Genomic DNA, 49,841 nt, shown 5'->3' on the forward strand with positions numbered 1-49,841 from the left:
CGAGGGCCGGGGCCCGGCACGCCGAGAGCACGCACCTGACGCCGCGCGGCCCGCCCTCCGGGCGGACGACGGGAGTTTGACGACAGGACCTAGCCGCCGGGGTCGGGCCGGCCGGCGTCAGCTGCGGCGCCGGCGCCGCCGTACCCACCGCACCCGGCGGACGAGCACGATCACCCCGGCGGCGAGCGTCCCCGCGTACAGCCAGCCCGCCTGGGTGGCGAGCCCGGTGACCAGCCCCATCAGGCGGCCGAGCAGCCCCCCGCCGCCCTCGGTGACCGGCACCAGCCCGACGGCGAACGCGATCGGTACGACGACGGGCGCGGTCAGCACGTCCCCGCCGCGCACCCACAGCGCGGTCAGCACGCACACCGGCAGGAACAGCACGCCGTAAACCGTCGGGGAGGCGCCGAACAGCAGCTGGACCAGCCAGCCGAGCAGGAACATCGCCGCGAGGCAGAACAGCCCGCTGCCGAGCCCCGTCAGCCGCGGGTTCGGCAGCCGCCCGCCCGCCGCCCCGCGCCCCGCGGCCCGCCCGTCACCCGGCGCGGGCCGGCGCCCACCACCGGGCCCGCGCTCGCCGCCCACCCGGCGTCGTCCCTGCGCCGGCAGCGGGGCCGACGGGGGTGTGCCGCGTCGCGGTCCGTCGTTCGGGGGTCGCGATCCGTGTTGCTCCACAGGGACCAACCTAGGTCTGTTTATGTGTCGAATCGCCCGTGAGACACGCCGATGGCCAGAGCTTGGCCGGACGATCACCGCTCTCGTGAGGCGGGCGCGCGGGACGCCGTAAACTGGTGGATCGGCCAGTGTCGGTCTCTGGCCCCTGGCAGCCCCTGGCCCACTCAACTACGGGAAGTCGCAACGTGTCGCTCACGATCGGAATCGTCGGCCTGCCCAATGTCGGCAAGTCGACCCTGTTCAACGCCCTGACCAAGAACGACGTGCTGGCGGCCAACTACCCGTTCGCCACGATCGAGCCGAACGTCGGCGTCGTCGGCGTGCCCGACGCCCGCCTCGCCCAGCTCGCCTCGATCTTCAAGTCGGAGCGCATCCTTCCGGCCACGGTCGACTTCGTCGACATCGCCGGCATCGTGCGCGGTGCCTCCGAGGGCGAGGGCCTGGGCAACAAGTTCCTCGCGAACATCCGTGAGTCCGACGCGATCTGCCAGGTCATCCGCGCCTTCAAGGACGAGAACGTCGTCCACGTCGACGGCAAGGTCTCGCCGAAGGACGACATCGAGACCATCAACACCGAGCTGATCCTCGCCGACCTCCAGACCATCGAGAAGGTCCTGCCCCGCCTCCAGAAGGAGTCGCGGATCAAGAAGGACATCGCGCCCAAGGTCAAGGCCGTCGAGGAGGCCAAGGAGATCCTGGAGAAGGGCGACACGCTCTTCGCGCACGGCATCGTCCAGGGCAGCGAGCGCGCCGAGCTCCTGCACGACCTGCACCTGCTCACCACCAAGCCCTTCCTCTACGTCTTCAACGTCGACGAGGACGAGCTGGTGGACGAGGACTTCAAGAACGAGCAGCGCGCCCTGGTCGCCCCCGCCGAGGCGATCTTCCTCAACGCCAAGCTGGAGGCCGACCTCGCCGAGCTGGACGAGGAGGAGGCCCTGGAGCTCCTCCAGTCCGTCGGCCAGGACGAGCCCGGCCTCGCCACCCTCGCCCGCGTCGGCTTCGACACCCTCGGCCTGCAGACCTACCTGACCGCCGGCCCCAAGGAGTCCCGCGCCTGGACCATCAAGAAGGGCGCGACGGCCCCCGAGGCGGCCGGTGTCATCCACACCGACTTCCAGAAGGGCTTCATCAAGGCCGAGGTCATCTCCTTCCACGACCTGGTCGAGGCCGGCTCGGTCGCCGAGGCCCGCGCCAAGGGCAAGGCCCGCATGGAGGGCAAGGACTATGTGATGCAGGACGGGGACGTGGTGGAGTTCCGCTTCAACGTGTGATCAGACCGTTACCGCACGTCACAAGATCCGTCCCGGTCGCAGGTGGCAAGGGGTCGAGCTGAAGAGCCCGGCCCCTTCCGTCTTTCCGCGCGGGAGGTGCCGGTCAGCCGGGGAAGACGTGGTCGTGGCTGACGTGGCGGGACCGCAGGAGCAGCTCGCCGTCCTCACCCCGGACCAGGACGTCGTGGACGACGCAACTGGGTCCGAACTCGGGACCTTTGACGTCGGCGTGGACGGTGAGCACCAGGCAGTAGCTCGTCGCCGTGATCGAGCCGTCGGGCGCCTCGCTCAGCGCCACGTGGTTGAACCAGTGCCGGCGCTGGATCCTGCGGGCGTCGAACTTGCGGTGGAAGTCCTCCAGGACGGCGATGATCCCGGCACGGGTGTGGGCGGCGGGCAGCGTGGGGGAGTGCTTGAACTCGCCGTCCTCGGTGAAGGTCGCGGCGTAGCCGGCGAAGTCGCGGCCGTCCAGCTTCTGCATCTGATGGCCGTAGAACGACAGGACCTCGGCATACAGGCCGGTGGGAAGCGCAGTCATGGTCATACGGCCACGGTCGCCCCGTGGCCTCGAAGCCCGCTCGAGCCGGGTTCGAGCGGGCCCTGCCAGCCTCGTCGCCATGAGCACCGTGACAGTGATCGGGGCGGGCACGATCGGCCTGGGATGGATCAATCTGTTCAGTGCCTGCGGGCTGACGGTACGGGTCAACAGCCGCAGGCCTGACGCCCGGCGCGTCGTGCGCGAGGGGCTCGAACTGTTCTCCCCGGGCCGGGCGGACGAGCTGGCGGCGCGGATCGAGTACGAGCCGGACGTCGGCCGGGCGGTGACCGGAGCGGACCTCGTCTCCGAGAACGCCCCCGACGACCTGCCTCTCAAGCAGCGCCTGTTCGCCGAGATCGGCGAGGCCGCCGCGGACCACGCCCTCGTACTGTCCTCGACGTCGAAACTGCTCCCCGACGATCTGAGCCGGGACATGCCCGGACCGGGCCGGCTGGTCGTCGCCCATCCGTTCAACCCACCGCACATCGTTCCGCTGGTCGAGGTGATCGGCGGGGAACGCACCGACCCGCAGGCCGTCGCGAGGACGGTGGCCTTCCTGGAGTCGGTCGGACGGACCCCGGTCGTGCTGCGCCGGGCGCTGCCCGGCTTCGCCGCCAACCGGCTGCAGTCCGCGCTGCTGCGCGAGAGCATCCACCTCGTCCTCGAAGGCGTGGTGACCGTCGAGGAGCTCGACCGGATCGTCACCGACTCGATCGGGCTGCGCTGGTCCACCATCGGACCGTTCCACGCGTTCCACCTGGGCGGCGGTCCGGGCGGCCTGCGCAAGTGGCTCGAGCATCTCGGCAGTGGCCTCGAACAGGGCTGGCGGGGGCTCGGACAGCCCGCCCTCACCTCACAGGCCGTCGAGGCCCTGGTCGCACAGACCGAAGCCGCCTACGGACACCGCGGCTACGCCGAGCTGGTCCGGGACCGTGACGACCGGCACCACGCCGTACTGGCCGCCCTGGGGCGGACCGGGCAGCCCCAGGAGGAGGAGAAGTGATGCGTGCCGTGCAGTTCGACCGGTACGGGGATCCCGACGTGCTGTACGTCGCCGAGCGCCCGGTCCCCGAGCCCTGCCCCGGCCAGGTCAGAATCGCCGTCGAGGCCGTCAGCGTCGGCCACGCGCAGACCCAGATGCGGCGGGACGTCTTCCCCGCGCCGATGTGGCGGCCCGTCTTTCCCGTCGTCCTCGGCGGCGACGTGGTCGGCAGGATCACCGCCGTGGGGCCCGGTGTGGCGGCCCTGCGCGCGGGGGACCGGGTCGGCGCCTTCACCCTCTACGGCGCCTACGCCGAGCAGGTCGTCGTCGACGCCGTCACCGTCGTACCCGTACCCGAGGAGCTGGACGCCGCCGAGGCCGCGGTCCTCCCGGGCACCGGACTGATCGCCCTCGGCATTCTGCGGACCGGGCAACTGGCCAAGGGCGAGACGGTGCTGGTGCACGCCGCGGCCGGCGGCGTGGGCCACATCGCGGTCCAGCTCGCCCGGGCAGCCGGGGCCGGCCAGGTCATCGGCACCGCGGGCGAGGCCGGCAAACGCGAGTTCGCCCGCACCACGGGCGCCGACGCCGTCGTCGACCACCGCTCCCCGCACTGGGCCGAGGAGGTCAGGGAACTCACCGGGGGACGCGGTCCCGACCTGGTCCTGGACGGTGTCGGCGCCGAGGTCCTCCAGCAGGGCATCGGCCTGCTCGCCCCGGGCGGCCGGCTGGTGTTCTACGGCTCGTCCGGCGGCGAGCTGGAGATCCCGCGGGTGTCGGTGATGGACCTCATCGGCATCAAGTACGTCACCGGCTTCGCGCTGTCGGCCTGGCGGCTCGGCCGCCCGCACGAGTACGAGGCGGGCGTCGCCGAACTCACCCGGCTGCTGCTCGACGGACAGGTCAGGTCCGCCGTGCACGCCCGGCTGCCCCTGGAGCGGGCCGCCGAGGCGCACACCATCCTCGAGGCCAGGGCCCAGCTGGGCCGGGTCGTGCTCATTCCCTGACCCGTTCCCGGCCTCCGCTGCGAGCCGCGTTCGTTCGCTTTCGTGCGCGTTCGTTCGCGTCCCAGGAGTCCGTGTTTCAAGAGTCCGTATTCCAAGAGTCTGTGTTCCAAGAGTCCGAAGGAGACCTCGCATGAGCTCGTCGCGTCACCACGTGATACGTCTGACCACCGCGTCCGCCATCGCCCTCGGGGGCGTCATGAGCCTGGGCACCAGCGCGCATGCCGCGAACGTGGACGTGCCGTACGAGTGCCGGACCTATGTGCAGGGCAACACGCACCCGGTCTACGACTACAAGCGCGGGTTCGACGTCACCGTGCCCGCCTCGGTCCACGCGGGCAAGAAGTTCCAGGCCACGTACGACCCGGCCCCGATCACCGCCTTCGCCCAGTACAACAAGACCGTCACGGACGTGCGGGTCGCCTACCGGATCCCGGAGGGCGCGAAGGTCAAGAAGCTGCGGCTCACCGGAGGCAGCGGCCTCGGCGACTCCGTTCTCGACGTCAAGGTCGAGGGCCAGGACATCGTCGTCAGCGCGTCCGGCCCGTTCGAGGGCGGTGTCGAGTTCGACCTGCCGACGCTGAAGGTCTCCTACAAGGCACCGAAGGACGCCGGTACGCTCAACTTCGGCCCAGGCGGCTCCAGTTACGAGAAGCCCGGCTTCTACTGGTACCGCTACCAGCCGATCCTGGACGAGTGGGGCCCGTTCGAGTGCTTCCCGGACCCGGCGAAGCCCCAGACCGTCCTGGCCAGCACGCAGGTCGAGAAGTAACAGCACCGTCACAACGAATGTGGAGAACGCATGCCTAAGGCCGTAGCCATCCACCAGTTCGGCGGGCCGGACGTACTGGGCCTCATCGAGGTCCCCGAGCCGGAGCCAGGACCGGGCCAGGTGACGGTCCGGGTGCGGGCCGCCGGGGTCAACGGGTTCGACTGCCGGGTGCGCTCCGGTGGCATGCGGGGTCGTTATCCGGTCGAGTTCCCGCAGATCCTCGGCAACGAGTTCGCCGGGGTCGTCGAGCGGATCGGGCCGGAGGTGACCGGGTTCGCGCCCGGCGACGAGGTCCTGGGGTTCGCCGTGCTGCAGTCCGGCGCCGAGGTGCTCGCCGTCGGCGCGGACCAGATCACCGCCAAGCCGCCGGAGCTGTCGTGGGAGGTCGCGGGGTCCCTCTCGGCCGTCGGGCAGACCGCTGACATCGCGGTGGCGGAACTGCGGGTCGGCCCGGGGGACACCGTGCTCGTACACGCCGCGGCCGGCGGGGTCGGCAGCCTCGCCGTCCAGCTCGTCCGGGAGCGGGGCGGCACGGCGATCGGCAGCGCCGGCGCGCACAACCACGACTATCTGCGGTCGCTGGGCGCACTGCCCGTCGCTTACGGCCCGGGCTTCGCCGACCGGGTGCGTTCCCTGGCCCCGGAGGGCGTCGACGCGGCCCTCGACTGCCACGGGGGACCCGAGGCACTCGCCGTGTCGCTCGAACTCGTCGCGGACCGGACCAGGATCGCCACCATCGCCAACTTCCGCGCCGCGGCCCAGGAGGGCATCCTCATGCCGCAGGTGGTGCGGTCCGCCGAGCGGCTCGCCGCCTTGGCCGCGCTCTGCGCGGAGGGCCGGCTCCGGCCGCACGTCGAGGCCGTCTTCCCCTTCGCCAAGGCGGCCGAGGCCCACCACCGGCTGGAGCAGGGCCATGTGCGCGGCAAGCTCGTCCTGGTGCCGGACCTGTGACACCGGGCCCCGGTCGACCGGGCGGCCCGGCGGACGCGGGGCATCCGCGGCGCTGGGCCGTCCTCGGAGTGCTGGTCCTCAGCCTGGTGAGCATCATCCTGGACAACACCGTCCTCAACGTGACGCTGCGCACCCTCACCGACCCGGAGCAGGGCCTCGGGGCCTCGCACAGCCAGGTCGAATGGGTGCTCAGCGCCTACACGCTGGCCTTCGCGGCGACGCTGTTCACCTGGGGTGTGCTCGGTGACCGGCTGGGCCGCAGGCGCGTGCTGCTGCTGGGCCTCGGTCTGTTCGGGCTCTCGTCCCTGGCCGGAGCCTACGCCGGGACACCGGAGCAGCTCATCGCGGCCCGCGCCTGCATGGGGGTGAGCGGCGCGGCGGTCCTGCCGAGCACCCTCGCCACCATCGCCGCCGTCTTCCCGATGCGGGAGCGCCCCAAGGCCCTCGGGATCTGGGCGGCTTCGGTCGGCTTCGCGCTCGGGATCGGGCCCGTCACCGGCGGGCTGCTGCTCGCGCACTTCTGGTGGGGCTCGGTCTTCCTGGTCAACGTGCCGATCGTGGCGGTCTGCCTGGTGGCGGTGGTGCTGTTGGTGCCCGAGACCCGGGGCGCCGCGGGCAAGCGGGTCGACGCGGCCGGGCTGCTGCTCTCGATCGCCGGTCTGGTGCTGCTCGTCCACGGAATCATCGAGGCCGGCCGGACCGGCGGGGTCACCCAGCCCACGGTCTGGGGAACCGGCCTGGCGGGCCTCGGCCTGCTCGGCGTCTTCCTGTGGCACGAGCGCCGTACCGCGGAGCCCTCGCTGGACCTCGGCTTCTTCCGGTTGAAGGCCTTCTCCACCGCCGTCGCGGCCGTCGGCTTCGTCAGCTTCGCGATGATGGGCTTCCTCTTCTTCAGCGCCTTCTACCTGCAGAGCGTGCGTGGCTACACCCCGCTGCAGGCCGGGAGCTGTACCGTGGCGCTGGCCGTCGCGAACGTGGTCTGCGGTCCCCTCAGCACTGTCCTGGTGCGATCGATCGGCCCTCGGAACGTGTGCGCGGCCGGCATGCTGGCGGTGACCGCCTCACTCTCCGGAGTCGTCCTCGTGACCCAGCACGCTCCGCTCTGGCTGATCCTCGTCTTGTTCGCCGCCCTGGGAGCAGGCGTAGCGTGCGTCATGCCGACCGCAGCCGTGTCCATCATGAACGCGATCCCACGCGAGAAAGCGGGCGTGGCCTCCGCGATGAACAACACCGTGCGCCAGCTGGGCGGCGCCCTGGGCGTCGCGGTGCTCGGCTCCGTCATGGGCGCCGCCTACCGCGGCGGCATCCAGGACCAGCTCGCCGTACTGCCGCCTTCCGCGCGGCACGAGGCCGGCGAGTCCTTGGATGCCACGCTGCTGGCTGCGACTCGGCTGGGGGAACCCGGACTTGCCGGTCCCGCACGGCAGGCGTTCGTGGACGCCATGCATCTGGCCGCCGGGGCAGCCGCCGCGGTGGCCCTCGCGGGCGCCCTCGCCGTGCTCCGCTGGCTGCCCTCCACCGTCACGACTCCGCCGCCCGCGGCGGGCCCCGTGCCCGGCCGGGAGCATTCCGAACACACCAAGACCCAAGGGAACTGACATGCCTTTCACTCCTGACGAGCTCGAGTACTACGCCTCCCAGAACCTCGGCCGGCTGGCCACCGTGGCGCCCGACGGCCAGCCCCAGGTCAATCCCGTCTCTTTCCGGATCAACACCGAGACCGGAACGATCGACATCGGCGGGCACAACCTGACGGCCAGCAAGAAGTTCCGCAACGTCACCAAGCACGACCAGGTCGCCTTCGTCGTCGACGACCTGCTCTCCACGCAGCCGTGGAACGTGCGCGGTATCGAAGTGCGCGGCCGGGCCGAGGCACTGACCGACGCCCAGCCGCCGCACCCCTACTTCGGCACCGCGATGATCCGTATCCACCCCCGGCGCATCATCACCTGGGGCATCGGCGAGGACCCCGCACAGCGCGGCCGCGACGTCTGACCGAGGCGCCTTCGACTCTGTTTCGAGTGGCCCTCGATGCCCTCTTGCCAGGGTGGAGCCCGTAGGACGGGCACACCACGGGGAGGGCCGGATGAGCACAGAAATCTTCCGTGAGGATTTCACCGGGGGACTGGTGACCGAGGGACCGGGCGCGCCGTGGCGGCTGCGTCCGGTCGACGGTCTCCCCGGAGGAGACGGGGTGGTTCGCGGCGGGCCGGACGGCCTGGTGGTCGTGCCGAGCGCCGTCCAGCAGCGGACCAGGCGGCCGGCGTTCACCGAGCCCAAGCCAGGGCCGGACGGTGCACCCCCGCTCCATCTGCGGTGGGGTGCCTTCACCACCGGCGGCACCGCCTCGCCGCGCGGCGGGTACACCGCGGCGCCGGGCGAGGTGCTCGCGGTCAGGGCCGAGGTGGGACTGCGCGGCTTCGGCCTGCGCTCGCATCCGTACGACGACGTGACGGAGCCGACCGCGGACCCCCGGCTCGGCGCGGGCGGTCTGATCTCGGTCGATCTCGAGACCGGCGTCATCTTCGACTTCTTCCTCACGCACAGCCGCCTCTACGCGGTCTACGAGCGGCTCGCGCTGCAGCCGGACGCCGAGTTCGCGTCCTTCACCTACTGCGTCCCGGTGGCGGACCGCACCCCTGGCACGCTGCACCGGCTCGAGGTCGGTTACGACGCCGCGGCCGGCACCGTCCACTGGAAGGCCGACGGGCGCGAGGTGCTGTCCGTGGACCGGATCGGCTTCCGCGCGCTGGACGCGCGCTGGCTCCGGCGGGACAACGGCGGCCGGGAGGAGGCCGTACGGCCGCGGGGACTCAGCTTCGGCCTCGGGCTCTTCCTGGAGCGCTACTTCGGCCAGGGGGCGCGGCTGTCGGTCCGCCGGCTCTCGGTGTCCACCTCGCCCGCCGGTTCCCGCGACTCGTGACGACGACCAACGAAAGGCACAGCCATGCCCGATGAGAACAAGCCCGTACTGGTCCTCGGCGCCACCGGCAAACAAGGCGGCTCCACGGCCCGGTACCTGCTGGAACGCGGCTGGACCGTCCGGGCCTTCGTCCGCGACCCGGACGCGCCCAAGGCCAAGGAGCTGCGGGAGCTGGGCGCGAGCCTGCACACCGGCGACCTCGAGGACGCCGAGTCGGTGCGCGCGGCGATGAAGGGCGCGTACGGGGTGTTCAGCATCCAGACGCCGATGACACCGGCGGGCGTGGAGGGCGAGGAGCGACAGGGCAAGATCTGCGCCGATGCCGCTCGCGACCTCGGCATCCAGCACTACGTACACAGCTCGGTCGGCGGGGCGGAGCGGCCGGAGGGCGTGAACTGGCGGCTGTCCAAGCTCGCGATCGAGCAGCGGATCCAGGAGAACGAGCTGAACTTCACGTTCCTGCGGCCGTCGTACTTCATGGAGAACCTGAACCACGACATGTCGCCCCTCGTCATGGAGGACGGCGTGCTGACCTTCCGGCGGGGGCTCGGGCCGACCAACACCCTGCAGATGATCAGCGGCCCCGACATCGGCTACTTCGCGGCCGACGCCTTCGACGAGCCCGAGACCTTCAGCGGCGCCAAGATCGAGCTGGCCGGGGACGAGCTGACCGGCGAACAGATCGCGGACGCGTTCGGCCGGCACACCGGACTGCCCGCCCGCTTCGTCTCGGTGCCGATACCGGAGCTGCGGCGCACGGGCTTCGAGTGGCAGGCCATCTCGTACACCTGGCTCAACGGGATCGGTTACCACGCCGACATCCCGGCGCTGCGCGCTCGTTTCCCGCAGATGCTCACCCTCGACCAGTGGCTGGCCAAGACCGGCTGGGCCCCGAGGGATCCGGCATGAGCGAGGACACGATGACCCGGGAGCGGTCACCCCTGGAGGCCGGGGCCCGCCGGATCGCCGAGCTCGCCGGGAAGCGGGCAGCCGACGCCGAGCGGCAGCGCCGGCTGAGTCCCGATGTCGTCCGCGCGGTCCTGCAAGCCGGTTTCGCCGCCCACTTCGTTCCGGTGGCCCACGGAGGCAGGGCCGCGACTTTCACCGAGCTCGTGGAGCCGGTCGCGGTGCTGGGCGAGGCCTGCGCCTCGACCGCCTGGTACGCGTCGCTCACGGCGAGCCTCGGGCGGATGGCCGCCTATCTGCCGGACGAGGGCCAGGCCGAGCTGTGGTCCGCCGGCCCCGACGCCCTGATCGTCGGTGCCCTGATGCCGCTCGGCCACGCGGAGAAGACGGCGGGCGGCTGGCGCGTCTCGGGCACCTGGCCGTTCGTCAGCGCCGTCGACCACTCCGACTGGGCGCTGGTGTGCGCCAAGGCGGGGGAGGAGCCGTGGTTCTTCGCGGTGCCGCGACAGTCGTACGGGATCCTCGACAGCTGGTACCCGATGGGCATGCGTGGAACCGGCAGCAACACCCTGGTGCTGGACGGGGTGTTCGTGCCGGACTCGCGGGCCTGCACCCGTGCGGCCATCGCGGCCGGCCTCGGTCCGGGTGCCGAGGCGATCTGCCACACGGTGCCCATGCGGGCGGTCAACGGGCTGGCCTTCGCGTTGCCGATGCTCGGCGCGGCCCGCGGCGCCGCGGCCGTGTGGACCTCGTGGATCGCCGCGAAGCTGGCCGGGCCGACCGGGCAGAACGCCGTCTCCTCCCAGGACCGCGTGCTGTACGAGCACACCCTGGCCCGGGCCACCGGTGAGATCGACGCGGCCCGGCTGCTGCTGGAGCGGGTCGCGGCGGTCGCCGACGCCGGCGGGGTGACCGGCGAACTCGTCGGCCGGGGGGCGCGGGACTGCGCCCTGGCGGCCGAGCTGCTGACCGCCGCGACCGACCGGCTGTTCGCCTGTGCGGGTACCAGGGCGCAGGCGGAGGACAGTCCGATGCAGCGCTTCTGGCGCGATGTGCACGCGGCTGCGAGCCATATCGGGCTGCAGTTCGGGCCGGGAGCGACGTTGTACGCCGGAGAGCTGCTGAGGAGGAGCAACGATGGCTGAAGTGAACGATCCCCGGGTGGGTTTTGTCGCCGTCGTCACCTTCCCCGTGGACGGCCCCGCCACCCAGCACAAGCTGGTGGAGTTGGCCACGGGCGGGGTGCAGGAGTGGATCCGCGAGGTGCCCGGCTTTCTGTCGGCCACGTACCACGCGAGCACGGACGGCACCGCGGTCGTCAACTACGCCCAGTGGGAGAGCGAACAGGCCTACCGGGAGAACTTCAGCGCCGACCCGCGCTCGGCGGAGCTGCGGGAGGCGCTGAGTTCGCTGCCCGGGCTCATGGGACCGCCGAAGGCCGTCTTCATGACCCCGGAAGGGACGATTCTGGCGTCCTGACGTCGTCGTCCGCCTCGTCGCCGGCTCCGGCCACCAGGCCGGCGATGATGATCTCCAGTCCGAGCTCGAACCGACGGTCGGAGTCGAGCGAGGTGATCGGGCCGGCCAGGTGGACCAGGTTCGGGAACTGGGCGGCCGGCAGCGACTTCAGATAGCCGTGGAGCTGGTCGGCGAACATGCCGGCCTGCTCCTGGCTCTCCTCCGCCCCGCTGTGCCGGGACGACTGCTCCAGGGCCTCCGCCGTGACGAAGGTCGACAAGAGGTCGCCCCCGTAGGCGGCGAGTTCGTCCCGCAGGCCCCCCGCGCGCAGCAGGTTCAGGGTGCGCTCCATCCCCAGGATCCCGTTGGGGCCGAGCGGGACCCGGTCGATCGCGATGCGCGCCAGGTCCCGGTGGGCCAGGAACATCCGCCGCAGTGACCGGCACATCTCCTTGACCTGCTCCGCCCAGCGGCCCGGCTCCGGTTCCGGGATCTCCACCTCGGTCAGCACCAGGTCGAAGACGAGGTCGAGCAGTTCGTCCCGGTTTCCCACGTGCGCGTACAGCGAAGCGTGGCCGGTCTTCAGCTCCTGCGCGAGCCGCCGCATGCTCAGGGCGTCGAGCCCCTCGGCGTCGAGGATGCCGAGCGCCGTCTCGACGATCCGGTCCTGCGTCAGGGGCATGCGCGGCGGCGCCTTCTTCGGCCGGCGCCACGGAGGTACCGGGATCTCCTCGGGCATGGGCCTCCTTCCTTCGCTTCGCACGTCGTCCTCATCGTAGGGCATCGTCGGCCACCGTTTCTTGACACGACCACCGTTCCACTATAGAACGGTGGTCGTTCATGGATCTATAGTCGAGGACCCCGGGGGACGCCATGAGTTCCGTTGAACCAGACGAACCGGACAGCATCGCGGCGCCACCGACGGCGCTGGTGCCGGAGCAGGACCCCGGGCCGGACGACACCGCGGCCGAGCCCCCGCCCTACGCGCGCCGCTGGGCCGCGCTGGCCGTCATCCTCGGCGCCGAGATCATGGACCTGCTCGACGGCACGGTCATGAACGTGGCGGCGCCCGCGGTCCGCGCCGATCTGGGCGGCAGCCTCAGCGTCATCCAGTGGATCACCGTCGGGTACACGCTTTCCTTCGCCGTCCTGCTCGTGGTCGGCGGCCGGCTGGGCGACATCCACGGCCGCAAGCGCATGTTCGTCGTCGGCGCCGTCGGATTCACCCTGGCCTCCGTGCTGTGCGCGGTGGCGGGCAGTTCCGAGATGCTCATCGCCGCGCGCTTCCTGCAGGGCGGGCTGGGTGCGCTGATGATTCCGCAGGGGCTCGGCCTCATCAAGCAGATGTTCCCGCCCAAGGAGACCGCGGCGGCGTTCGGCGCGTTCGGTCCCGCCATCGGACTGGGCGCCGTGCTCGGTCCGATCATCGCGGGATTCCTGGTCGACGCCGATCTGTTCGGTTCGGGCTGGCGGTCCGTCTTCCTGATCAACCTGCCGATCGGGGCAGCCGTGGTGACCGGAGCGGTGCTGCTGCTGCCCGAGGGCAGGGCGCCCGTGCGGCCGAAGTTCGACGTCGTCGGCATGCTGCTGGTGACCCTCGGACTGACCCTGCTGATCTTCCCGCTCGTCCAGGGGCGCGAACGCGGCTGGCCCGCCTGGACGTTCGTGCTGATGGTGGCCGGAGCGGCCGTGCTCGCCGCCTTCGTCGCCTACGAACTGCGGCAGGACAAGCGCGGCGGTGCCACGCTGATCGAGCTCAGCCTGCTGCGCAGGTCCCGCTACGCCGTGGGACTGGCGGTGGCGCTGGTGTTCTTCACCGGCATCTCCGGAATGTCGCTGCTGCTCGGCCTGCACCTGCAGATCGGCCTGGGCTTCAGCCCGACCCGGGCGGCGCTGACGATGACGCCCTGGTCGGTGTTCCTGGTCGTCGGCGCGATCCTGACCGGGGCTGTGCTGGGAGCGAGGTTCGGCCGCAAGGCCCTGCACGGCGGGCTCGCGGTGCTGGCACTCGGCGTACTGATCATGCTGCTGACGATCCGCGACCAGGCCGGCGGGCTGACCAGCTGGGAGCTCGTCCCGGGCATCGCCGTGGCCGGCCTCGGCATGGGCGTCATGATCGGTCTGCTCTTCGACATCGCTCTGGCCGACGTCGACAAGCAGGAGGCCGGCACCGCCTCCGGGATCCTCACCGCGGTACAGCAGCTCGGCTTCGCGATCGGCGTCGCGGTGCTCGCGACGCTGTTCTTCGGGCTGCTCGGATCCCAGGCGACGGCAAGCGTCGCCGACGGCGAGAGCCGGACCCGGGCCGAACTCGCCGCCGCCGGGGCGACCCCGGCCGAACAGGATCGCCTGCTCGCCGACCTGCGGGAGTGCCTGAGGGAATCGGCGAACCAGAAGAACTCCGAACAGACGCCCGACAGCTGCCGGAACATCGAGCAGGCCCGGCCGCAGCTGGCCCAGGCCACGGCGCGCGCCTGGCATACGGCCCACACCCAGAACTTCAGCACCGCGATGGTCCGCACGCTCTGGGTCGTGATCGGACTGCTGGCGGTGTCCTTCGCGCTGGCCTTCGGGCTGCCGCCCAAGCCTCGTGAGGAAGAGGGTTTTTGATGACACGCAAACTGCTGGCCTGGCCCGGCGGACGCCGGGTCAAGTGGCTGGTCCTCGTGGGCTGGATCGGTCTGCTGATCGTGCTCCAGCCGCTGGCCGGGAAGCTCGGCGACGTCGAGTCCAACGACGCCGCCGCCTGGCTTCCCGGCAACGCGGAGTCGACCGAAGTGCTCAAGCTCTCGGAGAAGTTCCAGCCCGCCGACACCAGCCCGGCCATCGTCGTCTACGACCGCCCGTCCGGAATCACGGCCGCCGACGAGGCGAAGGCCCGGGCCGACGCCGCGGACTTCGCGGACGGCACCGACGTGGTGGGCAAGCCGTTCGGCCCGGTGCGCTCGGAGGACGGCAAGGCCCTGCGCACCGTGGTCAACGTCCACCTCGGCAAGGACGGCTGGGAGGGGCTCAACGAGGCCACCAAGGATCTGCGGGAGACCGCGCAGCCGAACGCGCCCGACGGTCTCGGCGTCCATGTGACGGGCCCGACCGGCTACGCCGCCGACTCCGCGGAGTCCTTCAGCAGCGCCGACTTCAAACTCACCCTGGTCACCCTCCTCATCGTCGTGACGATCCTCGTCGTCACCTACCGCAGTCCGCTGCTCTGGCTGCTGCCGATGATCTCCGCGGGCATGTCCCTGGTCATCTCGCAGGCCATCATCTACCTGCTGGCCAAGCACGCGGGACTCACGGTCAACGCCCAGACGGCGATGATCCTCACGGTGCTGGTGCTCGGCGCGGCCACCGACTACGCGCTGTTGCTCGTCGCCCGCTACCGGGAGGAACTGCGGCGGCACGAGGACCGGCACGAGGCCATGGCCGTGGCGCTGCACCGCGCGGGTCCCGCCATCGTGGCCAGCGCCGCCACCGTCGCCATCAGCATGCTCGTCCTGCTGCTGGCCGCGCTGAACTCCACCAAGGGGCTCGGCCCGGTCTGCGCCGTCGGCGTCCTGGTCGGCCTGCTGTCGATGATGACGCTGCTGCCCGCCCTGCTGGTGATCTTCGGACGCTGGATCTTCTGGCCGGCCCGGCCGAAGCAGGGTACGGAGCCCGACGTCACGCGCGGTGTGTGGGCACGGGTCGCCCGGCGGGTCTCCGGCCGCCCGCGTGCGGTGTGGATCACGACCAGCCTGGTGCTCGGAGCGGTGGCCACGCTGGCCGTCACCCTGAACGCCGACGGGCTGCAGCAGAAGGACGGCTTCAAGACCAAGCCGGAGTCGGTGGTGGGCGAGGAGATCCTCGCCCGGCACTTCCCGGCCGGTTCCGGTGAGCCGATGGTCGTCATCGCCAAGGACTCCTCGGCGTCCCAGGTGCGCGCCGCACTGGAGACGGTGCCCGGCGTCACCGAGGTCGCGGAGCCCCGGGTCAAGGACGGGCTGGTCTATCTCGAGGCGACGCTCCGCGCCGGAGCCGACAGTCCGGCGGCGATGGCCGCGGTCACCTCGGCCCGCGAGACCCTCGGCCGGCTGGACGGGGCGGAGGCGATGGTGGGCGGCAGCAGCGCCGTCGTCCACGACATGCGTGAGGCGTCCGGCCGCGACCGCGACCTGATCATCCCGGTGATCCTCGCCGTGGTGTTCTGCATCCTCGCGCTGCTGCTGCGGGCACTCGTGGCCCCGCTGCTGCTGATCGCGAGCGTGGTGCTCTCCTTCTTCACGGCGCTCGGCCTCGCCGCCTTCTTCTTCAACCACGTCTTCGACTTCGCGGGGGCCGATTCCGCCTTCCCGCTCTGGGTGTTCGTCTTCCTGGTCGCCCTGGGCGTCGACTACAACATCTTCCTCGTCACCCGGATCAGGGAGGAGAGCAGCCGGCTCGGCACCCGGCTGGGCGCGCTCAAGGGGCTGACCTCGACCGGTGGCGTGATCACCGCGGCCGGTCTGGTGCTGGCCGGGACCTTCGCCGCACTGGCCACGCTGCCGCTGGTCTTCATCGCCGAACTCGGCTTCACGGTGGCGGTGGGCATCCTGCTCGACACCATGATCGTGCGCTCGGTCCTGGTCACCGCGCTCACCCTCGATGTCGGCCGGTGGATGTGGTGGCCGCACCAGCTCTTCCGGCGCGAGGACACCCCCGAGGAAAAAGCCGGAGCGGGAATTTCCGATTCTACGAATTCGGAAGTACCGGCTCCTCTTTCCTGAAGGAAAGTCAAAAAGTGTGGATCAGCGCGGTCGCCGCAGGTCACCGCGCTGATTTATACGTGGATCAATAAATGATCGCTTGTGACGCCAGCCACAGTTGAAATCGGTCAACTAGGACTGTTAGTGTCGCCCCTAAGAAACGGAGAATCTCGACGGGGGCGCAGGATGAGATTCAATCTGTTGGGGCATGTCCATGTGATCACCGATACCGGGCGGTTGATTCCGCTCAAATCCTCGAAGGCGACCCAGCTCCTCGCGTTGCTGCTGCTCAGGCGGCACGAGGTGGTGGGCTCGGGGGTGCTCATCGAGGAGCTGTGGGCGGACGACCCGCCGCGCAGCGCCATGACGACACTGCAGACCTACGTCTACCACACCCGCCGGCTCCTTGCGGAGCATCAGGTGACGAGCGAAGAACGGGACTTGGTCCTGACCCGACCGCCCGGTTACTTCGCGCTGCTCGACGACGACGAGCTCGATGTCATGATCGCCGAGCGGCTGATCCGCGCGGGCAGCCGCCTGCTAGAGGAGAACCGGCCCGAGGAGGCGCTCGCCTCGCTGAACGCGGGACTGGATCTCTGGCGCGGCCCGGCGCTGTCCACCGTGCCGTGCGGCCGGGTGCTCGAAGGCCATATCGCTCACCTGGAAGAGCTCCGGCTCTTCGGGGTGCAGCTCCGCATAGATGCGAATTGGCGGCTGGGCAGGATAGGGCCGATGATTCCGGAGCTCCGGTCCCTGGTAATTTCACACCCCCTGAACGAGACCCTGCACGCCAAGCTCATGGGGGCGCTCTACAGGGTGGGCCGGCGGGCGGAGGCGCTGGCGTCGTACCGAAATCTCCGGCAGATCCTGTCCGACGAACTGGGCGTGGACCCGACACCGGAAATTCAGCGCATGCATATGGAGATCCTCAACGGTGACCATGTGCTCGTGTAGGCACCGCCCGTGAATGGGGTGAGGCCCCTCGCGGTCTGCGAGGGGCCTCACCCCATTCACGGGCCGTCAGGCGTCAGTAGTTCCCCAGGCCGCCGCAGACATTGAGCGCCTGCGCGGTGACCGCGGCCGCCCCGTCCCCGATCAGATAGGCCACCATCTCCGCCACCTCGGACGGTCGCACGTAGCGGCCGATCGGCACGCGCGCGGTGATCCGGTCGAAGGCTTCCTCGGTCGACACCTCCCAGATCTCCGAGTAGTGCTCGCGCACGTTCGCGGCCATCGGCGTCTCGACGAATCCGGGGCAGACGGCGTTCACCGTGATGCCGGTCCGTGCCAGTTCGAGGCCGAGCGCCTTGCTGAAACCGACCACCCCGTGCTTCGACGCCGAGTACGGGGCGGCGTGCACCACGCCCTGCTTCCCGCCCGTGGAGGCGATGTTGATGATCCGGCCGGTTCCCCGATCGAGCATGCCGCCGGCCTTCAGGACCTGCTTCGTCACCCGGAACACGCTGGTGAGATTGGTGTCGATCACATCGAGCCAGAGCTCGTCGGCGAGCTCGGCCGTGGCGCCGCCGCCGGGCCGGCCCGCGTTGTTCACCAGGACGTCGATCGGACCGTAGCGCTCGACGACCGCCGCCACGAGGTCCTCGATCTCGGCGGCCGAGCGGACGTCGCAGGTCCGGCCGTCCGCCTCCACGCCCGCTTCCCGCAGCTCCTTGAGCGTCGTGCGCAGTGCTTCCTCGCCGCGCGCGCAGATGAAGACGTTCAACCCCTCCGTGCCGAGCCTTCGGGCGATCTCCAGCCCGATACCACTGGTTGCGCCCGTCACCAGTGCGACCTTCGAGACCTGCGTTGCCATGTGTCCCTCTCCCTGCTTCGTGGACCCCCGACCTGCCCAGCCTTGGGCGCCGGGCTCGAGCGGCGGTCGAAGGGGATTGGGGTGCCGCTGGGACGCCGCGACGGTGGATCCGGCATCGAGGCGCCCCGTATCGGCCTTCGAGCCGCTTTCGAGCCATGCGGCCCACGATGACGACGACCACCGGGTGAACTCACCGAAGGAGCTGTTCCGATTGAAGCGCAGAGTCGTCATCACGGGCGTCGGCGTCCGCGCCCCGGGCGGAAACGGCACGCGGCAGTTCTGGGAACTGCTCACCTCGGGGCGGACGGCGACGCGCCGGATCTCGTTCTTCGACCCGTCGCCCTACCGTTCGCAGGTCGCCGCGGAAGCCGATTTCGACCCGGTCGCCGAGGGCTTCGGCCCGCGGGAGCTGGACCGGATGGACCGGGCCTCGCAGTTCGCCGTGGCCTGCGCCCGGGAGGCCGTCGCCGCGAGCGGACTCGAGTTCGACACCCTGGACCCCACCCGGGTCGGGGTCAGCCTCGGCAGCGCGGTGGCCGCCGCGACCAGCCTGGAACGTGAGTACCTGCTGCTGTCGGACTCCGGCCGGGAGTGGGAGGTCGACGCCGCCTGGCTGTCCCGGCACATGTTCGACTACCTGGTGCCCAGCGTCATGCCGGCCGAAGTGGCCTGGGAGGTCGGCGCCGAGGGCCCGGTCGCGATGGTCTCCAACGGCTGCACGTCGGGCCTGGACTCCGTGGGGCACGCGGTGCGGCTGATAGAGGAGGGCAGCGCGGACGTGATGCTCGCCGGAGCCGCCGACACCCCGATCACCCCGATCGTCGTCGCCTGCTTCGACGCGATCCGGGCCACGACGGCGCGCAACGACGACCCGGAGCACGCCTCGCGGCCGTTCGACGGTACGCGCGACGGCTTCGTGCTGGCCGAGGGAGCCGCGATGTTCGTCCTGGAGGACTACGAGAGCGCGCTGGCCCGCGGCGCCCACATCCACGCCGAGATCCCGGGGTACGCGACGCGCTGCAACGCGTACCACATGACGGGGCTGAAGGCCGACGGCCGTGAGATGGCCGAGGCCATCCGGGTCGCCCTCGACGAGTCCCGTACGGACGCCACGGACATCGACTACATCAACGCCCACGGCTCCGGCACCCGGCAGAACGACCGGCACGAGACCGCGGCCTACAAGCGGGCGCTCGGCGATCACGCCCGGCGCACCCCGGTCAGCTCCATCAAGTCGATGGTCGGCCACTCGCTCGGCGCGATCGGCTCGCTGGAGATCGCGGCCAGTGTGCTCGCCCTCGAACACGGAGTGGTGCCACCGACCGCGAACCTCCGCACGAGCGACCCCGAGTGCGATCTCGACTACGTCCCGCTCGAGGCGAGGGAGCGGAAGCTGGGGACCGTGCTCACCGTGGGCAGCGGCTTCGGCGGCTTCCAGAGCGCGATGGTCCTGCGCGGTGCCGAGGCGGCGGGGGCGGTCGCATGAGCGTCCTCATCACCGGAGTCGGCGTCGTCGCCCCCAACGGCCTCGGTCTGGAACCGTACTGGGCGTCCGTGCTGGCCGGCCGCTTCGGCATCGGCCCGGTCACCCGCTTCGACGTGAGCCGGTACCCGGCCACGCTCGCCGGGCAGATCGACGACTTCCACGCACCTGACCACGTCCCGGGCCGGTTGCTGCCACAGACGGACCCCTCCACGCGGCTCGCGCTCACCGCCGCGGCCTGGGCGCTCCAGGACGCGAAGGCCGACCCGGAGTCGCTGACCGACTACGACATGGGCGTGGTGACGGCCAACGCCTGCGGCGGATTCGACTTCACGCACCGGGAGTTCCGCAAGCTGTGGACCGAGGGCCCCAAGTCGGTCAGCGTGTACGAGTCCTTCGCGTGGTTCTACGCGGTGAACACCGGCCAGATCTCCATCCGGCACGGCATGCGCGGCCCGAGCAGTGCCCTGGTCGCCGAGCAGGCAGGGGGCCTTGACGCCCTCGGCCACGCCCGCCGCACGATCCGCCGCGGCACCCCGCTCGTGGTGTCCGGCGGGGTCGACTCGGCACTCGACCCGTGGGGCTGGGTCTCGCAGATCGCGAGCGGCCGGGTCAGCACCGCCACCGAACCGGCCCGGGCCTATCTGCCCTTCGACGAGCAGGCCGCCGGCTATGTTCCGGGCGAGGGCGGCGCCATCCTCGTCCTGGAGGACAGCGCCGCGGCCCAGGCCCGGGGCCGGCACGACGCGTACGGTGAACTCGCGGGCTGCGCCTCGACCTTCGACCCCGCCCCCGGCTCCGGACGGCCCCCGGGCCTGGAGCGCGCGATCCGGCTCGCGCTGACCGACGCCGGGCTCGGCCCCGAGGACGTCGACGTCGTGTTCGCCGACGGCGCGGGCGTACCCGAACTGGACGCCGCGGAGGCCCGGGCCATCGGCCGGGTGTTCGGCAGCCACGGGGTGCCCGTCACCGTCCCGAAGACGACGACGGGTCGCCTCTACGCCGGCGGCGGACCGCTCGACGTGGTCACCGCCCTGATGGCCCTCCGCGAAGGCGTGATCCCGCCGACCGCGGGTGTGGAGTCCGTACCGCAGGAGTACGGCATCGACCTGGTGCTCGGCGAACCGCGCACCGCGTCCCCGCGCACCGCCCTGGTCCTGGCCAGGGGCCGCTGGGGCTTCAACTCGGCGGTCGTCCTGCGCCGCCCCGAACCGACCCCGTAGCGACACCGAGAACTGGAGACAGCAATGGCAACCCTGCTCACCATCGACGACCTGCGCCGCGTCCTCATCGAATGCGCCGGCGAGACGGACGGAACGGACCTGTCCGGCGACATCCTCGACACCCGCTTCGAGACCATCGGCTACGACTCGCTCGCCCTGATGGAGACCGCGGCGCGGCTCGAGAGCCACTACGGCGTGGCCATCCCCGACGACATCGCGGGCCGCGTCGACACCCCTCGGGACCTGCTCGACCTGGTCAACGGCGCGCTGGCCGAGGCGGCATGAGCCGGCCGGAAGAACACCGGGTGGTCCACACGCTCAGGACCCCGGCCCCGGCGCGCCGGCTGTACGACCTGGTCGCGCGGGCCGAACTCTGGCCGGCCGTCTTCGAACCCGCCGTCCACGTGCGGATCCTGGAGCGCGGCCAGGGCGCGGAACGCTTCCAGATCTGGGCGAGCGTGGCCGGACAGGTGAAGACCTGGACCTCCCGCCGGACGCTGGACCCGGACGCCCTGCGGGTCACGTTCCGGCAGGAGCGCACCCAGCCGCCCATCGCCTCGATGGGCGGAAGCTGGGAGTTCCGGAGCGACGGCGGAGGCACCGAGGTGGTGCTGACCCACGACTTCGCCGCCGTCGACGAGGCCGCCCTGCCGGGACTGCGCGCGGCGCTGGACGCGAACAGCGAGAAGGAGCTGGCCGCGCTGGCCCGGCTCGCGGAGCAGCGACATTCCCTGGAGGAACTCCTGTTCACGTTCGAGGACACGCTTCAGGTGCCGTCCGGGGACGACGCCTACGCCTTCATCGAGCGCAGCGACCTGTGGCCGGACCGGCTGCCGCACGTGGGGAGGGTGACGCTGACCGAGGAGGCGGCGGGCACCGGATCCCCCGGCGTCCAGGACATGACCATGGAGACGGTGACCGCCGACGGCAGTACGCACACGACCCGTTCGATCCGGCTCTGCTTCCCCGGCGAGAGCATCGTGTACAAGCAGCTCGTCCCGCCCGCCCTGCTCTCCGGACACAGCGGTGCCTGGCTCTTCGACAAGGACGCGGTCACCGCCCGCCACACCGTGGCGATCGACCCGGCCCGCGTCGAAGAGGTCCTGGGCAAGGGCAGGACCGTCGCCGACGCCCGCGCCTATCTGCGTGAGGCGCTCGGCGCCAACAGCCGGGCCACGCTCGGCCACGCAGCGGCCGCCGCCGCCGGGCCGGCGTCGTGACGGCCGCGGTCCACGAGGTCGCCGAGGGGGTCTACGCGTACGAGCAGGCCCCCGGCGGCTGGTGTGTCAGCAACGCGGGCATCGTCGTGGGCGGCGACGGCGCGCTCGTCGTCGACACGCTGTCGACGATCCCGAGGGCGCGGCGGCTGGCCGAGACGGTCGACAAGCTCGCCGCGGGCCCCGACCGCATCGTGGTCAACACGCACTTCCACGGCGACCACGCGTTCGGCAACCAGGTCTTCCCACCGGGAACGCAGATCATCGCGCACGAAGACATGCGGACCGCCATGGTGACGACGGGCCTGGCCCTCACCGGGCTCTGGCCGCGGGTCGACTGGGGCGAGATCGAGGTGACGCCGCCGACCGTGACCTTCCGCGACCGCCTCACCGTGCACGTCGGCGAGCGACGGGCCGAACTGATCTGCGTCGGCCCCGCGCACACCGGGCACGACGTGGTGGTCTGGCTGCCCGAGGAGCGGGTGCTGTTCGCGGGGGACATCGTCATGTCGGGCGTCACCCCGTTCGTGCTCTTCGGTTCGGTGGCCGGAACACTGTCCGCGCTCGACCGGCTGGCGGAGCTGGAGCCCGCGGTGGTCGTCGGCGGGCACGGCCCGGTGGCGGGACCCGAGGTGCTGGACGCCAACCGGGACTATCTGCGCTGGGTCCAGCACCTCGCCGCCGAGGCGGCCGAAAGCGGGCTGACGCCGCTGGAGGCCGCGCGCGCGGCGGACCTCGGCGCCTTCGCCGGCCTGCTGGACGCGGAGCGCCTCGTCGCGAACCTGCACCGAGCGCACGAGGAACTGCTGAGCAGACCCGCGCGCGACGCCATGGAGATCTTCTCGGAGCTGGTCGCCTACAACGGTGGGCGGCTGCCCACCTGCCTCGCCTAAGGAGTCGAAAGATGGCCGCCGACCAGGGAATGCTCCGGGACGCCATGGCCCGGGTGCCGGCCGGGGTGGCGCTCGTCACCGCCCACGACCGCAGCGGAGTCCCGCACGGTTTCACCGCCAGCTCGTTCGTGTCCGTCTCGATGGAGCCGCCGCTCGCGCTGGTCTGCCTGGCCCGGACGGCCAACTCCTTCCCGGTGTTCGACGGTTGCAGCGAGTTCGCGGTGAGCGTGCTGCGCGACGACCACACCGACCTGGCCATGCGCTTCGCCCGCAAGTCCGCGGACAAGTTCGCGGGCGAGGAGTTCATCCGCACCGCGCGGGGAGCGACCGTGCTCGACGGAGCGCTCGCGGTCGTCGAGTGCACGGTCCACGAGCGCTATCCCGCGGGCGACCACATCATCCTGCTCGGCGAGGTCCAGTCCGTGCACGTCGAGGACAAGGGCGCGCCTGCGGTCTACGTGGACCGCAGGTTCGCCGCCCTGTGCTCGGGGACGGGCGCCTGCCTGGCCGCCGCCGAGCGGGGCGCGCACGCGCACGCCGGCTGAGGAGAGGTGAGGCCCCCGGGGGAGCAGGCGACCCGGGCGCAGCCCCTGGCCGCCCGGTGTGAAGGCGTCGGGGCAGTACATGATCTCGTCGTCGGACAGGACCGCGGGGTCTGCGCCCCGGCGTGCGCGCGGATGCCGGGGCGGAAGCCGGTGCCGGCCGGCATCCGTCGGCCGAGGGCACCGCGTCACCAGGAACTCGCCCACGTCGGCTGTCCGGGGCCCCGGGGGGACGCGGGCGGAATTCCGGCACCCGGACCTGTCACCTCCCGCCCCGTTCCCGTCCGGGTCCCGCTCGCTGCCGGCAGGAGGACGGGCCGCCTCACCGGGCGGGGGACGGCACCGGGTAGGGCGCCGGTTCCGTCACCCAGCCCGCCGCCAGCACCAGGCGGGACTCGCGGTCGGTGGCGAGGAAGGCGAAGGGACGGTCGAAGGTGACGCGGACGACCGTCGTCTCGTACCGGTACTGCGGGACCCCGCCGGCCGGCACCGGCATGACCGCCGTCACCGCCGCCGCCCGGAAGCCGAGCGCGCCGAACTGCGCCACGGCCGACTGGCGGGCCTCTCCGACGGCCAGCGGGTGGGGGCTCACCCCCGGGAAGGGACCGGTCGCGGTGTCCGTCGCCGCGGTGAGGCCGAACAGGCCCGGCAGGGCGAGCAGATCGTGGTCGGCCCGTACCTCGTACGCCACCGTCGTCACGTCCAGCGTCGTCGGCTGCGGCGCGGTGGCCGGCTGCTGCTCCACGTGCAGGCCGGGGCCGACGTGCCCGTGCGGCAGCGCGCCGCCCCCGGTCAGCGGCAGGCCGCGCTCCACGACCCCCACCCCGGCCGCCAGTACCTGACCCGGCGTCATCCGCTCCTCGCCCAGCACCAGATGCACGTCGACGCCGTTGTCACCGGGCACCGTCAGCGCGGTGACGAAGCCGTCCGGCGTGCCCGTCACCCCCACCCGGTCCGGCCGCACGCTGCGCCGGTGCAGGCCGCGCAGGGTACGGCCCTGCCAGGGGCCGGAGCCGGGCCGCAGCGGCAGCTCGGTGAACGGCTGCCGCCAGTCCGTGCGCAGCGCGAGGGCGGTGGCCAGCACCATCCGCGCCTCCCGGGTCAGCGTCACCGGCATGCGCTCGACCAGCCCGCCGGTCCGCTCGGCCGCCCAGGCGTCCAGCCGCTCCTGCGCGGTGACGAGGTCGTCCCCGAAGACGCCGTGGGTCCCGGCGGGCAGCCCGGCCCGCCACTCCTCCCGCAGGGCCAGCCCGTGGTGCGTCCACAGGCCGAGCGCCGCGTCCAGACCGGCGACCCCGGCCAGCCCGGCCAGCAACTCCCGTGCGGCACCGGCCGCCTGCTCGGCGGGCACGCCCAGCGCGCCGGCCAGTTCCGCCCGTGCCGGGCCCGCCGCGCCGTCGGCCAGGAAGGCCAGCAGCGGCCACACTCCCGGCGCGGAGAACGCGGTGCCCTCGCCGTTCAGGGCCTGCGCCCACCGGGCCGTCAGCCCGTTCACACGCCGGACGGTGTCCCCGGCCACCGTGCTCGTCTCCACCCGCATTCCGCCCCCGTTCCGGTCACGCTTACCATGCGCCAGTCGTACGTCAGTCCAGCCGCCGGCCGGCCGCCGGTCCCCTGTGCCGCCGCCGCCCGATCCAGGAGCACGGTACCGGTGTCCCTTCCCCCGCCTCCCGGCCCCCACCAGCCGCAAGAGCCGTTCCAGCCACCCCGGCCGCAGCCGCGGGAGCCGTACGGCCCGCCGCCGTACCCCCAACAGCCGGGCGGCTCCCCGGGGTTGCCCGTCCACCAGCCGTGGTCGCAGGGCTACCGCCCCTACAGCCACCCGGCGCCGGTCAACGGTCTCGCCATCGCCTCCCTGGTGCTCGGGGTGCTGTGCTGCCTGCCGGGGGTGGGGCTGGTGCTCGGGCTGGTCGGGCTGCGCCAGATCCGCCGGCGCGGTGAGCGCGGTACGGGGCTGGCCGTGGGCGGTGCCGTGCTGTCCGGGGCCGGGCTCGCGCTGTGGGCGCTGCTGCTTGCGACGGGCGGCGCCTCCCAGGTGTGGCACGGATTCAGGGACGGCGCACGCGACGGCGCGGCCCTCTCGCTGGCCGAGGGCGAGTGCTTCGACACGCCGGGGGGCGCGCTGAGCGGTGACACGTACGACGTGGACAAGGTCTCCTGCGCCGGCGCGCACGACGGCGAGGTGTTCGCGACCGTCACGCTCCCCGGCGGCCCCTACCCCGGGGACGACGCGGTCGGCGACACCGCCGACGAGCGCTGCTGGAGCCTCCGGGACAGCTACGCGATGGACGGCTGGGCGGTCCCGCAGGACGTCGACGTGTACTACCTGACGCCGACCGAGGACAGCTGGGCCGCCGGGGACCGCGAGATCACCTGCGTGTTCGGCAACACCGCCGAGGGCGAGGACCTGACCGGCTCGCTGCGCAACGACGAGACCGTCCTCGACGCCGACCAGGTCGCCTATCTGAAGGCCGCTCACGTCCTCAACGCCGCCCTGGACACCGCTCCTGACGAGGAGTACGTCGAGGACGACCTGCCGGGGCACAAGGCGTGGGCGGGCCGGGTGTCGGCCGCGCTGGGCGAGCAGGCCCGGATGCTGCGCGCCCATGACTGGCCCGCCGGCGCCCGCGGACGCGTGGCCGCGCTCGCCGCCGGCCTGGACACGGCGCGCGCGGAGTGGGCGAAGGCCGCGAAGGCCGGGGACGCGGACGCCTTCTACGAGCACTACGACACCGGCTACGACCTCATCGACCCGTCCCGGGCGGTCGCCGCGCGCAAGGCACTGGGGCTGTCCACCACCGTGCCCCTGGGAGAGGACGGGGCGGGGACGAGCCTGGAGGTGTGAGAGCGCGCCTATACGGGGCAGAAAGCGCCTGGGTAAAGCCCTCCCCGGGCTTTTGTCATCACATCGAGTGATTCTCTGGCCTTTACTTGCACGGCTCAACCCACGGTTGCGACGCTGTTGCTGTCTGTACAACCTGATGGGAGCGGCCAGTGACTTTCGGTGAGCAGCCGGCGTACCTGCGTGTCGCGGGTGATCTCCGCAAGAAGATCGTCGACGGTTCACTGCCGCCCCACACCCGCCTTCCCTCCCAGGCCCGCATCCGCGAGGAGTACGGCGTCTCGGACACGGTCGCGCTGGAGGCCCGCAAGGTGCTGATGGCCGAGGGGCTGGTCGAGGGCCGCTCCGGCTCGGGGACGTACGTGCGCGAGCGGCCCGTCCCCCGGCGCGTCGCCCGCTCCGGATACCGCCCGGCCGGCGGCGCCACCCCGTTCCGGCAGGAGCAGGCCGACGCCTCCGTGCGCGGCACCTGGGAGTCCAGCAGCGAGCAGACCGAGGCCGGCGCCGCCATCGCCGAGCGGCTCGCGATCCAGACCGGCGACCGGGTCATGCGCACCAAGTACCTGTACCGGGAGGGCGGCGAGCCGATGATGCTCTCCACTTCCTGGGAACCCCTCGCCGTCACCGGCCGCACCCCGGTGATGCTGCCCGAGGAGGGGCCGCTCGGCGGGATGGGAGTGGTCGAGCGCATGCGGGCCATCGACGTCATCGTGGACAACGTCACCGAGGAGGTCGGCGCCCGCCCCGGCCTCGCCGAGGAGCTGCATCTGCTCGGCGGTGTCCCGGGGCACGTGGTCCTGGTCGTCCAGCGCACCTACTTCGCCTCCGGCCGCCCGGTCGAGACCGCCGACGTGGTCATCCCGGCCGACCGCTACCGGGTCGCCTACCACCTGCCCGTCAAGTGACCGCCCCCGCCCGGGCGGTCATCCGCGCGCCGCTCCGCGTGAGGTAGCGCACACCCCGGCGCGCCGCCCGGGCGGTCACCGGCACCGTCCCGCCCCCGCCGGCGCCGCACGAGCCGCAGCAATCCGGCCGTTTTCGCAGGTGGCCCAGGGTGCCTTCGGCATGCCTCCCGACCCCGGGCAGCGGCGTTCCCGACGGCGCATCCGGTCCCGTGCGCCCCCGGGCGTTCTGGCTCGATGCGTACCTCTTTGTGAAAAGTCGTATGCGCAGCGTGAAGGTTGGGCGTACGCTCGGGCATATGCGGATTGCGGTTTCCTTAGACGTGGCCCGGCGGGGGACCGGGCCCGGGGGAGGGCGGGGCGGTGCGAGAAGGAACGCGGGCGGTGGGGGCCATGGGTGAGGGCACGGTGTCCCTGCCCTGGATCGTGATACGGCAGGACGACAACGGCAATCGCTACCGCGTCGGCCGGTACGCGACCCGGGCGGAGGCGCAGAAGATCGCCGACAGTCTCGACGACCGGGGGCACAAACAGCTCTACTGGGTCGAGCGCATCGGCCAGAACGGGGACGGCGCGCAGAACTGACCGGTCGCGCGCTCCGCGTAGGCTCCGCTCCATGACGCGTACGACTCCTGAGGCGGAACGGATCGTGGTGGTGGGAGCCGCCCTGCTCGACGGCGGCAGGCTGCTGGCCGCGCGCCGCAGCGCGCCCGCCGACCTGGCCGGACGCTGGGAGCTGCCCGGCGGCAAGGTCGAGGCGGGGGAGCGACCCGAGGACGCGCTGGTGCGTGAACTGCGCGAGGAACTGGGCGTCGACGCCGAGCCGGTCGGCCGTGTGCCCGGGGAGTGGCCGCTGCGGACGCCGTACGTCCTTCAGGTGTGGACCGCCCGCCTGTGCCCCGGCTCACCCCCGCCCCTGCCCCTCCAGGACCACGACGAGCTGCGCTGGCTGACCCCGGACCGGATCTGGGAGGTCGACTGGCTCGACCAGGATGTTCCGGCGGTCCGGGGGGTGGCGGCGATGATCGGGCGCGGGGTGTAGGTGCACGGCCCCGAGCGGAGCGCGCCCGTTCGTGCCACGGTGCGCCCTCTCGCGCGGTACTGCCGCCCGGATATCGGGTATGTGCCCATTAACCCCATGAAACCGGACATGGGTGGGCTCGCTGGCCTGGGAAGTGATCGGCGTGATCGACACCGATGGCGACTGCGCCGAGTGGACGTTTCCCGCCGAACCGGGCGCCGTGCGCAGCGCCCGCGCGGCGGTCCGGTCCCAGTTGCACGGCTGGCACCTGGACTGCGTCGCCGACCTCGCCGCGCTGCTGGTCAGTGAGCTGGTCACCAACTCGCTGCGGCATGCCACCGGCCCCATAGGCGTACGGCTCGTCCGGCCCGCCGGGCTCGACGGCAGGCTGCGCGTGGAGGTCTCCGACCCGCTCCCCGACCTGCCGCGCGAACGCGTCGCCCACCCCGAGGACGAGAGCGGACGCGGCCTTCAGCTGGTCGCCGGCTCCTCGCTCAACTGGGGCACCCGGCCCGGCCCGAGCGGAAAGACCGTCTGGTTCGAACTGGCGGTGCCCGGGTGACGGCACAGCACGCGCAGGGTCACGGGGGTGTACAGCCGACGGCGTGCCTCCCTCGTGCGCGCCGGGGGCACACATGGTCCCTCGGTGTGTGATTCGGCGGTGTGTTCCCTGGTTAGAAGAGTGGAAGTGTTGTCACGGACCGGTCCGAAAAGCACCTGGACCGAGCTGTGATCGTGAACACCGTGTCGTGCGGCGCCGTAGTGCTGGATACTGCGGGCAGCCGCCCCCGGTGACCGGTGCCGGACGCGGTGAGCTGGAGGGGACGGTTCGCGTGAGCGAGATACCAGCGAAGGCCACGGAGTCCGAGGACCCGTCGGACGGCGCGAGGAGGCAGGCCGCGGAGGCTGCCGCGGCACCCGGTGACGCCATGTGGCAGAGCAGTCCGCCCGGTTCCATCTACGACTACATCAAGGTCGCGTCCTTCTCCATCAGTCCCGGCGGGCTGGTCGACCAGTGGAGCCTGCGCGCCGAGCAGCTCTTCGGCATCCCCGCCGCACGCGCCGTCGGCATGGACCCCATAGAGGCCTTCATCGATCCCGACCTGCGCGAGCGCGGCCAGCGGAAGATGGCCGAAATCCTCGACGGGCGCGAGTGGACCGGAGTGGTGCCGTTCCGCATGCCCGACCGTCCGGACGGCACGCGCGGCGAGCAGGGCCTGGCCGAGGTGTACGTCATGCCGACGCGCACCGCCGAGGGTGACAAGGCCGCCGTGTGCATCGTCGTGGACGTCCGCACGCTGCGCAGCATCGAGACCGACCTCGCCGCCTCGCAGGCGATTTTCGGTCAATCCCCTTTCGGATTCCTGCTCATCGACGCGGACCTGCGGGTGCGCCGGGCCAACACGCGGTTCGCCTCCGTCTTCGGCGGCACCCCGGACGACCACCGGGGCAAGGGAGTTCACGACTATCTGCCGCGCGGCGAGGCCGAGCGGGTCTCGGCCACGCTGCGGCGGGTGCTGGAGAGCGGTGAGTCCATCACCGACATGCACGTCACCGGCTTCGTCCCGGGCTCCGAGGAACGCCGGCACTGGTCGGTCAACCTCTACCGCGTGCACAGCGGCAGCGGCCGGCCCATCGGTATCGCCTGGCTCGGCACCGACATCACCTCCCGTCGCGCCGCCGCCCGCGAGGCCGCCGCCGCCCGGCGCAACCTCGCCCTGCTCAACGAGGCCGGCACCCGCATAGGGAACTCCCTCGACCTGGAGACCACGGCCCGCGAACTCCTCGACGTCGTCGTCCCCGGCTTCTGCGACCTCGCCACCGTCGACCTCTACCAGGGCCTGCTGGCCGGCGACGAAACCCCGCCCGGCCTCGCCGACGGCAGCGCCGAACTGCGCCGCGTCGCCTTCGCCAGCGCCGTCTCCGGCGCCCCCTTCGCCAGTTCCGGGAAGGCCGTCGAGGTCGGCGCGGTCCACCACTTCCCGTTCACCTCGCCCTGCGCGGACGCCCTGCGCACCGCCCGCCCGCAGCACGTGCCCGCCGAGGAGGGCGGCCTCGTGCAGTCCACGCTGGCCGTGCCGATGGTCGCCCACGACACGGTCGTGGGACTCGCGCAGTTCGCCCGGACCAAGGGCAGCGAGCCCTTCGGCGACCGCGACCGGGACCTCGCCGTCGAACTGGCCGCACGGGCCGCCGTCTGCATCGACAACGCGCGCCTGTACCGCCGGGAACACGAACGGGCGTTGATACTGCAACGCTCCCTGCTCCCGCCCGGCGACCCCGAGGCGTCCGGCCTGGACATCGCCTGCCGCTACCTGCCCGGCAACGCCGCGACGGAGGTGGGCGGCGACTGGTTCGACGTCATCGAACTCCCCGGGCACCGCACCGCGTTGGTGGTCGGGGACGTCATGGGCCGGGGCCTGAGGGCGGCGGTGGCCATGGGTGAACTCCGTACCGCCGTACGCACGCTGGCCCTGCTGGACCTGGAACCGGCGGAAGTGCTCTCGGCGCTGGACGAGATCGCGCGGGGCCTCGGCACCCCGGGCGGCATCCAGCAGGCGACCCGTACGGCCCGTCAGCCCCGGGACGCGGACCTCTCCGAGGTGTACCTCGCGACCTGCGTGTACGCCGTGTACGACTCCGTCACCAGACGCTGTACGTTCGCCAACGCCGGGCATCTGCCACCGGTGCTGGTCGAGCCCGGCGAGGCGGCCCTGATGCTCGACGTGCCGCCCGGCATGCCGCTGGGCGTGGGCGGCGAGCCGTTCGAGGAGGTCGAGGTCGAACTCCCCGAGGGCGCGCTGCTCGCGCTGTACACGGACGGCCTGGTCGAATCCCGCGACCACCCCCTGGACGAGGGCCTCCAGGCCTTCATCGGAGCGCTCACGGACCCCTCCCGCCCTCTGGAGGACGTCTGTGACCACGTCCTCAACACCCTCGACACCCACCACGGCGAGGACGACATCGCCCTGCTGATGGCCCGGGTGCAGGGGCTGCCCGCCGAGTCCGTCGGCGACTGGACGCTGCCGCGCGAGCCGCGCAGTGTGGGCCGGGCCCGGGAGTACGCCCGCGGGCAGCTGCTCTCCTGGGACCTGGAGCCGCTGGTCGACACGACGGAACTGCTGGTCAGCGAGCTGGTCACGAACGCGCTGCGGTACGGCGAGGGGGACATCAGGCTACGGCTGCTGCTCGACCGCACCCTGGTCTGCGAGGTCTGGGACTCCGGCTTGGTCCAGCCCCGGCGCCGACGGGCCCGGGACACCGACGAGGGCGGACGGGGCCTGCAACTGGTCGGGCTGCTCAGCGCGGCCTGGGGCTCCCGGCGCACACCCCGCGGCAAGACGGTCTGGTTCGAGCTGCCGTTGCCCGGCGGAGAGGGCGGCCTCACAGACCCGGCAGAGGCGCTGCTGAGCCTCTTCTGATCCCGGCCCACCCAGGTGGGCCTTCAGGGGTGCCCTACGTGTGCAGCCGGGAGCGGGTCCGCGGTCCACCGAATGCGGGCGGGGGACCGCCGTCGGGGTCCTCTCCGAGGAGGATGCCGCCCAGGACGGCACCGGCGAGGCCGGCCGCGTCCCCCTCGCTGCCGTGGGCCCGGACGTCCCGGTCGGCCAGCCTCCGCGCCTCCCCGGCCACGACGTCGGCCCACCCCGTGTTGCCCGCGCCCAGCTCCCGTGCCGCCTCCGCCAGCCGGGCCCGGGCCTCCGTACCCACCGCCCCCCGGTGCACCCCGACGAACTCCTCCGCCCCGGCGACCGAACTCCGCGCCACGAGCAGCGCCGCCGCGTCCAGCACCCCCGACCGCGTCCCCGTCAGCCGTTCGACGGCCCGGGTGATCCGGCGCAGCGCGTCCAGCGGGTCGTACGGCCCGCCTGTCAGCTCCTCGCGGACCGCCGCCAGCACCCCGTCGACGTGGGCCGGCCGGGCATCCGGTTCACCCGGGGTCGGCGGGGTGCGCCGGTCCGCCGGTGTCCCCCGGTCGGCGGGCGCCGGCCGGGTCTCCGGTTCACCCGGCTTCAGCGCAGGGCGCCGGACCGTCGCCAACTCCGCCTCCGCGCCGGTCAGCGCGGCCGGTACCAGTCCGGCCGCCTCCCGTACCTGGGCCGCGAGCCGCTCCACCCCGCCCACCAGCACCCCCGTCTGGGCCACGGCGCCCTCGCCCGCGCGCAACTGCCAGGCGGCCCGCCGTGTCTCGCCCACATCGGCGGCCTGCCGGGCCTCGTTCAGCCGTGCGCCGGCGAACACCAGCCGGTCCTTGGCCTGTTCGACGTACCCGGTGACGGACCCGGTGGCCGAGGGCGCGTACCGCTCCCGCAGCGCCGCCAGTGTTCTCTGCGCGGCCATCGTCCGAGCCGCCAGTTCCCGGAACCGCTCCTCGGCCACCTCCAGCGCCGCGCGCAGCCCCTCCTCGTCCGCCGTGAGGCCCCGCAACCGGTCCAGTGCCTCCGCCTCCGCGTCCAGCCGCCGCCCGGCCTCCGCGCAGCGGCCGGTCACCCCGGCCAGCGCCTGGCGCCGGGCGCCCGCCTCCTCGGGGACGCCCTCCTCGTACCGCCGCCAGATCGCGAACGCCGCCGACAGCTCGGTCTCGGCGGCCCGCAGCGCGTGGGTGAACGGCTCGGTCCGCTGCTCCCCGAACCGTTCCCGGACGAAGGACAGCTCCTCCCGGCTGGTCCGTACGCAGTCGTCGGCCAGCCGCAGTGCCGCCCGGGCCTGGCGTTCGGAGTCGGCCGGGGTGGGCACGGGCGGACGCGTCGAGACGATCCCCGGGGTCGTCCGGGTGCGGGTCCGGCGGGTGCGCCGCAGCCAGCCGTATCCGGCCAGCGCGACGGCCGCGACCCCGGCGATGAGCGGCAGCACGAGGTCGGCGGTCGACGTGCCGTCCTGCTGCGGCGCGGCGGCGCTCGCCACCGCGCCGACGGGGGCCACGGGAACCGGATCACGGGCATCGACCGTCATCACCGGCAACACCAGCCACGCGGCTCCCACCAGGATGCCCAGCACGGCATGGGCCACCCGCACCCGTATGTGCGCGGTGGCCCGCCGGGGCCGGCCCCGGAACAGGGAGGACGTCACATTTCGGAGCGTATGGGCAGGTAGACGACTCCGCGAGCGGGATGGATACGGGTGGGGGACCAGGCGGACAGGGGGGCGCAATGGACGAGAACGGGATGGACGAGAACCGGACGGGTGAGAAGCGGACTGACGGCATACGGACTGACGGCACACGAACCGGCGAAGACCACATACGAACCGGCGAAGACCACACGGAGCCGGACCACGTCGAGCAGGACCGCCCTCACCCAGGCGACCCCGCACCCCGGCCCGCCCCCCGCCCCCGCTCCCGCAGGCGCCGCCTCCTCCGGATCGCCGCCGCCCTCCTCGCCCTCCTCCTGCTCCCTCTCCTCACCGCCGAGACCGCCCTGCGCCTCAACTACACCGGCGATCCGGCTCCCGGCACCCGCACCCGGCACCAGGACGCCCTCTGGCTCGGGCATGCCTGGGTGGACGGCCGGAAGACCGACCGGGACGTCGAAGTCCTCGCCCGCCGCCTGAGGGGCACCGGGATCCGCGATCTGTACGTCCACGCGGGGCCTCTCGAACATGACGGGACCCTTCCGGCGTCGGCGTACCCGAAGGCCCGCCGGCTGATCGCGGCCGTCCACCGGGAACTCCCCGGCGTCCGCGTCCAGGCCTGGCTCGGCGACAAGCTGGCCAGTGAGAGCCCGGACGGCCTGCGTCTGGAGCGCGCCGCGACCCGGGCGGCGATCGTCACCTCGGCCCGGCAGATCCTCGCCGCCGGCTTCGAGGGCACCCACTTCGACCTGGAACCGCTCCACTCCGGCGACCGCGACTACCTGTCCCTCCTCGACGACCTGCGCGATCTCACCCACGCCCGGGGAGCCGTCCTCTCCGTCGCCGCCCACCAGATCGACCCGCTGCCCGCCTTGCACTCCTTCGCGGGCACGACCACCGGCCACCCCAAGTGGTGGTCGCAGGCGTACTTCGGGCAGGTGGCCCGCCGTGTGGACCAGATCGCCGTCATGTCGTACGACACCATGCAGCCGCTGCAGAGCCTGTACGGCGGCTATGTGGCCCAGCAGACCAGCCTCGCCCTGGAGGTCACCCCCGAGAGCACCGGCCTGCTGATGGGCCTGCCCTTCTACCACGAGAACCGGTTCGGTCACTGGGCGCACGCCGAGACCGTCCCGGCCGCCGTACGCGGCGTCCGCCTCGGTCTGAGCCGCACGGACGCCGGCCGCGCCCGCTTCGGTGTCGCCCTCTACGTGGACTTCGCGGCCACCGAGGCGGACTGGCGGGCGTACCGGGAGGACTGGGTGGCTACGCCCCCGACCGCCTCCTGATCTTCGAACCCAGCCAGACCAGCGGGTCGTACTTGCGGTCCACCGCGCGTTCCTTGAGCGGGATCAGGGCATTGTCGGTGATCTTGATGCCCTCGGGGCAGACCTCGGTGCAGCACTTGGTGATGTTGCAGTAGCCGAGGCCGTGGTCGTCCTGGGCGGTGCGTCCGCGGTCCAGGCCGGTCTCGGCGGCGGCATCCAGCGGGTGCATGTCGAGTTCGGCGACGCGCATCAGGTAGCGCGGGCCGGCGAACGCCTGCTTGTTCTCCTCGTGGTCGCGCACCACATGGCAGGTGTTCTGGCACAGGAAGCACTCGATGCACTTGCGGAACTCCTGCGGGCGGTCCACGTCCTCCTGGAACATGCGGTACTCGCCGGGGCCGAGACCGGGAGGCGGCACGAAGGCCGGGACCTCGCGCGCCTTCTGGTAGTTGAAGCCGACGTCCGTCACCAGGTCCCGGATGACCGGGAAGGCCCGCAGCGGGGTGATCGTGATCGTCTCCGCGCGGTCGAAGACCGACATGCGGGTCATGCACAGCAGCCGGGGGCGGCCGTTGATCTCCGCGGAGCACGAACCGCACTTGCCCGCCTTGCAGTTCCAGCGCACGGCGAGGTCGGGCACCTGGGTGGCCTGGAGGCGGTGGACGATGTCCAGGACCACCTCGCCGTCGTTCACCTCGACCGTGAAGTCCTCAAGGCCGCCGCCCTGTTCGTCACCCCGCCACACCTGGAAGCGGGCTTCGTAGCTGCTCACTCGTACAGCTCCTCTTCGGCGAGGTACTTGACCAGCTCCTCCTTCTCGAAGAGGGCGAGCAGGTCCGGGCGGATGGGGTCGGTGGTCTCACGGGTGAGGCGGATCTGGCCGCGGGCCGGGTCGGTCGCCGCGAGGCCGCCGGTGGGGTCGGCGAGGGTGCACAGCAGGTTCACGTTGCGCCAGGCCCGGTCCATCCGGGGATGGTCCTCGCGGGTGTGCCCGCCGCGCGACTCGGTGCGCTCCAGCGCGGCCCGGGCCACGCACTCGCTGACCAGCAGCATGTTCCTGAGGTCCAGGGCGAGGTGCCAGCCGGGGTTGAACTGGCGGTGGCCCTCGACGCCGGCCCGCCGGGCCCGGACCCGCAGCTCGGCCAGCTTGTGCAGGGCCTGTTCCATCTCGCCCTCGCGCCGGATGATGCCGACCAGGTCGTTCATCGTCTGCTGGAGTTCCTGGTGCAGGGTGTACGGGTTCTCCGGCGGGCCCGCCTCGCCCTCCGCCTCGGCGGAGAACGGCCGCAGCGCCTCCGCCGACGCCGTGTCGACCTGGGTGTCGTCCACGGACGGGCGCCGGTGGCCCGCCTCCCGCGCGTACTCCGCCGCGTGCCAGCCTGCCCGGCGCCCGAACACCAGCAGGTCGGAGAGGGAGTTGCCGCCGAGCCGGTTGGAGCCGTGCATGCCGCCGGCCACCTCACCGGCCGCGTACAGCCCCGGCACCCCGCGCGCCGCCGCCGTGTCGGAGTCGACCGCGATGCCGCCCATCACGTAGTGGCAGGTCGGCCCGACCTCCATCGCCTCGGCCGTGATGTCGACGTCCGCCAGCTCCTTGAACTGGTGGTACATGGACGGCAGCCGGCGCCGGATCACCTCGGCGGGCATCCGGGTCGACACGTCGAGGAAGACTCCGCCGTGCGGGGAGCCGCGGCCCGCCTTCACCTCGGCGTTGATCGCGCGGGCCACCTCGTCGCGGGGGAGGAGTTCGGGCGGCCGGCGGTTGTGCTCGGGGTCCTCGTACCACCGGTCGGCCTCCTCCTCCGACTCGGCGTACTTCTCCTTGAAGACGTCGGGGATGTAGTCGAACATGAACCGCTTGCCCTCGGAGTTCCGGAGCACCCCGCCGTCCCCGCGCACCGACTCGGTGACGAGGATGCCCTTCACCGACGGCGGCCAGACCATGCCGGTCGGGTGGAACTGCACGAACTCCATGTTGAGCAGCGGAGCGCCGGCCAGGAGTGCCAGCGCGTGGCCGTCGCCCGTATACTCCCACGAGTTGGACGTGACCTTGAAGGACTTGCCGATGCCGCCGGTCGCGAGGACCACGGCCGGCGCTTCCAGGACGAAGAAGCGGCCGGTCTCACGGTCGTAGGCGAAGACGCCCGAGACACGATCGCCGTCCTTGAGGACCCTGGTGACCGTGCACTCCTGGAAGACCTTCAGCCGGGACTCGTAGTCCCCGGTCTCCTTGAAGTCCTCCTGCTGGAGCGCGACGATCTTCTGCTGGAGCGTGCGGATCAGCTCCAGGCCCGTACGGTCGCCCACATGGGCCAGGCGAGGGTACTCGTGCCCGCCGAAGTTCCGCTGCGAGATGCGGCCGTCCTTCGTACGGTCGAACAGCGCGCCCCAGGTCTCCAGCTCCCACACCCGGTCCGGGGCCTCCTGCGCGTGCAGTTCGGCCATCCGCCACTGGTTGAGGAACTTGCCGCCGCGCATGGTGTCGCGGAAGTGGACCTGCCAGGTGTCGTGCTCGTTGGCGTTGGCCATCGCCGCCGCGATGCCGCCCTCGGCCATCACCGTGTGCGCCTTGCCGAACAGCGACTTGCAGATCACCGCCGTACGGGCGCCCCGCTCGCGCGCCTCGATCGCCGCGCGGAGGCCCGCGCCCCCGGCGCCGACCACGACGACGTCCCACTCCTGCCGGTCGACCACGGACATCAGTCAGTCCCTCACTGGATCTCTAGAAGAAGCGCGGATCGTCGAAGACCCCGGACGCGACCAGGTAGACGTAGAAGTCGGCGAGCGCCACGCTCAGCAGCGAGGCCCAGGCCAGCTGCATGTGGCGGGCGTTGAGCCGGCCGACGAACTGCCACGCGCGGTAGCGCACGGGGTGCCGGGAGAAGTGCTTGAGCTTGCCGCCGACGATGTGCCGGCAGGAGTGGCACGAGAGGGTGTACGCCCAGATCAGCACGATGTTGGCGAGGAAGACCAGGGTGCCGAGGCCCATGTGCCCCCACCGGTAGTGCTCGTCCCGGAAGGCCAGCACGGTGTCGTACGTCAGCACGCCGGCCACCAGCAGGGCGGCGTAGAAGAAGTACCGGTGGATGTTCTGCAGGACCAGCGGGAAGCGGGTCTCGCCGGTGTACGTGCGGTGCGGCTCGGCCACCGCGCAGGCGGGCGGGGACGCCCAGAAGGCCCGGTAGTACGCCTTGCGGTAGTAGTAGCAGGTCAGCCGGAAGCCGAGCGGGAAGATCAGGATGATGACGGCGGGGGAGATGCCCCACCAGCCCCCGAAGAGGTCGGCGTTGGGCCCGGCGCGCATGGTCCGGCAGTTCTCCGCCAGGCACGGCGAGTAGAACGGCGAGACGTACGGCGCCGCGTAGTAGTCGGCGTTCGCGAAGGCCCGCCAGGTCGAGTACACGACGAAGGCCAGCAGACCGGCCGCGGTGGCGGCGGGCGCCAGCCACCAGCGGTCGGTCCGCAGGTGCGGGGCGGTGATCGCGGCGCGCGTACGGGTGTGTACGCCACCGCTGTTCTGTTGGGGTTCCGTACCAGTAGCCAAGGGGGACTCCGGTCGGTTCGGGGGGAGTGTCAGGGGGCGCGGCGGTCGCGGGCGCCCAGGCCCTCGTCGTCCGAGTCCGTCCACAGGCTGATGTCGTAGGGCGCGTCGGAGATGGTGACGAGGTCGGGCCGGCGTGGCGTGGCCGGGGCGGCGGCTGCCTCCCGCAGCAGTGCCACGCTCTCACGCAGATGGTCGGCGTCCAGGCGGACCCGGCGTATCTCCAGAGCGCTGCCGAGCTGGTGTTCCAGGCGGCTCACCGACCGGCTGAGGTCGTCGAGACAGCGCTGGACGGCGTTGATGTCGTCGTGCACGGACATGACTTGCCCTCGCTTCCGCGGGTCCGGCGGTCATGGGCGGCAACGTTCATGCGCCTTGGAGTGTTGCGCCTCACGCCCACCGGTGTGAAGGGATGTGCAGCGATTGGCCGAGGCGTACGGATGCGCCGCCCGGCGTGTTGCGCCGCACGGGTGGGCTTACCGGCCGTCGTCGCCGTGTCGCCCACCGTGGCCGGATCCTTTCCTCTTCAGTGGCCGCATAGATCTGATCAGCTCCATATACCGCCAAACGTGATCAGCTCCATATACCGACAAATGCGAGCATAAGGCCCGTGGCTTCCTGGAGGTAGCAGAGATGTCCTACGACGGCGTTGGACAGCGCCCCACAGGGGCGCGAGGCTCCATCGACGGGCGGCTCTGCCGCGGGGCGCGACCAGCCACGTCGCACCCGCAGACGGCCGGCGACCGGTCCCGGCACGTGCAGCGGGCCCTCGTCTTCCTCAGCGCGAGCGCCCTCGCCGTCCCCCTCCTCGCCGGCTGCGGCGAGGACGACGAGGCCGGCACCCCCCTCGCACCCCAGGACATCGCTCTCGTCACCCGCGACAAGGTCGCCGACGGCGGCACCCTGAAGTGGGCCGTGGACGCCGTACCGGAGACCCTGAACACCTTCCAGGCCGACGCCGACGCCGGCACCAGCCGGGTCGCCCAGGCCGTGCTGCCGTCCATGTTCCGCCTGGACGCCACCGGCCGGCCGGTGCCCAACCCGGCCTACCTGGAGTCGGCCAAGGTCATCGAGACCGAGCCGCGCCAGGTCGTGCTGTACAAGCTGAACCAGCAGGCCGTCTGGACCGACGGCCGGGAGATCGGCGCCGCCGACTTCGTCGCCCAGTGGCGCGCCCTGTCCGGCAGGAACAGCGCCTACTGGACCGCCCGCAACGCCGGCTACGACCGCATCGCCAAGATCGAGCGCGGCGCCGGCGACCTCCAGGTCCGGGTCACCTTCTCCCGCCCGTACGCCGACTGGAAGTCGCTGTTCTCCCCGCTGTACCCGAAGGACGTCATGGGCACCCCGGACGCCTTCAACGACGGCGCCCGGCGCAAGCTGAAGGTCACCGCCGGACCCTTCAAGGTCAAGAAGGTCGACACCGCCAAGAAGGACGTCGTCCTCACCCGCAACCCGCGCTGGTGGGGAAAGCCCGCCAAGCTCAACGAGATCGTGCTGCACGCCGTGTCGCGCGACAAGCGGGCCGCCGCCCTCGCCGACGGCAGCGTGGACCTCGCCGAGATCGACTCCGCCGACGCCCAGCGGATCGGCCTCGCGGGCCGCGAGAAGGGCACCGGCACCCCGCTCCAGGGCGCCGGGGGCAAGACCTCCGTGAAGAAGCTGCGTGACTGGGCGCTCGCGCACGGCTTCGACTCCGACCAGGTGCACGCCGGCAAGAAGAAACTGCGCCGGGCCATCACCCGGTACCTGGAGCAGCAGCAGGCGCTGCGGGACGTCGAGGTCCGCAAGTCCCTGGAGCCCGCCTACACCCAGCTCGCCCTCAACGGCTCCACCGGCCCCCTCGCCGACGAACGGGTCCGCCGGGCCGTCGCCCGCGCCCTGGACCGCGTGGAGCTGGCCCGGCTGGTGCTCACCCCGCTGGGTCTGCCCGCCGTCCCGGTCGGCAGCCACCTCGCCCTGTCCGGGCAGGCCGCCTACGCCGACGGCAGCGGCGCGATCGGCGGCCAGGACGCCAAGGAGGCGCAGGCGCTGCTCGCCGACGCCGGCTGGGTGCGCGGCGGCCCGCTCAAGGAGCCGAAGAAGGCCGAGAAGGCGGCCGGCCCCGAGCGCCCCTCCGAGGACGTGTCGAACGGCGGCAAGGACGGCGAGTACATCGTCGGGGAGGAGGACGACGGGAAGGGCCATGACGACGGGTCCGGCGACGGCGGCGGGAGCCACGGCGGTTCGGACGGCGACGGCAAGGGCAAGCACCACGAGTCCGCCGGCGACCAGCACGAGCACCCCGACCAGCACCTCGCGCGGGAGGGCAAGCACGGCGGCGCGCCCGGCGCGTACGCCCCCCAGGGCACGGCAGCCCCGGCCGCCGCGCCCGCCGGACCGCTCGCCAAGGACGGCAAGCCGCTCACGCTGCGCTTCGTCCTGCCCTCCGGGTCCGGCTCGGACACGCTGAACTCGGTCGCCGAGCGGATCTCCGCGATGCTGGAGCAGGTCGGCATCCGCACGACGATCACGAAGGTCTCGGACGAGAGCTACTTCAAGGACCACATCGCCGCCGGCGACTACGACCTCGCCCTGTACTCCTGGCCCTCCTCCGCGTTCCCGGCGACGGACGCCCGGCCCATCTACGCCAAGCCGGTCGCGGCGGCGGACGGCTCGGTGAACGTCGAGCAGAACTACACACGGGTCGGCACGGACCAGGTCGACCAGCTCTTCGAGCAGGCCGCGACCACGCTGGACGAGGACGAGGCGCGCTCCCTGATCCGCAAGGCCGACGCCCGCATCTGGGCCGCCGCCGGCTCGATCCCGCTCTACCAGCGGCCTCAGCTGGTGGGGGTCCGGAAGAACGTGGTCAACGCCGGGGCCTTCGGCTTCCGGACGCCGGTCTACGAGGACATGGGCTTCCTGAAGAAGGGCGCGAAGGTTTCGCCGAGCCCGGCGAAGTAGCCGCCGCCGGGTGCGTGGGAGCCGGCCTGAGCTGCACCGACGTATCCCGGCGAGCCCCAGCGGCAGCGGCCACGTACCATGGGGTGAGGCCGTGGCGTGTCCAGCCCGGCAGGGCCCGCGCGACACGGACGTACGCGCAGGGCAGTCCGCACACTCCGGGAGTACGCCACAATATGACTGCGTTTTCTACGCGTCACGACATCCGCAACGTCGCCATCGTCGCCCACGTCGACCACGGCAAGACCACCATCGTCGACGCCATGCTGAAGCAGGCCGGTGCCTTCGCCGCCCACCAGCTCGAGCAGGTCGACGACCGCGTCATGGACTCGAACGACCTGGAGCGTGAGAAGGGCATCACGATCCTCGCCAAGAACACGGCGGTCAAGTACCACCCGAAGGACGGCGGGGAGCCCATCACCATCAACATCATCGACACCCCCGGCCACGCCGACTTCGGCGGCGAGGTCGAGCGCGGTCTGTCGATGGTCGACGGCGTCGTGCTGCTCGTGGACGCCTCCGAGGGCCCGCTGCCGCAGACCCGCTTCGTGCTGCGCAAGGCGCTCCAGGCCCGGCTCCCCGTGATCCTGTGCATCAACAAGACGGACCGCCCGGACGCCCGCATCGACGAGGTCGTCAACGAGACCTACGACCTCTTCCTCGACCTGGACGCGGACGAGGAGCAGATCGAGTTCCCGATCGTCTACGCCTGCGGCCGTGACGGCATCGCCTCGCTGACCAAGCCGGACAACGGCACGGTCCCGGCCGACTCCACCAGCCTGGAGCCGTTCTTCTCCACCATCCTGGAGCACATCCCGGCCCCGACCTACGACGAGGGCGCCCCCCTCCAGGCGCACGTCACCAACCTGGACGCCGACAACTTCCTCGGCCGTATCGCGCTGCTCCGCGTCGAGCAGGGCGAGCTGCGCAAGGGCCAGACGGTCGCCTGGATCAAGCGGGACGGCTCCGTCAGCAACGTCCGCATCTCCGAGCTGATGATGACGGAGGCGCTCACCCGCAAGCCGGCCGAGAAGGCGGGCCCGGGTGACATCTGCGCGGTGGCCGGTATCCCGGACATCATGATCGGCGAGACGCTGGCCGACCCGGAGAACCCGGTCGCGCTGCCGCTGATCAAGGTCGACGAGCCGGCGATCTCCATGGTGATCGGCACCAACACCTCGCCGCTGGTCGGCCGTGGCGCCACCGGCAAGGGCGCCGACAAGAAGGCGGCCGTCAAGGACCGCAAGGTCACCGCCCGCCAGGTCAAGGACCGCCTGGACCGCGAGCTGATCGGTAACGTCAGCCTCCGCGTCCTGGAGACCGAGCGTCCGGACGCCTGGGAGGTGCAGGGCCGTGGTGAGCTGGCGCTCGCCATCCTCGTCGAGACCATGCGCCGCGAGGGCTACGAACTGACCGTCGGCAAGCCCCAGGTCGTCACCAAGGAGGTCGACGGCAAGACGTACGAGCCGATGGAGCGCATGACGATCGACGTGCCCGAGGAGCACATGGGTGCCGTCACCCAGCTGATGGGCGTGCGCAAGGGCCGCATGGACAACATGTCCAACCACGGCTCCGGCTGGGTCCGCATGGAGTGGGTCGTCCCCTCCCGCGGCCTGATCGGCTTCCGCACCGAGTTCCTGACGCAGACCCGTGGCACGGGCATCGCCCACTCCATCCACGAGGGCTTCGAGCCGTGGGCCGGCCCGCTGCAGACCCGGAACAACGGCTCCCTGGTCGCCGACCGCTCCGGTGCCGTCACCGCGTTCGCGATGACGAACCTTCAGGAGCGCGGCGTGCTCTTCGTGGAGCCGGGCACCGAGGTGTACGAGGGCATGATCGTCGGCGAGAACTCGCGCTCCGACGACATGGACGTCAACATCACCAAGGAGAAGAAGCTCACCAACATGCGGTCCTCGACGGCCGATGTGACCGAGTCGATCGTGCCGCCGCGCAAGCTGTCGCTGGAGCAGTCGCTGGAGTTCTGCCGCGACGACGAGTGCGTCGAGGTGACCCCGGAGGCCGTTCGCATCCGCAAGGTCGTGCTCGACCAGCGGGAGCGGGCACGCGCCGCGAGCCGCGCCAAGCACAGCTGACTTTCGGACACCTGAGCCCGGGTTCCCCCCATGGTGGGGGAACTCGGGCTTTTTGCAACCCGTTTTCGGGCGCCGCATGTCCGACATGCGGAGATCACTGCCCGATAGCCATGTAACAAGTCCGTTTCGCGCCTTCTTCTGGCGAACAGTTTGTCCAGATTTTGGAAGGTGCAGGCGTGAGCTGTGACTGAATTGAGATCTACGGGCAGTGGTCGGTGGTCGACCCATGGCAGATAGTTAGCCGCGTAGCGCTCGGGTCAATGGGTCTCGCGCTGTGGGGACAGCGCCGACTCACGAGCACCAGAGGGTGTCTGACCCTCCGTCAGGGGTGTCGGAGGGAAGACGGAAGCCCTCACCAGTTGGTGAACACGTGAAGTCATGAGGAGGGAACCCCGGTAACTACGCGCGTCCGGCTGCGGCGACGCGCGTCTTCGGAGTACGCGGACACCTCTCACGCTCACACCTGTGAAACGGACAAACCGTGACAAGTCCTATCGATATAGAGGGCGGCGGGGCTTCGGTCGTCGTCGACGGCGCACCAGGGCCGGAGACGAAGAGCGAACCCGTCAAGCTCGCGGGCCGGTCCCCCGGCCAGCTGATGTGGCTGCGCTTCAAGCGCGACCGCACGGGCGTCATCTGCGCCGTGGTGGTGATCGGCTACTTCGTCGTCGCCCTGCTCGCACCGCTGCTGGTGAAGCTGCCGGGCACCGATCCGTACACCCTGTACGGCCAGGACCCCACCTACGCCGACAAGCCCGTCCTCGACGAATTCGGGCTTCCGCTGGGTTACTTGGGGGGCGTGTCCGGTGACCACTGGTTCGGCGTCGAACCGCAGTACGGCCGCGACCTGTACGCGATGCTGCTGTACGGCATGCGCACCTCGCTGTACATGGCGCTCGGCATCACCGTCCTCATCATGGTCACCGGTGTCGTGATCGGCCTGATCGGCGGGTACTTCGGCGGTCGCACGGACTACTGGATCGGCCGCGGCACCGACTTCTTCCTCTCCTTCCCGCAACAGCTGTTCTTCATCGCCTTCATGCCCGTCGTCACGTCCTTCTTCGTGGACCCCCGCGAGGAGACGCCGACCTACTTCCGGGCCCTGGCCATGCTGATCGTGCTGTGGCTGCTGGGCTGGATGAGCATGGCCCGACTGGTCCGGTCGACGGTACTGTCCCTGCGCGAACGGGAGTTCGTGGAGGCGGCCAAGGTCTCGGGCGCCTCGCCGTGGCGGATCGTGCGCAAGGAGATCCTGCCCAACGTCGTCACCCCGATCCTGGTGCAGTTCACGTACCAACTGCCCAGCACCATCCTCAGCATCGCCTTCCTGTCCTTCGCGGGCGTCGGGTTCGTCGAGCCGACACCCGACTGGGGACGCCTGTTCGCCGCCGGCGCCCGGTACGCCGAGCAGGACCCGGCGTTCATGTTCTTCCCCGGGATGGCGCTGGTGATCTTCGTCCTGTGCTTCAACCTCCTCGGGGACTCCGTACGGGACGCGTTCGACCCCAAGTCCGGGCGGTAGGTCGTCCGTTGGGTGGGGGTGGCTGCCGCCCCCGCCGGCCCGTCCGGCCGGCGCCCGGCAGATCTCACGGATAACAACCGACAGGTAGGTGGATTCGCCACATGATGTCTCATCGCGCCCGCGGAGCGCGTGTCGTAGTGATCGCCATCGCGGCCGGCTCCCTGGCTCTCACGGGCTGCTCCAAGAACGAAGGCGGCAAATCCGGTAAGGACTCCAAGAAGGACCAGAAGGAAGCGGCGGTCCAGTCGAAGGCGGTCACCTATGTCGACGCCGCGGGCTCGACCGGACCCGCGAAGGACGTGCCCGGCGCCAAGCCCGGCGGCACGATCACGGTGTACCAGGAGGCGGGCCTGTCCCACCTGGACCCCGCCCAGATCTACGTCTCCGACGCCGGCCAGGTCGCCAACCTGCTCTTCCGCCGCCTGACCCAGTTCCAGGAGGACGACAAGGGCAACGTGTCCGTCGCCGGTGACCTCGCCACCGACTCCGGCAAGTCCTCCGACGGCGGCAAGACCTGGACCTTCACGCTGAAGGACGGCATCAAGGACGAGAACGGCAACCCGATCACCTCGGCCGACGTCCGGCACAGCGTCGAGCGCCTGTACGCGAAGTTCATCTTCGACGGCCCGACCTACCTCCAGACCTGGCTGAGCGGCGCCGACTACCGCAAGGCCCTGCCCGGCGGCGGCTTCGACGGCAAACACCTGCCGGCCTCCGTGCTGGACACCCCGGACGACAAGACCGTGGTCTTCCACTTCGACCAGCCGCGCCCGGACCTCCCGCAGACCCTCGCCATGGCCGGCTACGCCGTCGTCCCGGCGAAGGGCGACACCAAGGAGCGGTACGAGAAGAAGCCGGTCGCCACCGGCCCGTACAAGATCGCCGAGAACAAGGCCGGCAAGACCCTGAAGCTGGTGAAGAACACCAACTGGGACCCGAAGACCGACTCCGTGCGCCACCAGTACGTCGACGGCTTCACCATCCAGTTCGGCGTCACCGAGTCCACCCAGACCAAGCGCCTGATCGCGGACGAGGGCGAGAACAAGAACGCCATCCAGCTCACCAACGGCGTCGAGGCCACGCAGATCCAGGACGTCATCAACAACCCCGAGGCCAGCAAGCGCACGGTCAAGGGCTACCAGCCCTACGTGATGACCCTGACCTTCAACCTCGACCGGGTCAAGGACAAGAAGGTCCGCGAAGCCGCCGCCTACGCGGTCAACTCCAAGTCCCTCATCGCCGGCGAGGGCGGTGCCTACGGCGGTGACGTCGCGCCGAACTACTTCGCGCCGACGCTGCCCGGCTACGAGCCGAGCTACGACCCCTACGGCCGGCTGAAGACCCCGCAGGGCAACATCGCCAAGGCCAAGGAGATCCTCAAGGGCGTCCCGGCCGCCGAGAAGAAGATCGTCTTCGCCTACGCCAACAGCGAGGCCGGGCAGAAGCGCAAGGTCGCCATCGAGGACGCGCTGACCAAGGTCGGCTTCGACGTCGTCGCCAAGGAGGTCGACGCGGCGAGCTACTACGAGCAGATCGGCAAGCTCAAGAACCCGTACGACGCCTACATCACCGGCTGGGGCCAGGACTGGCCGTCCCCCGGCACGGTCGTCACCCCGATCTACGACGGCTCGCAGGTCTTCGACGGCTCCGCGAACTACTCGCACGTCAAGGACCCGAAGGTCGACGCCCTCATCAAGAAGGCGCTGACGCAGAACCCGACCGATGCCGCCAAGACCTGGAAGGAAGCGCACCACTACCTGCTGGAGAACGTCATCCCGGCGGCTCCGCTGTGGTACACGAAGCAGTTCCAGATCTCCGGCTCCAACGTGGGCGGTGCCCGCTACGGCTCGGTGTCCAGCCTCATCGACATCACCCGGCTGTACCTGAAGTCGTGACCCGCGGCTGACCAAGGGGGCGCGCTCCGCAGCGAGCGCGCCCCCTGCCCGAGCGCCCCCTACCCACCGTCTCCGCAGAGAGCCAGCCCGCCATGCTTCAGTTCATCATCCGGCGCACGGTCGGCGCCTTCGTCACGCTCTTCCTCATCGGGGCGGCGACGTTCTTCCTCTTCGTGGCCGCACCCTCCGACTACGCCTCCCTGGCCTGCGGCAAGGACTGTTCGCCCCAGCGGCTGGCGGACATCCGGGAGGCCCTCGGGCTCAACCTGCCCCTGGCCCAGCAGTTCTGGGACTTCATGTCCGGCATCGTGACGGGCCGCGACTTCCCGGCCGGGCACTGCTCGGCCCCCTGCCTGGGCGTGTCGTTCTACTCGGGGGACATGGTCTGGAGCACCATCATCGACCGGTTCCCGCTGACCCTCACCCTGACCGCCGGCGGCGCGATCGTCTTCCTCGTCATCGGTGTCGGCGCGGGCATGATCGCCGCCTACCGGCGCGGGACACTGGTCGACAAGGTCGCCACCGGCGCCTCCATGGTGCTGAGCTCGTTCCAGATCTACTTCCTCGGCCCGATCGTGCTGACGATCCTCGTCTACAGCACCGGCTGGATGGAGGACCCCAAGTACGTGCCCCTCACCCAGGACCCGGTCGGCTGGTTCGTCGGGATGTCGATCCCGGTCTGTGTGATGGCCACGATCTTCACCGCGCAGTACACCCGTATGGCGCGCTCCTCGATGATCGAGCAGCTCGCCGAGGACCATGTGCGCACCGCCCGGGCCAAGGGCATGTCGCGCAAGTACGTCTTCCTGCGCTACGCCTGGCGCGGCTCGCTCATTCCGATCGTCACCGTGCTCGGCATCGACGTCAGCTCCATGCTGGGCGGCGCCGTCGTCACCGAACTGACCTTCTCCCTCCAGGGAATCGGCCGGCTCGCCGTGGACGGCGCGGTCAACAAGGACCTGCCGCTGACGATGGGGGTCATGCTGTTCGGCGCCTTCTTCATCCTCATCATCAACATCCTGACCGACATCACCTACGCGTGGATCGACCCCCGCATCCGGCTCTCCTAGGAAGAACCAGCCATCGTGACCACAGTGACCAAGGCCGAAGGCGCACCGGCCCCGACCGGGCCGGACGGATTCCTCTCGGTGCGCGATCTCCAGGTGACGTTCTCCACCGAGGACGGCCCGGTCAAGGCCGTCGACGGCCTCTCCTTCGACCTGCACCGCGGGAAGACCCTCGGCATCGTGGGCGAGTCGGGCTCGGGCAAGTCGGTCACCAACCTGACGATCCTCGGGCTGCACGACCCGCTGTTCACGACGGTCGACGGGGAGATCCTCTTCGACGGCAAGGAACTGATCACCGCCACCGAGAAGGAGATGGAGAAGCTCCGCGGCAACCGGATGGCGATGATCTTCCAGGACCCGCTCACCGCGCTGTCGCCCTTCTACACCATCGGCCGGCAGATCGCCGAGCCGTACATGAAGCACACGGGCGCCTCGAAGAAGGCCGCCTGGGAGCGGGCCGTGGAGATGCTCGCCAAGGTCGGCATCCCCAACCCCAAGGAGCGCGCGCGGGACTACCCGCACCAGTTCTCCGGCGGCATGCGCCAGCGCGCGATGATCGCCATGGCGCTGGTCTGCGACCCGGACCTGCTGATCGCCGACGAGCCGACCACGGCGCTGGACGTGACCGTGCAGGCCCAGATCCTGGACCTGCTCAAGGACCTCCAGCGGGAGTTCGGCACGGCGATCGTCTTCATCACCCATGACCTCGGGGTCATCGCCGACATGGCCGACGACATCATGGTCATGTACGCCGGGCGCGCGGTCGAGCGCGGCACCGTCGACGACGTGCTCAGGTCGCCGCAGCACCCGTACACCTGGGGCCTGCTGAACTCCATGCCCCGGCTGGACTCCGACCTCGGCACCCCGCTCTCGCCGATCCCCGGCACCCCGCCGAGCCTGCTCACCCCGCCGACCGGCTGCCGCTTCCACCCCCGGTGCACCTTCCGGGACCGGGTGGAGGGCGACCGGTGCGTCACCGAGCGCCCGCTGCTGGGACCCGACCGTTCCTCCGCGTGCCATCTGGGCACCGAGCAGAAACGCACCATCTTCATCGAAGAGATCAGGCCCCGTCTGGGCTAGGAGGACAACCGTCATGAAAGAGGACCTGGTCCTCCCCACCACCCGTGAGGCCGTCGAGGACGCGGCGCCGGAGCCGCTGCTGAAGGTCTCGGGGCTGGTCAAGCACTTCCCGGTCAAGGGCGGCTTCCCGATCCGGCGGACGGTCGGCGCGGTGCAGGCCGTCGACGGCCTGGACTTCCAGGTCGGCGAGGGCGAGAGCTTCGGCCTGGTCGGCGAGTCGGGCTGCGGCAAGTCGACCACCGGCCGGCTGATCACGCGCCTGCTGGAGCCGACCAGTGGCACGATCACCTACCGCGGCCGGGACATCAGCCACGCCGGCCGCAAGCAGCTCGCGCCGATCCGCTCCGAGATCCAGATGATCTTCCAGGACCCGTACTCGTCGCTGAACCCGCGGCAGACGGTCGGCAAGATCATCTCCGGTCCGATGGAGATCAACGGGATCGATCCCGAGGGCGGCCGGGAGAAGCGCGTGCGTGAACTCCTGGAGATCGTCGGTCTCAACCCCGAGCACTACAACCGCTTCCCGCACGAGTTCTCCGGCGGCCAGCGCCAGCGCATCGGTGTCGCCCGCGCGCTCGCGCTGGAGCCGAAGCTGATCGTGGCGGACGAGCCGGTCTCCGCGCTGGACGTCTCCATCCAGGCCCAGGTCGTCAACCTGCTCCAGAAGGTGCAGCGGGAACTGGGCATCGCGTTCGTCTTCATCGCCCACGACCTGGCGATCGTGCGGCACTTCTCCCAGCGCGTCGCGGTCATGTACCTCGGCAAGATCATCGAGGTCGGCGACCGCGATTCCATCTACACCCGCCCGCGGCACCCCTACACCCACGCCCTGCTGTCCGCCGTCCCCGAGGTGACCCTGACGGAAGGGGAAGCACCGCAGCGCGAACGCATCCGCCTCGCCGGCGACGTGCCGTCCCCCATCTCCCCGCCCTCCGGCTGCCGCTTCCGCACCCGCTGCTGGAAGGCGCAGGACAAGTGCGCGGCCGAGGAGCCCCCGCTGCTCCAGCTCTCCGGCAACCGGGACGGCCACCTGACGGCCTGCCATTTCCCGGAGGAGCCGACCATCGAGGGCCGCGAGGAGGACATCGTCCTGGACCCGGCACTGGCGGCACTGGAGGAGGACCAGGCGGGCTAGGCCCTGTCGTCAAACTCCCGTCTGCCGCGCGACGCCATGCACGCACTCTCGCCGCACCGGGCCCCGACCCAAGTACATCCAGTACGA

At 71.3% G+C, this 49,841-nt stretch carries 44 protein-coding genes; 34 read left to right on the forward strand and 10 right to left on the reverse strand.

The window, feature by feature from the left end; all coding sequences use genetic code 11:
• Positions 1-117: 117 nt before the first annotated feature.
• On the reverse strand, positions 118-675 hold the full coding sequence (locus AB0L21_RS34920; protein ID WP_365701459.1) for a DUF6542 domain-containing protein: 558 nt from the start codon (positions 673-675) through the stop codon (positions 118-120).
• 185 nt (positions 676-860) lie between these two features.
• Between AB0L21_RS34920 and ychF the strand changes: the two genes are divergently transcribed.
• Positions 861-1,949, forward strand: coding sequence for a redox-regulated ATPase YchF (gene ychF, locus AB0L21_RS34925; RefSeq protein ID WP_365788255.1), 1,089 nt, complete (start codon positions 861-863; stop codon positions 1,947-1,949).
• 103 nt (positions 1,950-2,052) lie between these two features.
• On the opposite strand, the gene AB0L21_RS34930 is transcribed toward ychF, so the two are convergent.
• Complete coding sequence (locus tag AB0L21_RS34930) at positions 2,053-2,493, reverse strand: nuclear transport factor 2 family protein (protein WP_365788256.1); 441 nt, start codon at positions 2,491-2,493, stop codon at positions 2,053-2,055.
• Between the two features lie 73 nt (positions 2,494-2,566).
• Here AB0L21_RS34930 and AB0L21_RS34935 point away from each other — a divergent pair, with 73 nt between their 5' ends.
• The 10 genes from AB0L21_RS34935 to AB0L21_RS34980 all read left to right on the forward strand — a co-directional run bounded on the left by AB0L21_RS34935 (position 2,567) and on the right by AB0L21_RS34980 (position 11,504).
• Positions 2,567-3,490 carry a 3-hydroxyacyl-CoA dehydrogenase NAD-binding domain-containing protein gene (locus AB0L21_RS34935; protein ID WP_365701431.1) on the forward strand — a complete coding sequence of 308 codons (924 nt, stop codon included), beginning with the start codon at positions 2,567-2,569 and terminating at the stop codon, positions 3,488-3,490.
• Positions 3,490-4,476: a zinc-binding dehydrogenase gene (locus AB0L21_RS34940; protein WP_365788257.1), complete on the forward strand. Its 987-nt coding sequence runs from the start codon at positions 3,490-3,492 to the stop codon at positions 4,474-4,476. Before AB0L21_RS34935 ends, AB0L21_RS34940 begins: the two co-directional genes overlap by 1 nt.
• Before the next feature lie 130 nt (positions 4,477-4,606).
• Positions 4,607-5,245, forward strand: a complete 639-nt coding sequence (locus tag AB0L21_RS34945) for a hypothetical protein (protein ID WP_365701428.1) — start codon at positions 4,607-4,609, stop codon at positions 5,243-5,245.
• Between the two features lie 30 nt (positions 5,246-5,275).
• The gene (locus tag AB0L21_RS34950) at positions 5,276-6,196 is read left to right on the forward strand and encodes an NADP-dependent oxidoreductase (RefSeq protein WP_365701427.1); all 921 of its coding nucleotides are present in this window, start codon (positions 5,276-5,278) and stop codon (positions 6,194-6,196) included.
• An 86-nt stretch (positions 6,197-6,282) separates the two neighbouring features.
• Entirely contained in the window at positions 6,283-7,794 is a 1,512-nt protein-coding gene (locus AB0L21_RS34955; RefSeq protein WP_365788258.1) for an MFS transporter, read from the forward strand.
• Between the two features lies 1 nt (position 7,795).
• On the forward strand, positions 7,796-8,191 hold the full coding sequence (locus AB0L21_RS34960) for a PPOX class F420-dependent oxidoreductase (protein WP_356117822.1): 396 nt from the start codon (positions 7,796-7,798) through the stop codon (positions 8,189-8,191).
• A gap of 91 nt (positions 8,192-8,282) precedes the next feature.
• Positions 8,283-9,119 (forward strand): DUF6081 family protein, encoded by an 837-nt coding sequence (locus AB0L21_RS34965; protein ID WP_365788259.1) that lies wholly within the window; start codon positions 8,283-8,285, stop codon positions 9,117-9,119.
• Between the two features lie 24 nt (positions 9,120-9,143).
• Positions 9,144-10,028 carry an NmrA/HSCARG family protein gene (locus AB0L21_RS34970; RefSeq protein WP_365701421.1) on the forward strand — a complete coding sequence of 295 codons (885 nt, stop codon included), beginning with the start codon at positions 9,144-9,146 and terminating at the stop codon, positions 10,026-10,028.
• Positions 10,025-11,170, forward strand: coding sequence for an acyl-CoA dehydrogenase family protein (locus AB0L21_RS34975; RefSeq protein WP_365788260.1), 1,146 nt, complete (start codon positions 10,025-10,027; stop codon positions 11,168-11,170). Before AB0L21_RS34970 ends, AB0L21_RS34975 begins: the two co-directional genes overlap by 4 nt.
• Positions 11,163-11,504 (forward strand): antibiotic biosynthesis monooxygenase, encoded by a 342-nt coding sequence (locus AB0L21_RS34980; protein WP_365701417.1) that lies wholly within the window; start codon positions 11,163-11,165, stop codon positions 11,502-11,504. Before AB0L21_RS34975 ends, AB0L21_RS34980 begins: the two co-directional genes overlap by 8 nt.
• Here the strand turns inward: AB0L21_RS34980 and AB0L21_RS34985 are convergent.
• Positions 11,470-12,267, reverse strand: a complete 798-nt coding sequence (locus AB0L21_RS34985) for a TetR/AcrR family transcriptional regulator (RefSeq protein WP_365788261.1) — start codon at positions 12,265-12,267, stop codon at positions 11,470-11,472. The two genes, AB0L21_RS34980 and AB0L21_RS34985, sit on opposite strands and share 35 nt — an antisense overlap.
• An 89-nt stretch (positions 12,268-12,356) precedes the next feature.
• Here AB0L21_RS34985 and AB0L21_RS34990 point away from each other — a divergent pair, with 89 nt between their 5' ends.
• The 3 genes from AB0L21_RS34990 (at position 12,357) to AB0L21_RS35000 (ending at position 17,158) form a co-directional block, all read left to right on the forward strand.
• Positions 12,357-14,093, forward strand: a complete 1,737-nt coding sequence (locus AB0L21_RS34990) for an MFS transporter (RefSeq protein ID WP_365701412.1) — start codon at positions 12,357-12,359, stop codon at positions 14,091-14,093.
• The gene (locus AB0L21_RS34995; protein ID WP_365788262.1) at positions 14,093-16,225 is read left to right on the forward strand and encodes an MMPL family transporter; all 2,133 of its coding nucleotides are present in this window, start codon (positions 14,093-14,095) and stop codon (positions 16,223-16,225) included. Before AB0L21_RS34990 ends, AB0L21_RS34995 begins: the two co-directional genes overlap by 1 nt.
• Positions 16,226-16,390: 165 nt before the next feature.
• Positions 16,391-17,158, forward strand: coding sequence for an AfsR/SARP family transcriptional regulator (locus AB0L21_RS35000; protein WP_365701408.1), 768 nt, complete (start codon positions 16,391-16,393; stop codon positions 17,156-17,158).
• 73 nt (positions 17,159-17,231) lie between these two features.
• Here the strand turns inward: AB0L21_RS35000 and AB0L21_RS35005 are convergent, their stop codons facing one another.
• Positions 17,232-18,017 (reverse strand): 3-oxoacyl-ACP reductase, encoded by a 786-nt coding sequence (locus tag AB0L21_RS35005; RefSeq protein ID WP_365701406.1) that lies wholly within the window; start codon positions 18,015-18,017, stop codon positions 17,232-17,234.
• Positions 18,018-18,093: 76 nt separating this feature from the next.
• Here AB0L21_RS35005 and AB0L21_RS35010 point away from each other — a divergent pair, with 76 nt between their 5' ends.
• Genes AB0L21_RS35010 through AB0L21_RS35035 form a run of 6 tightly spaced genes read left to right on the forward strand, consistent with a single transcriptional unit; the run spans position 18,094 to position 23,378 of the window.
• Positions 18,094-19,503, forward strand: a complete 1,410-nt coding sequence (locus AB0L21_RS35010) for a beta-ketoacyl-[acyl-carrier-protein] synthase family protein (protein ID WP_365701405.1) — start codon at positions 18,094-18,096, stop codon at positions 19,501-19,503.
• Positions 19,500-20,723, forward strand: a complete 1,224-nt coding sequence (locus AB0L21_RS35015) for a ketosynthase chain-length factor (RefSeq protein ID WP_365788263.1) — start codon at positions 19,500-19,502, stop codon at positions 20,721-20,723. The genes AB0L21_RS35010 and AB0L21_RS35015 overlap by 4 nt, the downstream gene beginning before the upstream one ends.
• A 24-nt stretch (positions 20,724-20,747) precedes the next feature.
• Positions 20,748-21,008 (forward strand): acyl carrier protein, encoded by a 261-nt coding sequence (locus AB0L21_RS35020; protein WP_365788264.1) that lies wholly within the window; start codon positions 20,748-20,750, stop codon positions 21,006-21,008.
• Positions 21,005-21,943, forward strand: a complete 939-nt coding sequence (locus tag AB0L21_RS35025) for an aromatase/cyclase (RefSeq protein ID WP_365701400.1) — start codon at positions 21,005-21,007, stop codon at positions 21,941-21,943. Before AB0L21_RS35020 ends, AB0L21_RS35025 begins: the two co-directional genes overlap by 4 nt.
• Positions 21,940-22,833 carry an MBL fold metallo-hydrolase gene (locus AB0L21_RS35030; protein ID WP_365701398.1) on the forward strand — a complete coding sequence of 298 codons (894 nt, stop codon included), beginning with the start codon at positions 21,940-21,942 and terminating at the stop codon, positions 22,831-22,833. Before AB0L21_RS35025 ends, AB0L21_RS35030 begins: the two co-directional genes overlap by 4 nt.
• An 11-nt stretch (positions 22,834-22,844) precedes the next feature.
• The gene (locus tag AB0L21_RS35035; protein ID WP_365701396.1) at positions 22,845-23,378 is read left to right on the forward strand and encodes a flavin reductase family protein; all 534 of its coding nucleotides are present in this window, start codon (positions 22,845-22,847) and stop codon (positions 23,376-23,378) included.
• Positions 23,379-23,697: 319 nt separating this feature from the next.
• Here the strand turns inward: AB0L21_RS35035 and AB0L21_RS35040 are convergent, their stop codons facing one another.
• Entirely contained in the window at positions 23,698-24,915 is a 1,218-nt protein-coding gene (locus AB0L21_RS35040; protein WP_365788265.1) for a serpin family protein, read from the reverse strand.
• 111 nt (positions 24,916-25,026) lie between these two features.
• Here AB0L21_RS35040 and AB0L21_RS35045 point away from each other — a divergent pair, with 111 nt between their 5' ends.
• The 6 genes from AB0L21_RS35045 to AB0L21_RS35070 all read left to right on the forward strand — a co-directional run bounded on the left by AB0L21_RS35045 (position 25,027) and on the right by AB0L21_RS35070 (position 31,562).
• A complete protein-coding gene (locus AB0L21_RS35045; RefSeq protein ID WP_365788266.1) occupies positions 25,027-26,220 on the forward strand; it encodes a DUF4190 domain-containing protein in 1,194 nt (397 codons plus the stop codon).
• Between the two features lie 149 nt (positions 26,221-26,369).
• On the forward strand, positions 26,370-27,122 hold the full coding sequence (locus tag AB0L21_RS35050) for a GntR family transcriptional regulator (protein WP_365701389.1): 753 nt from the start codon (positions 26,370-26,372) through the stop codon (positions 27,120-27,122).
• Positions 27,123-27,512: 390 nt separating this feature from the next.
• Positions 27,513-27,704, forward strand: a complete 192-nt coding sequence (locus tag AB0L21_RS35055) for an SPOR domain-containing protein (RefSeq protein WP_189893932.1) — start codon at positions 27,513-27,515, stop codon at positions 27,702-27,704.
• Between the two features lie 31 nt (positions 27,705-27,735).
• A complete protein-coding gene (locus AB0L21_RS35060; RefSeq protein WP_365788267.1) occupies positions 27,736-28,161 on the forward strand; it encodes a (deoxy)nucleoside triphosphate pyrophosphohydrolase in 426 nt (141 codons plus the stop codon).
• A 112-nt stretch (positions 28,162-28,273) separates the two neighbouring features.
• On the forward strand, positions 28,274-28,702 hold the full coding sequence (locus AB0L21_RS35065; protein WP_365788268.1) for an ATP-binding protein: 429 nt from the start codon (positions 28,274-28,276) through the stop codon (positions 28,700-28,702).
• Positions 28,703-28,973: 271 nt separating this feature from the next.
• A complete protein-coding gene (locus AB0L21_RS35070; protein WP_365701383.1) occupies positions 28,974-31,562 on the forward strand; it encodes a SpoIIE family protein phosphatase in 2,589 nt (862 codons plus the stop codon).
• A gap of 34 nt (positions 31,563-31,596) precedes the next feature.
• Here AB0L21_RS35070 and AB0L21_RS35075 read toward each other — a convergent pair whose 3' ends face one another.
• On the reverse strand, positions 31,597-33,210 hold the full coding sequence (locus AB0L21_RS35075; RefSeq protein WP_365788269.1) for a hypothetical protein: 1,614 nt from the start codon (positions 33,208-33,210) through the stop codon (positions 31,597-31,599).
• A gap of 95 nt (positions 33,211-33,305) precedes the next feature.
• Here AB0L21_RS35075 and AB0L21_RS35080 point away from each other — a divergent pair, with 95 nt between their 5' ends.
• Positions 33,306-34,499, forward strand: coding sequence for a hypothetical protein (locus AB0L21_RS35080; RefSeq protein WP_365788275.1), 1,194 nt, complete (start codon positions 33,306-33,308; stop codon positions 34,497-34,499).
• Here AB0L21_RS35080 and AB0L21_RS35085 read toward each other — a convergent pair.
• From AB0L21_RS35085 to AB0L21_RS35100, 4 genes are read right to left on the reverse strand one after another with little or no spacing between them, the layout of a single operon-like run.
• The gene (locus AB0L21_RS35085; protein WP_365701378.1) at positions 34,477-35,250 is read right to left on the reverse strand and encodes a succinate dehydrogenase/fumarate reductase iron-sulfur subunit; all 774 of its coding nucleotides are present in this window, start codon (positions 35,248-35,250) and stop codon (positions 34,477-34,479) included. The two genes, AB0L21_RS35080 and AB0L21_RS35085, sit on opposite strands and share 23 nt — an antisense overlap.
• The gene (locus tag AB0L21_RS35090) at positions 35,247-37,178 is read right to left on the reverse strand and encodes a fumarate reductase/succinate dehydrogenase flavoprotein subunit (RefSeq protein ID WP_365788270.1); all 1,932 of its coding nucleotides are present in this window, start codon (positions 37,176-37,178) and stop codon (positions 35,247-35,249) included. Before AB0L21_RS35090 ends, AB0L21_RS35085 begins: the two co-directional genes overlap by 4 nt.
• A gap of 22 nt (positions 37,179-37,200) precedes the next feature.
• Positions 37,201-38,022: a hypothetical protein gene (locus tag AB0L21_RS35095; protein WP_365788271.1), complete on the reverse strand. Its 822-nt coding sequence runs from the start codon at positions 38,020-38,022 to the stop codon at positions 37,201-37,203.
• A gap of 29 nt (positions 38,023-38,051) precedes the next feature.
• Positions 38,052-38,339: a hypothetical protein gene (locus AB0L21_RS35100; RefSeq protein WP_365701371.1), complete on the reverse strand. Its 288-nt coding sequence runs from the start codon at positions 38,337-38,339 to the stop codon at positions 38,052-38,054.
• Positions 38,340-38,652: 313 nt separating this feature from the next.
• Between AB0L21_RS35100 and AB0L21_RS35105 the strand changes: the two genes are divergently transcribed.
• The 7 genes from AB0L21_RS35105 (at position 38,653) to AB0L21_RS35135 (ending at position 49,754) form a co-directional block, all read left to right on the forward strand.
• Positions 38,653-40,965: an ABC transporter family substrate-binding protein gene (locus tag AB0L21_RS35105; protein ID WP_365788272.1), complete on the forward strand. Its 2,313-nt coding sequence runs from the start codon at positions 38,653-38,655 to the stop codon at positions 40,963-40,965.
• 173 nt (positions 40,966-41,138) lie between these two features.
• Positions 41,139-43,055: a translational GTPase TypA gene (gene typA, locus AB0L21_RS35110; protein WP_365701368.1), complete on the forward strand. Its 1,917-nt coding sequence runs from the start codon at positions 41,139-41,141 to the stop codon at positions 43,053-43,055.
• Between the two features lie 481 nt (positions 43,056-43,536).
• Positions 43,537-44,577, forward strand: coding sequence for an ABC transporter permease (locus tag AB0L21_RS35115; RefSeq protein ID WP_365701367.1), 1,041 nt, complete (start codon positions 43,537-43,539; stop codon positions 44,575-44,577).
• 101 nt (positions 44,578-44,678) lie between these two features.
• Positions 44,679-46,472 (forward strand): ABC transporter substrate-binding protein, encoded by a 1,794-nt coding sequence (locus AB0L21_RS35120; RefSeq protein ID WP_365701366.1) that lies wholly within the window; start codon positions 44,679-44,681, stop codon positions 46,470-46,472.
• 92 nt (positions 46,473-46,564) lie between these two features.
• Positions 46,565-47,542, forward strand: coding sequence for an ABC transporter permease (locus tag AB0L21_RS35125; protein WP_365701365.1), 978 nt, complete (start codon positions 46,565-46,567; stop codon positions 47,540-47,542).
• Positions 47,543-47,557: 15 nt separating this feature from the next.
• Complete coding sequence (locus AB0L21_RS35130) at positions 47,558-48,619, forward strand: ABC transporter ATP-binding protein (RefSeq protein ID WP_365788273.1); 1,062 nt, start codon at positions 47,558-47,560, stop codon at positions 48,617-48,619.
• 13 nt (positions 48,620-48,632) lie between these two features.
• A complete protein-coding gene (locus AB0L21_RS35135) occupies positions 48,633-49,754 on the forward strand; it encodes a dipeptide ABC transporter ATP-binding protein (protein WP_365788274.1) in 1,122 nt (373 codons plus the stop codon).
• Positions 49,755-49,841 lie beyond the last annotated feature (87 nt).

Origin of the sequence: Streptomyces sp. NPDC052721, assembly GCF_040678315.1 — a bacterium.
GTDB lineage: Bacteria > Actinomycetota > Actinomycetes > Streptomycetales > Streptomycetaceae > Streptomyces.

What these genes read in the sequence shown, in the direction of transcription:
- AB0L21_RS35060 (WP_365788267.1), top strand. Translation starts at nt 27,736, where the DNA reads ATGACGCGTACGACTCCTGAGGCGGAACGGATCGTGGTGGTGGGAGCC.
- AB0L21_RS34960 (WP_356117822.1), top strand. Translation starts at nt 7,796, where the DNA reads ATGCCTTTCACTCCTGACGAGCTCGAGTACTACGCCTCCCAGAACCTC.
- AB0L21_RS34995 (WP_365788262.1), top strand. Translation starts at nt 14,093, where the DNA reads ATGACACGCAAACTGCTGGCCTGGCCCGGCGGACGCCGGGTCAAGTGG.
- AB0L21_RS34990 (WP_365701412.1), top strand. Translation starts at nt 12,357, where the DNA reads ATGAGTTCCGTTGAACCAGACGAACCGGACAGCATCGCGGCGCCACCG.
- AB0L21_RS34935 (WP_365701431.1), top strand. Translation starts at nt 2,567, where the DNA reads ATGAGCACCGTGACAGTGATCGGGGCGGGCACGATCGGCCTGGGATGG.
- AB0L21_RS35120 (WP_365701366.1), top strand. Translation starts at nt 44,679, where the DNA reads ATGATGTCTCATCGCGCCCGCGGAGCGCGTGTCGTAGTGATCGCCATC.
- AB0L21_RS34980 (WP_365701417.1), top strand. Translation starts at nt 11,163, where the DNA reads ATGGCTGAAGTGAACGATCCCCGGGTGGGTTTTGTCGCCGTCGTCACC.
- AB0L21_RS35135 (WP_365788274.1), top strand. Translation starts at nt 48,633, where the DNA reads ATGAAAGAGGACCTGGTCCTCCCCACCACCCGTGAGGCCGTCGAGGAC.
- AB0L21_RS34950 (WP_365701427.1), top strand. Translation starts at nt 5,276, where the DNA reads ATGCCTAAGGCCGTAGCCATCCACCAGTTCGGCGGGCCGGACGTACTG.
- AB0L21_RS34940 (WP_365788257.1), top strand. Translation starts at nt 3,490, where the DNA reads ATGCGTGCCGTGCAGTTCGACCGGTACGGGGATCCCGACGTGCTGTAC.
- typA (WP_365701368.1), top strand. Translation starts at nt 41,139, where the DNA reads ATGACTGCGTTTTCTACGCGTCACGACATCCGCAACGTCGCCATCGTC.
- AB0L21_RS34985 (WP_365788261.1), bottom strand. Translation starts at nt 12,267, where the DNA reads ATGCCCTACGATGAGGACGACGTGCGAAGCGAAGGAAGGAGGCCCATG.
- AB0L21_RS35000 (WP_365701408.1), top strand. Translation starts at nt 16,391, where the DNA reads ATGAGATTCAATCTGTTGGGGCATGTCCATGTGATCACCGATACCGGG.
- AB0L21_RS35025 (WP_365701400.1), top strand. Translation starts at nt 21,005, where the DNA reads ATGAGCCGGCCGGAAGAACACCGGGTGGTCCACACGCTCAGGACCCCG.
- AB0L21_RS35015 (WP_365788263.1), top strand. Translation starts at nt 19,500, where the DNA reads ATGAGCGTCCTCATCACCGGAGTCGGCGTCGTCGCCCCCAACGGCCTC.
- AB0L21_RS35020 (WP_365788264.1), top strand. Translation starts at nt 20,748, where the DNA reads ATGGCAACCCTGCTCACCATCGACGACCTGCGCCGCGTCCTCATCGAA.
- AB0L21_RS35125 (WP_365701365.1), top strand. Translation starts at nt 46,565, where the DNA reads ATGCTTCAGTTCATCATCCGGCGCACGGTCGGCGCCTTCGTCACGCTC.
- AB0L21_RS35035 (WP_365701396.1), top strand. Translation starts at nt 22,845, where the DNA reads ATGGCCGCCGACCAGGGAATGCTCCGGGACGCCATGGCCCGGGTGCCG.
- AB0L21_RS34975 (WP_365788260.1), top strand. Translation starts at nt 10,025, where the DNA reads ATGAGCGAGGACACGATGACCCGGGAGCGGTCACCCCTGGAGGCCGGG.
- AB0L21_RS35080 (WP_365788275.1), top strand. Translation starts at nt 33,306, where the DNA reads ATGGACGAGAACCGGACGGGTGAGAAGCGGACTGACGGCATACGGACT.
- AB0L21_RS34970 (WP_365701421.1), top strand. Translation starts at nt 9,144, where the DNA reads ATGCCCGATGAGAACAAGCCCGTACTGGTCCTCGGCGCCACCGGCAAA.
- AB0L21_RS34945 (WP_365701428.1), top strand. Translation starts at nt 4,607, where the DNA reads ATGAGCTCGTCGCGTCACCACGTGATACGTCTGACCACCGCGTCCGCC.
- AB0L21_RS35105 (WP_365788272.1), top strand. Translation starts at nt 38,653, where the DNA reads ATGTCCTACGACGGCGTTGGACAGCGCCCCACAGGGGCGCGAGGCTCC.
- AB0L21_RS34965 (WP_365788259.1), top strand. Translation starts at nt 8,283, where the DNA reads ATGAGCACAGAAATCTTCCGTGAGGATTTCACCGGGGGACTGGTGACC.
- AB0L21_RS35090 (WP_365788270.1), bottom strand. Translation starts at nt 37,178, where the DNA reads ATGTCCGTGGTCGACCGGCAGGAGTGGGACGTCGTCGTGGTCGGCGCC.
- AB0L21_RS35040 (WP_365788265.1), bottom strand. Translation starts at nt 24,915, where the DNA reads ATGCGGGTGGAGACGAGCACGGTGGCCGGGGACACCGTCCGGCGTGTG.
- AB0L21_RS35005 (WP_365701406.1), bottom strand. Translation starts at nt 18,017, where the DNA reads ATGGCAACGCAGGTCTCGAAGGTCGCACTGGTGACGGGCGCAACCAGT.
- AB0L21_RS35055 (WP_189893932.1), top strand. Translation starts at nt 27,513, where the DNA reads ATGGGTGAGGGCACGGTGTCCCTGCCCTGGATCGTGATACGGCAGGAC.
- AB0L21_RS35100 (WP_365701371.1), bottom strand. Translation starts at nt 38,339, where the DNA reads ATGTCCGTGCACGACGACATCAACGCCGTCCAGCGCTGTCTCGACGAC.
- AB0L21_RS34930 (WP_365788256.1), bottom strand. Translation starts at nt 2,493, where the DNA reads ATGACCATGACTGCGCTTCCCACCGGCCTGTATGCCGAGGTCCTGTCG.